Origin of the sequence: Cucumibacter marinus DSM 18995 (genome assembly GCF_000429865.1) — a bacterium.
GTDB classification, from domain to species: Bacteria; Pseudomonadota; Alphaproteobacteria; order Rhizobiales; family Devosiaceae; genus Cucumibacter; species Cucumibacter marinus.
This window is the reverse complement of sequence record NZ_AUCR01000016.1, coordinates 1-47,479: the sequence shown is the minus strand read 5'-3', so window position 1 is coordinate 47,479 and position 47,479 is coordinate 1. Positions and strand designations below refer to the sequence as shown.

At 62.7% G+C, this 47,479-nt stretch carries 44 protein-coding genes; 30 read left to right on the top strand and 14 right to left on the bottom strand.

All coding sequences use genetic code 11. From position 1 onward, the window contains the following. Positions 1-1,270: NAD(P)(+) transhydrogenase (Re/Si-specific) subunit beta (locus G489_RS0110205; protein ID WP_029041472.1), on the top strand; the 1,270-nt coding region annotated here is incomplete at its 5' end. Positions 1,271-1,380: 110 nt separating this feature from the next. Here the strand turns inward: G489_RS0110205 and G489_RS0110200 are convergent. Both G489_RS0110200 and G489_RS0110195 read right to left on the bottom strand, forming a co-directional pair. After that, positions 1,381-3,030 carry a glycoside hydrolase family 13 protein gene (locus G489_RS0110200; RefSeq protein ID WP_029041471.1) on the bottom strand — a complete coding sequence of 550 codons (1,650 nt, stop codon included), beginning with the start codon at positions 3,028-3,030 and terminating at the stop codon, positions 1,381-1,383. Positions 3,031-3,065: 35 nt separating this feature from the next. Then, positions 3,066-4,220, bottom strand: coding sequence for an ROK family transcriptional regulator (locus tag G489_RS0110195; protein WP_035872363.1), 1,155 nt, complete (start codon positions 4,218-4,220; stop codon positions 3,066-3,068). Positions 4,221-4,382: 162 nt separating this feature from the next. On the opposite strand from G489_RS0110195, the gene G489_RS0110190 reads away from it, so the two are divergent. The 4 genes from G489_RS0110190 to G489_RS0110175 are packed head-to-tail and all read left to right on the top strand — an operon-like array spanning position 4,383 to position 9,019. After that, complete coding sequence (locus G489_RS0110190) at positions 4,383-5,642, top strand: extracellular solute-binding protein (protein WP_029041469.1); 1,260 nt, start codon at positions 4,383-4,385, stop codon at positions 5,640-5,642. A 1-nt stretch (position 5,643) separates the two neighbouring features. Further along, positions 5,644-6,597 carry a carbohydrate ABC transporter permease gene (locus G489_RS0110185; protein ID WP_029041468.1) on the top strand — a complete coding sequence of 318 codons (954 nt, stop codon included), beginning with the start codon at positions 5,644-5,646 and terminating at the stop codon, positions 6,595-6,597. Then, positions 6,594-7,433: a carbohydrate ABC transporter permease gene (locus G489_RS0110180; RefSeq protein WP_051332516.1), complete on the top strand. Its 840-nt coding sequence runs from the start codon at positions 6,594-6,596 to the stop codon at positions 7,431-7,433. Before G489_RS0110185 ends, G489_RS0110180 begins: the two co-directional genes overlap by 4 nt. A gap of 2 nt (positions 7,434-7,435) precedes the next feature. Next, complete coding sequence (locus G489_RS0110175) at positions 7,436-9,019, top strand: glycoside hydrolase family 66 protein (protein WP_035872354.1); 1,584 nt, start codon at positions 7,436-7,438, stop codon at positions 9,017-9,019. 71 nt (positions 9,020-9,090) lie between these two features. On the opposite strand, the gene G489_RS0110170 is transcribed toward G489_RS0110175, so the two are convergent. After that, positions 9,091-9,789, bottom strand: coding sequence for an NIPSNAP family protein (locus G489_RS0110170; protein ID WP_029041465.1), 699 nt, complete (start codon positions 9,787-9,789; stop codon positions 9,091-9,093). A 95-nt stretch (positions 9,790-9,884) separates the two neighbouring features. On the opposite strand from G489_RS0110170, the gene G489_RS0110165 reads away from it, so the two are divergent. The 6 genes from G489_RS0110165 to G489_RS0110135 all read left to right on the top strand — a co-directional run bounded on the left by G489_RS0110165 (position 9,885) and on the right by G489_RS0110135 (position 17,145). Further along, positions 9,885-10,769, top strand: a complete 885-nt coding sequence (locus G489_RS0110165) for a LysR family transcriptional regulator (protein WP_029041464.1) — start codon at positions 9,885-9,887, stop codon at positions 10,767-10,769. A 339-nt stretch (positions 10,770-11,108) separates the two neighbouring features. Then, on the top strand, positions 11,109-12,971 hold the full coding sequence (locus G489_RS0110155; protein WP_407059828.1) for an ABC transporter permease: 1,863 nt from the start codon (positions 11,109-11,111) through the stop codon (positions 12,969-12,971). Position 12,972: 1 nt separating this feature from the next. Continuing rightward, positions 12,973-14,118 (top strand): ABC transporter ATP-binding protein, encoded by a 1,146-nt coding sequence (locus G489_RS19980; protein ID WP_051332515.1) that lies wholly within the window; start codon positions 12,973-12,975, stop codon positions 14,116-14,118. A 63-nt stretch (positions 14,119-14,181) separates the two neighbouring features. Further along, entirely contained in the window at positions 14,182-15,303 is a 1,122-nt protein-coding gene (locus G489_RS0110145) for an ABC transporter substrate-binding protein (RefSeq protein WP_029041462.1), read from the top strand. A 69-nt stretch (positions 15,304-15,372) separates the two neighbouring features. Beyond that, positions 15,373-16,242 carry an inositol monophosphatase family protein gene (locus G489_RS0110140; protein WP_035872351.1) on the top strand — a complete coding sequence of 290 codons (870 nt, stop codon included), beginning with the start codon at positions 15,373-15,375 and terminating at the stop codon, positions 16,240-16,242. 39 nt (positions 16,243-16,281) lie between these two features. Continuing rightward, the gene (locus G489_RS0110135) at positions 16,282-17,145 is read left to right on the top strand and encodes an inositol monophosphatase family protein (RefSeq protein WP_029041460.1); all 864 of its coding nucleotides are present in this window, start codon (positions 16,282-16,284) and stop codon (positions 17,143-17,145) included. Between the two features lie 14 nt (positions 17,146-17,159). Here the strand turns inward: G489_RS0110135 and G489_RS0110130 are convergent, their stop codons facing one another. Next, positions 17,160-18,170: a LacI family DNA-binding transcriptional regulator gene (locus G489_RS0110130; protein ID WP_029041459.1), complete on the bottom strand. Its 1,011-nt coding sequence runs from the start codon at positions 18,168-18,170 to the stop codon at positions 17,160-17,162. A 280-nt stretch (positions 18,171-18,450) separates the two neighbouring features. On the opposite strand from G489_RS0110130, the gene G489_RS0110125 reads away from it, so the two are divergent. Together G489_RS0110125 and G489_RS0110120 are read left to right on the top strand one after the other, a co-directional pair. Beyond that, positions 18,451-19,056: a dual specificity protein phosphatase family protein gene (locus G489_RS0110125; protein WP_029041458.1), complete on the top strand. Its 606-nt coding sequence runs from the start codon at positions 18,451-18,453 to the stop codon at positions 19,054-19,056. A 68-nt stretch (positions 19,057-19,124) separates the two neighbouring features. Next, positions 19,125-20,786, top strand: a complete 1,662-nt coding sequence (locus G489_RS0110120; RefSeq protein WP_051332517.1) for a Na/Pi cotransporter family protein — start codon at positions 19,125-19,127, stop codon at positions 20,784-20,786. Between the two features lie 33 nt (positions 20,787-20,819). Here G489_RS0110120 and iolB read toward each other — a convergent pair whose 3' ends face one another. The 8 genes from iolB to G489_RS0110080 form a co-directional block, all read right to left on the bottom strand. Then, a complete protein-coding gene (gene iolB, locus G489_RS0110115) occupies positions 20,820-21,629 on the bottom strand; it encodes a 5-deoxy-glucuronate isomerase (protein ID WP_029041456.1) in 810 nt (269 codons plus the stop codon). Next, positions 21,626-22,537 carry a myo-inosose-2 dehydratase gene (iolE, locus tag G489_RS0110110; protein WP_029041455.1) on the bottom strand — a complete coding sequence of 304 codons (912 nt, stop codon included), beginning with the start codon at positions 22,535-22,537 and terminating at the stop codon, positions 21,626-21,628. Before iolE ends, iolB begins: the two co-directional genes overlap by 4 nt. Continuing rightward, positions 22,538-24,370, bottom strand: coding sequence for a 3D-(3,5/4)-trihydroxycyclohexane-1,2-dione acylhydrolase (decyclizing) (gene iolD / locus G489_RS0110105; protein ID WP_029041454.1), 1,833 nt, complete (start codon positions 24,368-24,370; stop codon positions 22,538-22,540). Continuing rightward, positions 24,367-26,274 carry a bifunctional 5-dehydro-2-deoxygluconokinase/5-dehydro-2-deoxyphosphogluconate aldolase gene (locus G489_RS0110100; RefSeq protein WP_029041453.1) on the bottom strand — a complete coding sequence of 636 codons (1,908 nt, stop codon included), beginning with the start codon at positions 26,272-26,274 and terminating at the stop codon, positions 24,367-24,369. Before G489_RS0110100 ends, iolD begins: the two co-directional genes overlap by 4 nt. Beyond that, positions 26,271-27,056, bottom strand: coding sequence for an ATP-binding cassette domain-containing protein (locus tag G489_RS0110095; RefSeq protein WP_029041452.1), 786 nt, complete (start codon positions 27,054-27,056; stop codon positions 26,271-26,273). The genes G489_RS0110100 and G489_RS0110095 overlap by 4 nt, the downstream gene beginning before the upstream one ends. Continuing rightward, a complete protein-coding gene (locus tag G489_RS0110090; RefSeq protein WP_029041451.1) occupies positions 27,053-28,153 on the bottom strand; it encodes an ABC transporter permease in 1,101 nt (366 codons plus the stop codon). Before G489_RS0110090 ends, G489_RS0110095 begins: the two co-directional genes overlap by 4 nt. Before the next feature lie 78 nt (positions 28,154-28,231). Beyond that, positions 28,232-29,173 (bottom strand): sugar ABC transporter substrate-binding protein, encoded by a 942-nt coding sequence (locus tag G489_RS0110085; RefSeq protein WP_029041450.1) that lies wholly within the window; start codon positions 29,171-29,173, stop codon positions 28,232-28,234. Positions 29,174-29,298: 125 nt separating this feature from the next. Beyond that, positions 29,299-30,120, bottom strand: a complete 822-nt coding sequence (locus G489_RS0110080; RefSeq protein ID WP_245578875.1) for a MurR/RpiR family transcriptional regulator — start codon at positions 30,118-30,120, stop codon at positions 29,299-29,301. 101 nt (positions 30,121-30,221) lie between these two features. Here G489_RS0110080 and G489_RS0110075 point away from each other — a divergent pair, with 101 nt between their 5' ends. The 3 genes from G489_RS0110075 (at position 30,222) to G489_RS0110065 (ending at position 33,208) form a co-directional block, all read left to right on the top strand. Then, positions 30,222-31,337, top strand: coding sequence for a Gfo/Idh/MocA family protein (locus tag G489_RS0110075; RefSeq protein ID WP_029041448.1), 1,116 nt, complete (start codon positions 30,222-30,224; stop codon positions 31,335-31,337). Between the two features lie 9 nt (positions 31,338-31,346). After that, complete coding sequence (gene iolG, locus G489_RS0110070) at positions 31,347-32,336, top strand: inositol 2-dehydrogenase (RefSeq protein ID WP_029041447.1); 990 nt, start codon at positions 31,347-31,349, stop codon at positions 32,334-32,336. 74 nt (positions 32,337-32,410) lie between these two features. Continuing rightward, the gene (locus G489_RS0110065) at positions 32,411-33,208 is read left to right on the top strand and encodes an IclR family transcriptional regulator (protein WP_029041446.1); all 798 of its coding nucleotides are present in this window, start codon (positions 32,411-32,413) and stop codon (positions 33,206-33,208) included. Between the two features lie 7 nt (positions 33,209-33,215). On the opposite strand, the gene G489_RS0110060 is transcribed toward G489_RS0110065, so the two are convergent. Beyond that, the gene (locus tag G489_RS0110060; RefSeq protein ID WP_029041445.1) at positions 33,216-34,277 is read right to left on the bottom strand and encodes a Gfo/Idh/MocA family protein; all 1,062 of its coding nucleotides are present in this window, start codon (positions 34,275-34,277) and stop codon (positions 33,216-33,218) included. After that, on the bottom strand, positions 34,277-34,729 hold the full coding sequence (locus G489_RS0110055; RefSeq protein WP_029041444.1) for a MaoC family dehydratase: 453 nt from the start codon (positions 34,727-34,729) through the stop codon (positions 34,277-34,279). The genes G489_RS0110060 and G489_RS0110055 overlap by 1 nt, the downstream gene beginning before the upstream one ends. Before the next feature lie 193 nt (positions 34,730-34,922). Between G489_RS0110055 and G489_RS0110050 the strand changes: the two genes are divergently transcribed. The 14 genes from G489_RS0110050 to G489_RS0109985 form a co-directional block, all read left to right on the top strand. Beyond that, positions 34,923-35,474 (top strand): MaoC family dehydratase, encoded by a 552-nt coding sequence (locus G489_RS0110050; protein WP_035872346.1) that lies wholly within the window; start codon positions 34,923-34,925, stop codon positions 35,472-35,474. Continuing rightward, on the top strand, positions 35,467-36,606 hold the full coding sequence (locus G489_RS0110045; protein WP_029041442.1) for a type 2 periplasmic-binding domain-containing protein: 1,140 nt from the start codon (positions 35,467-35,469) through the stop codon (positions 36,604-36,606). The genes G489_RS0110050 and G489_RS0110045 overlap by 8 nt, the downstream gene beginning before the upstream one ends. After that, positions 36,603-37,817, top strand: coding sequence for a CaiB/BaiF CoA transferase family protein (locus G489_RS19975; RefSeq protein WP_051332514.1), 1,215 nt, complete (start codon positions 36,603-36,605; stop codon positions 37,815-37,817). The genes G489_RS0110045 and G489_RS19975 overlap by 4 nt, the downstream gene beginning before the upstream one ends. A gap of 50 nt (positions 37,818-37,867) precedes the next feature. Continuing rightward, a complete protein-coding gene (locus G489_RS0110035; protein WP_035872343.1) occupies positions 37,868-39,202 on the top strand; it encodes an extracellular solute-binding protein in 1,335 nt (444 codons plus the stop codon). Between the two features lie 99 nt (positions 39,203-39,301). Further along, the gene (locus tag G489_RS0110030; RefSeq protein WP_051332513.1) at positions 39,302-40,222 is read left to right on the top strand and encodes a carbohydrate ABC transporter permease; all 921 of its coding nucleotides are present in this window, start codon (positions 39,302-39,304) and stop codon (positions 40,220-40,222) included. Next, complete coding sequence (locus G489_RS0110025; protein ID WP_035872342.1) at positions 40,222-41,079, top strand: carbohydrate ABC transporter permease; 858 nt, start codon at positions 40,222-40,224, stop codon at positions 41,077-41,079. Before G489_RS0110030 ends, G489_RS0110025 begins: the two co-directional genes overlap by 1 nt. A 3-nt stretch (positions 41,080-41,082) precedes the next feature. Continuing rightward, on the top strand, positions 41,083-42,177 hold the full coding sequence (locus G489_RS0110020; protein WP_029041438.1) for an ABC transporter ATP-binding protein: 1,095 nt from the start codon (positions 41,083-41,085) through the stop codon (positions 42,175-42,177). Next, positions 42,177-43,298 (top strand): mandelate racemase/muconate lactonizing enzyme family protein, encoded by a 1,122-nt coding sequence (locus G489_RS0110015; RefSeq protein ID WP_029041437.1) that lies wholly within the window; start codon positions 42,177-42,179, stop codon positions 43,296-43,298. Before G489_RS0110020 ends, G489_RS0110015 begins: the two co-directional genes overlap by 1 nt. 1 nt (position 43,299) lies before the next feature. Next, positions 43,300-43,629, top strand: coding sequence for an L-rhamnose mutarotase (locus G489_RS0110010; RefSeq protein ID WP_029041436.1), 330 nt, complete (start codon positions 43,300-43,302; stop codon positions 43,627-43,629). Continuing rightward, positions 43,622-44,272 (top strand): RraA family protein, encoded by a 651-nt coding sequence (locus G489_RS0110005; protein WP_029041435.1) that lies wholly within the window; start codon positions 43,622-43,624, stop codon positions 44,270-44,272. The genes G489_RS0110010 and G489_RS0110005 overlap by 8 nt, the downstream gene beginning before the upstream one ends. 68 nt (positions 44,273-44,340) lie before the next feature. Next, entirely contained in the window at positions 44,341-45,387 is a 1,047-nt protein-coding gene (locus G489_RS0110000) for an enolase C-terminal domain-like protein (protein ID WP_245578873.1), read from the top strand. 2 nt (positions 45,388-45,389) lie between these two features. After that, positions 45,390-45,728 (top strand): UxaA family hydrolase, encoded by a 339-nt coding sequence (locus G489_RS0109995; RefSeq protein WP_029041433.1) that lies wholly within the window; start codon positions 45,390-45,392, stop codon positions 45,726-45,728. Continuing rightward, positions 45,721-46,926: a UxaA family hydrolase gene (locus G489_RS0109990; protein ID WP_029041432.1), complete on the top strand. Its 1,206-nt coding sequence runs from the start codon at positions 45,721-45,723 to the stop codon at positions 46,924-46,926. The genes G489_RS0109995 and G489_RS0109990 overlap by 8 nt, the downstream gene beginning before the upstream one ends. 14 nt (positions 46,927-46,940) lie before the next feature. Further along, on the top strand, positions 46,941-47,479 hold a 539-nt coding region (locus tag G489_RS0109985), incomplete at its 3' end, for an SDR family NAD(P)-dependent oxidoreductase (RefSeq protein WP_029041431.1).

Sequence of the window (47,479 nt, the reverse complement as noted above, 5' to 3'; positions counted from 1 at the left end):
CCTGACGACGCTGGCGGTCTCGGGTCCCAACGACATTGTCTCCTGGATGCTGATCGTGGGTGGCGTGGCCATTGGCGGCGGCATCGGTGCGGTGATGGCGCGGCGGGTGCCGATGACGGCGATGCCGCAGCTTGTCGCGGCTTTCCACTCGCTTGTGGGCATGGCGGCGGTGTTTGTGGCCGCGGCGGCGCTTTATGCGCCCGACGCCTTCGATATCGGCACCGAGGGTCATATCCACCTGCAGGCGCTCATCGAGATGAGCATCGGGGTGGCGATCGGGGCCTTCACCTTCACCGGTTCGGTGATCGCATTTTTGAAGCTCGACGGGCGCATGTCCGGCAAGCCGATCATCCTGCCGGCGCGGCACCTGATCCATGCCGCGCTGGGGATCCTGCTGGTGGTTCTGGTCTGGCAGTTCGCGGTGACCGGCAATCCCTGGCTGTTCTGGGTGATCACCATCCTGGCGCTGGTGCTGGGTGTTCTGATGATCATCCCGATCGGGGGCGCGGACATGCCGGTCGTGGTCTCGATGCTCAACTCCTACTCGGGCTGGGCGGCAGCGGGCATCGGCTTCACGCTGGGCAATACCGCGCTGATCATCACCGGGGCGCTTGTGGGCTCTTCGGGGGCGATCTTGTCCTACATCATGTGCCGGGCGATGAACCGGAGCTTCATCTCGGTGATCCTTGGGGGCTTTGGCGGCGACAGCGCCGCGGCGGCCTCGGGCGGGGAAGACGACCGTCCGGTCAAGCAGGGGGCGGCGGACGATGCGGCCTTCCTGATGAAGAACGCTTCAAAGGTCATCATCGTGCCCGGCTATGGCATGGCGGTGGCGCAGGCTCAGCATGCGCTTCGTGAAATGGCCGATGCGCTCAAGGCAGAAGGCGTGACCGTCAAATATGCCATCCACCCGGTGGCGGGCCGCATGCCCGGGCATATGAACGTGCTGCTGGCGGAAGCCAATGTGCCCTATGACGAGGTGTTCGAACTCGAGGATATCAACTCCGAGTTCGCGCAAACCGATGTGGCCTTCGTGATCGGGGCCAACGATGTCACCAACCCCTCGGCCAAGACCGACAAGTCCTCGCCGATCTATGGCATGCCGGTTCTCGATGTGGAGAACGCCGGCACCGTCCTGTTCATCAAGCGCGGCATGTCCGCGGGCTATGCCGGGGTGCAGAACGAACTGTTCTTCCGCGACAACACCATGATGCTGTTCGGCGATGCCAAGAAAATGACCGAAGACATCGTCAAATCGCTTGAAGAATAGTCCTTCAGGAACCGGTTAGGCGACAAGCCACCAAGCGAAACAAGCCAAAAAGAAACGGGGAGAGCCAGCGCTCTCCCCGTTTTGCTTTCCGTTGCCGCGCCCCGGTTGGGTCAGTCTTCGAGGACGGCCTGAACCTCGTAGGGCGCGAGGTCAATCGTGCTGCCAAAGCTGACAACCGGGGCGTAATTGGATGACAAGCTCCTGCCTGCGATCCGGCATTCGGCGGGCAGTGTCCGCGTGACCTGCTCACCGGTAAAATTGGCGATCACCACCAGCCGCGAGCCGTCGTGCCGCCGCTCATAGGCGAAGATCTGCGGGTCCTCAGCGAGCAGGGGCGAATAGCATCCCTCGACAATGATCGGGTGCTCACGCCGCAACCCGATCAACTGGCGATAGTGCCACCACACTGAACCCGTGTCGGCCCGCGCTGCCTGTGCATTGATTTCTGCCGCATTGGCGTTCACCCCGATCCAGGGCGTCGCCGTCGTAAAGCCGGCGGTCTCGCTCGCATCCCAGTGCATGGGCGTTCGTGACGTGTCGCGACCGTTTTCATTGGCGCCGGCCAGGAACGCATCCGGGCTTAACCCCGCCGCGACATGCTCGCGATACATATTGTGGGTCTCGATATCGCGGAACTTGCCAATTGCATCGAACCGCGTATTGGTCATCCCGAGTTCTTCGCCCTGATAGATGAAAGGCGTGCCTTTCATGAGATGCAGCACAGTGGCCAGCATCTTGGCGGATTCAACGCGATATTCGCCGTCGTCTCCGTATTTCGAGACGGCGCGCGGCAGGTCGTGATTGCCCCAGAACAGGGCATTCCATCCATCTTCGGCCAGGGCTTCCTGCCAGCGGTTGAAGGCCTGCTTGAGGGCAATCAGATCGAAAGGCCGGGGCTGCCATTTGCCGTATTCGGGATGCCATTGGGCCGTCACGTGCTCGAACTGGAAGACCATCGACAATTCGTTCCGGTCGGCGCCTGAATAGAGCAACCCCGTGTCCGGGGTCGCGCTCCAGGTCTCGCCGACCGTCACCACGTCTCGGCCCGCCAGGGTCTGTCGATGCATCTCCTGCAAATATGGGTGCAGATTGGGCCCGTTGGCCGTGATGCCCGTGTCCGGATCCTTGCCGATCAGATCGATGACATCCATGCGGAACCCGGCGATGCCGCGGTCGAGCCACCAGTTCATCATGGCGTAGATCTCGGACCGGAGCGCAGGATTGGCCCAGTTGAGGTCGGGCTGCTGCGGCGAGAACTGGTGGAAATAATATTGGCCGGTTTCGGGATCGAGCGTCCAGGCCGGTCCCCCGAAAGTCGAGCGCACGCCATTGGGCAGCCCGCCATCCGGCGCCGGATCGCGCCAGATATAGAAGTCCCTGAATGGCGCATCCCGTCCCGAGCGGGCAGACCGGAACCACTGGTGTTCGTCTGAGGTGTGGTTGACCACAAGGTCCAGCAGAACCCCGATATCGCGCTTTCGGGCATCGGCGATCAGGCCATCGAGATCGGAAAGGGTTCCGAATTCCGGCGCCACGGCACGATAGTCGGAGATATCGTAGCCATTGTCGTGCATCGGCGAGGCGAAAACTGGCGACAGCCAGATCAGCCCCACCCCGAGCGCGTCGAGATAGTCGAGGCGCGTGCGAATGCCGGGCAGATCGCCGATCCCGTCGCCATTGCTGTCCTGAAAGCTGCGGGGGTAAACCTGATAGACGACGCGATCGCGCCACCATGGCGTGCTGATGCTTTGCTGGCCCATGGCCGGCCTCTCTTTTTCACGAATCTGCATGATGCCTAGGCCGCCATCCGCGCGCCCAGAACGAAGCTCTGGATGGCCAGTACCGCGGCTCCCCGGCACCACTCCGTGTCGCTGCCCGACCGGATGACGAGGTCGAGCTTGCGGGTGCGCGGATCCCGGTCCTTTGCGATCCCGCGCTCGACGGCCTCGCGCGCCACGCTGGCAAGCCGCACGCCTTCACCACCCAGAACGATGCACTCGGGCATGGTCAGATTGGCAATGGCAGCCAGCAGGCGCCCCAGTCCTTCACCCGCATCGTCGAGCACGCGGCGAGCCGCCGGTTCGCCGGCTTCGCCGAGATCCATGGCCTCCTCGTAGGTGACCGGGCGACCAAGCGCGCCGGAGAGGGCGGTGACAATGGCACCTTCGGTCAAAATGCTCTTGGCGCAGCCCCGGTGCCCTTCCGAACACACAGGCCCGAACGGATCGAGCGGCCAGTGGCCGACAAGGCCGATGCCATGGTCTTCATCGGCGACCACCGCATCATTGGCGACAAGTCCATAGCCGATGCCCGCGCCAAGCGTGACCACGGCGAAGCGCGACAGGCCACGCCCGGCCCCGAACCAGTGCTCGTATTCGGTGAAGGCGACGACGTCGTTCTCCAGGATCGTCGGCAGGCCGGTGCGCTGTTCGACAAGCTCCGCCAGGGGCACGTCGTCCCAACCCAGAAAGGCTGCGCTTCGAACCATGCGATGCGCGGCAAGCCGGCCGCCAAGCCCGATGCCGATCGCCGTGGGGTGCTTCCATTCCGCGCCCAGCTCGTCCACGAGATCCCTGATGCTGTCGGCAACCGCTTCCGGTTCCTGAGAGGTGAGGGGGCGCTCGGCGCTCTTGTGCACCTGTGCCCGCAAATCGGTGATCACCCCCATCACCCGATCGTCGCGCAATTTGAGCCCGGCAAAGGCCTGGGCGTTGGGCACCACATCGATCAGCTGGGAAGGCCTGCCGACCCGGCCTCCCGAGGTCTCTCCGACTTCGCGCAACAGCCCGGCCCGGATCAGCGGTGTGCTCAACCGCGTCAGCGATCCTGGCGAAAGCGCCAGCCGCCGGGCGACTTCGCTGCGCGACAGGGGCCCGTTGCGCAGGACTTCGAGAGCGACCGCGCGGGACGCTCCGGCGTCTTCCGTCCAGGTCGATCTCTTCAAGGGCATGGCGTCAATTTCTTCATCCATCGGTTTCTTATAAATTCCATTGTAGAAATAATCTAGCCCCTAATCCGGGTCATAATGGCGGTTGACACCATAATTTCTTTTGCCATAAAAAATATATAAATGGCCGGCAAGTGCCATCAACCCACTCAAGCGGAGGAGAGAATGACCCAATCGCATAAAGGCGCGCGTCGCGCCGCAACCCTGGTCGCGCTGGCCGCGACGCTGATGGCGGGAACCGCCAATGCCCAGGATGTCACGCTGACTTTCTGGGGGTCCTACGGCAATGGCGGCAATTCTGCGCAGCAGGACGCCCTCAACGAGATCCTGATTCCCGCCTTCGAGGCCGAGCATCCGGGCATCTCAGTCGACTATGTCGATGTGCCTTATGATGCCCTTTTGCAGAAACTCACCACCAGCGCAGCCGGCGGTGAATTGCCCGACCTCATCCGTGCCGATCTGGGTTGGGTGCCGCAATTCGCAGACCTCGGGGTACTGGTGTCCTTGTCGGAACTGATGGATGATTTCCAGATGTATGCCGACAAGACCTATCCCGGTTCCCTCTCCACCAACCTGCATGAAGGCGAGTATTACGGCCTTCCGCTGGATACGAATACGCGCGTCCTCGTCACCAGCCAGGCGGCGCTCGATGCGGCCGGCATGAGCGAACCCCCGGCCACCTTCGAGGAACTGAAGGCCATGGCGGACGCGCTCGGCGACACCGATATGGCCGTCTTCGCCGATTCGGGTCTGGGGAGCTGGAACGTTTTCCCCTGGATCTGGTCCGGTGGCGGCGCGGTGACCGACCCCGATCTCACCGTGGCGACCGGCTATCTCGACAGCGACGAAAGTGTCGCGGCGATCCAGATGCTCGTGGACCTCTATCAGGCGGGGCAGATCCCAAATCTCATCATCGGCAACCAGGGTGCCACCAGCACCTCGGACGGTTTGCCGACAGGCCGCTATGCCAACATTCTCGATGGACCGTGGATGAAGGCGATCTGGGCCGGTCAGTATCCGGACTTTGAACCGATCTACGCGCCGGTGCCGGCAGGCGAGGGTGGTTCGGTCAGCGTTGTCGGCGGCCAGAACATCGTTCTCACGTCGTCCTCGGAACACAAGGATGCAGCCCTTGAGTTCATCCGCTTCACCCAGACCGAAATGTTCCAGCTCGAAATGGCCAAGAGCGGCAACATGACCGTGATCCCGGCCTATGCCGACGCGCAGAACGATAACGATCCCTATTTCGCGATGTTCTCCGATCAGCTGAAGACCGCACGCTCCCGGCTGGCCATCCCGCAGGCTTCGCAGGTTGATGCCATCATCTCGGGTGCGTTGACGCCGGCCTTCCAGGGCGACGTCTCGGTCAAGGATGCCTTGTCCGACGCTGCTGCCCAGATCGACCAGCTTCTGGCGCGGAACTGACATGAACCGGGCGACCGCATCTCGAACCGTGCCCTACGGTATGAGCAAGGCGGCCGCCCGGCCAAATCGGGCGCGGCTGATGTCGGGCCTGACGCCATACCTCTTCATTGCGCCGGGTTTTCTGCTGTTCACGCTGGCGATCCTGTATCCGCTGGTGCAGGCGTTCCAGGTCAGCTTCTACGACTGGAAGATCATTGCCGGGGCGGTCAGCGATTTTGTCGGTCTTGAGAATTACCAGCGGGCCTTGGCCGACCCCCGCTTCTGGCACAGCCTCGTCAACTCCGGCGTCTACATGCTCTTCACCGTCCCGCCGCAAATCGCGCTCGGCCTGATGGTGGCCATGCTCCTGGTCAAGAAGGGGCCGGCCCAGCCCCTGTTCCGGGTCCTGTTCTATCTGCCTGTCGTCACCAGCTGGGTCGTTGTCTCGCTGCTGTTCAAATATCTCTTCGCCGATGAAGGGCTGATCAACTACACGCTCGGCGATTTCCTGCATCTTTCCGACGGCGAAACCTCCTGGCTCTCGAGCCGCTGGACCGCCATGGTGGCGATCTGTGCGCTTGGCATCTGGAAGGGGATCGGCTGGTCGATGATGATCTTCCTCGCTGCATTGCAGGGCGTGCCGCGCGACCTCGAGGAGGCTGCCATTCTCGATGGCGCCAATCGCTGGCAGCGTTTCCTCAGCGTCACCCTTCCGGCGATCTGGGCGGCCGTGATCTTTGTCGCGGTCATGCTGGTGATCGGCGGCTTCAACGTCTTCACCTCGGTGCTGGTGATGACCGGCGGTGGGCCGGGCGGCGCCACCGAAGTGGTGCTCACCTACATGTACAAGCAGGCCTTCGAATACCTTGATTTCGGATATGGCAGCGCCATCGCGGTGCTGCTGACCGTGCTTGTCTTCGTGCTTTCCGTTCTGCAACTGAAGTTCTTCGGAAACCGGGACGGAGGCGAAAAATGAGCGAACGCACCGCTTTCGTGTCACCCGGAACCGCCCTGCGCCTCGTCGCGCTGATCGTCGGCGCCAGCATCATGGTGACGCCGTTCCTCTATATGGTTTCGACGAGCTTCAAGCCGCAGGCCTTCGTGCTGACGGTGCCGCCCCAGTTCATTCCGGACCCGGCGACCTTGTCGAACTACGAGCACATACTCGGGCTCGATTTCGGCCGCTATTTTTTCAACTCACTCATCGTCGCGGTCACCGCCACGGCGCTGTCTGTTCTGCTCAGCTCGATGATGGCGTTCGGGTTCGCGCGCTTCCGGTTTCCCGGGCGCGAATTGATGTTCCGTATCCTCCTGCTGGGTCTGATGGTGCCGGCCATGATGCTGATCATTCCGCAGTTCATCCTCGCGAAATATCTGAGCCTTCTCGACAGCCTTGTTGGCCTGATCGTCTTCTATGTGGCCGGCTCACTTGCGCTCAACACCTTCTTGTTGCGCGGCTTCTTCGAGGCGATCCCCGAAGAGCTCGACCAGGCCATGCAGGTCGATGGCGCCAATGCCTGGCGGCGCTATTGGGATTTGTTCCTGCCGCTGGCAAGGCCGGCATTGGCCACCGCGACGATCTTCACCTTTCTCGCTTGCTGGGATGAGTTCGCCTGGGCACTGACCATCATTTCCACCCCGGAAAACATGACCCTGCCGATCGCGATCCAACTGCTGCACGGGCCGCGGGGCACCCAATGGGGGCTGGTCTTCGCCGCCTCGATGATTGCCGTCGTGCCTGTCGTCACCGTTTTCCTGCTGTTCCAGCGCTACTTCGTTCAGGGCCTCACCGCCGGGGCCGTCAAGGGATGACCATGCCGAAACCCGAACTTTTGCCTGCGCGTGCGGTCAACGCGGCGCACACTCCCATCATTGTTGAAGTCCGGGGTGAAGGTGCGCCCGGAACGGTGCGCGTGACGCTGCTGGGCGAGACCGTTCACACGCAAGACCATGAAGGTGGAGGGACCATCCGGATTCCCGGCCTCGAACCGGGTGGCTATGCGGTTGAGCTCGATACCGGTGGCACGACGCTGCGCACCGCGCTGGCGGTCGGTGAAGATGCGGACCGGATGCGCTATGGTTTCGTCGCTTCTTATGCGCCGAACAAGGACTGTGCCGGCGTTGCCGATCTGGTCCGGCGCCTGCACCTCACGGATATCCAGTTCTATGACTGGGCTTATCGCCATGCCGATTTGTTGGGTGGTGGCGAGGATTATCGCGACGCCCTTGACCAGCCGATATCCCTGGCCACGGTACGCGCCCTGATCTCTGCGGTGGGCGAGGCCGGCGCGCGGGCTCTGGGCTATGCGGCGGTCTACGCGGCAGGACCCGATGAATGGCCGCAATGGCAGACGCTGGGGCTGAAGAACGCGGCAGGCGAGTTCTACGGGCTTGGTGACTTCCTGTTCATCCTCGATCCGGCGGCGCCGGCCTGGTTGGAGCATTTCGGCGCCGACCTGGCGGCCGCCCATGAACTCGGCTTCGACGGCTTCCATCTCGACCAGTATGGCTACCCGAAACGCGCCGTTCGCGAGGACGGTGCCGTGATCGATGTGACTGAATCCTTTTGCACCATGATCGCCGCCGTGCGCGAAAAGCTGCCCGCCGCCCGTCTGGTCTTCAACAATGTGAATGATTTCCCGACGCGGGCGACCGCGGCCACGCCACAGGACGCGATCTATATCGAAGTCTGGGAACCGCAATTGGCACTGGGCGACCTCGCCCGCACGGTTGAGCGTGCCCGGTCGTTCGATCCGCAAAAGCCCGTGGTCATCGCCGCCTATCAGCATGTCTATGACACCGCGCCGGCTGAAGCGGCGGACACGGCCACGGCGCTGACCATGGCGACCTTGTTCTCGCATGGCGCCACCCAGCTTCTGGCCGGGGAGGCGGACCGGCTGCTGGTCGATCCCTACTATGTCCGAAACCATGTCATGGCCCCCTCGACCGAGGCCCTCCTCAAACGCTGGTACGACTTCCTCGTCGCCCATGACGCCTTGCTGATGCCGCGTGCAATCACGGATGTCACCAACAGCCATGCGGGCGAATACAATGGCGATCTCGAGGTGAAATTTCCTGATGCGGCAGTGTCCGGTGACCCGATGGCTGGCCATGTGTGGCGGCGCATCACGCGCACACCGGAAGGTCTGGTGGTGCATCTCATCAACCTCGCCGATCAGGCGGATACGCTCTGGGATGCGGCCCGCCAGACGGTGACACAATTGGCCGGAGGGGTGCTGGACTATCGGTGCGCCGGGCCAAACCCGCCCCGCATCAGCGTGGCCGATCCGGATGCCGAGGGGAGGCTGATCGAAATCGATGTCGAAATCAGCGGCGCCCGGGCGTCGGCCAAACTCCCACCCTTGCAGACCTGGATGGTGATCCTGATCCGGGATTAGGCCATTGCACGGCACATCGGTGAATACAGGTCGGGAGTCGGGCGGGCCGTCGACCCGCCCGACAGCTGTGATTATTCGACCAGTGCGGCCTGATACGCCATGACGTCCGCAAGCTCGAAGAAGGCGCCCATTTCAGCCATCTGGGACAAAGCCTGGAGCGCCGCCATGAAGGAGGGCTGGTCATCCCAACCGATCAACACGGCCTGCCATCCGTCAGCAGTGATGAATTCGCGGTGGAAGATATAGCCGGGTTGTTCGGCAACGCGGGCGAAGAAGGCATCGCGCGCGGGCGTATAGGCTTCTTCCTGACCGGGCTGCGCGCGCCTGACTGCGGCTTCGATCACCTGGCCAGGTGTGTTGATGTGGTCTTCAAGCACAAAAGGCTGACCATCTGCCGGCGACATCTGCACAAAGGCCTGCATGTTCACCGTCTCGAAAAAGGCTTGCGCCTCGGCAGTCGGCATCAACGCTTCGGATGCGGCAGCGAAGTCGGCCATGTGCGACCAGCGGGTAATCCCGACATAAACCGGGTTCGGCCCCGGCTCGGGGAGGGTGAAGAACGACTGAAAGGTCCAGTCGGCTTCATTCCCGTCGCGCTGACCCAGCAGACCGAGAAACGCGGCGCGCCGTTGCGCCCATTGGGATTCCATCCCCGGTTTCACTTCCTGGATTGCGAGCTCGTAGATCGGATCGGTCATCTTGTTTTCCTGTGCCAGTGCGAAGCCCGCCGTCAGCGCCAGAACGGCGGAAAGAGTGAGGGTTTTCAGCATGGTGTCCTCTTTCGTTTTGGGGGCAGGGACATTGTGCCGGATCGCACCGGTGTTAATTATTTACGAAGGTTCATTCAGACTGATAGGTTATTACGATGAATGAACTCGACTTGTTGCGCCCCACGCTCGCCTTCGCCACTGTCGTTGATACCGGCAGTTTCCGCGCCGCGGCCGACCGCCTGGGTCGTTCACCGCCCTATGTCAGTCAGATGGTTTCGGACCTGGAAGACAGGCTCGGGCGGCAATTGCTGTTCCGCTCGACACGCCGCCTGTCCCTGACCGCGGACGGCGAAGCCTTCCTGCCGCATGCGCGGGCCATGGCCAATGCCTTCAATCAGGGCCTCGACACCGTGCGCGACACCCGCCGCAACCTCGCGGGACGGCTGCGCGTCTCGGCGCCTTCAGTGCTGGCCAGTCCGGTATTCGCCAGGATCGTGTCAGGCTTTGCGGCCCAGTATCCCGGGATCGAGCTGGAAATTGACCTTGAAGACCGGGTGGTCGATCCGGTGGCGGCCAGGGTCGACCTGGCCCTGCGGATCGGCGATCCAGGCGACGATCACAGGCTGGCGCGCAAGTTGTTCACGACCCGGGGGGTTGTTTGCTGCGGTGCTGATTTGGCCCGGGATCTCACCGCGCCGGATGATCTCATGGCGTCAACCTGGCTGCGGTCCCCTGCCACACCGCCCCGGCTGGGCCTCATCGGCCCGGGCGGACGCCAATTCACCGCCGACCCGAAAGCGCAGATCGTGGTCAACAATGCCGCGTTGATCCGCACCATGCTTGCCGAGGGCACCGGTTACGCCGTTCTGCCCGAATTCGCGATCCACGAGGCTCTTGATGCGGGGGCGCTCACTGTGGCGGTACCCGAATGGTGCATTCCCGATGTGGCGGTTCATGCGCTCTATACCGAGCGCCGGACGGCCCTGACGAATGCCCGCGCATTTGTCGATCATGTTCAGGCCGCGCTGAGCGCGCTTTGAATTCCGCGTATGGCCGTCATTGACCGCAAGGCTGGATGGCCTGCTGGTACCTGCACAGCTATCCATCAATACCAACAATGATCGATGCGATCATCGCGCGAGAATGCGAGATAGGGTAAATAAAGCTGAAAAAACAGCATTATATGTAGGCCAATCAATTTTGCACAGCTGTGCAAAAAATGATTGACTTTGCCGGAATGCCCCATGAAGATGAGGAAAAGGCGGCGCAAAGCCGTGACGGTTCATGCATTGGCATGGCGAGGGGAGGAGTTGGCCTTTGTCTGCAAGGCGCAATGAAGTGACGGGTCTCGGCAGAGACTTGTGTTCGGTGGTCTGCATATGAGCGCTGCGGATCAGCAAACCTCAGCGACCCGGCATGCCGATAAGGGCGCCGGAACCAAGCGGGAGCCCGACCGCATGGCGCGGTGGCGCTATGCCCTGGCCACCAAATGGCGCGAGCCGACGGCCATTATCGGCCTGCTCATGGTCGCGCTGTTCGCCTATCTGATCATCGTCCCGATCGTCACCCTGCTGGGGGACGCTGTGCAGGTCCAGTTCGGCGACGCCCGCCGTGCCGGTGGCGAGAGGGGATCCCTGACCGCCTATTACATCCTGCGCACTCTCACTTCGCCCGTCGCGCAGGACCTGTTCTGGGCGCCGCTCACCCACACCCTGTCGGTCGCTTTCGGCGTGATCACCATCTCGCTGCTGATCGGCGGCACTCTCGCATGGCTGTTGAGCCGCACCGACATGTTCGGCCGGCGCTGGTTCGCCACGGCCCTGATCGTGCCCTACATGCTGCCATCCTGGACCTTCGCGCTGGCATGGACCACACTGTTCAAGAACCGCACGGTCGGCGGCCAGCAGGGCTGGCTCGAGGCCATGGGGATCACCCCGCCGGACTGGATGGCTTATGGCCAGGTGCCGATCACTATCATCCTGGCGCTGCATTACACCCCCTTCGTGATCCTGCTTTTCGGCAATGCGCTGCGCCGGTTCGACTCCCAGCTCGAGGATTCCGCCCGCATTCTCGGTGCACGCCCGCATGTCGTGGCCAGGCAGATCATCCTGCCGCTCATGCTGCCCTCGCTGATGTCGGCGACGGTGCTGATCTTCGCCAAATGTCTTGGCGAGTTCGGCGTCGCCTATGTGCTCGGTCTGCCGGTCAAATACGACGTGCTGGCCACCTCGCTCTATCGCAGCATTTCCTCCCGTCAGACCGGCGTTGCTGCGGTGCTGGCAGGAGCGATCATGCTGATCGGCATTCTGTCGCTCTTGATCGATGCGCGGCTGGTGCGCGAGGCCCGCAAATTCGTCACCGTCGGCGGCAAGGGCGCCATGAACCGGCGTTCCGAACTCGGTATCCTGCGCTGGCCGGCAACCGGCTTTGCGGCGTTCATGTTCCTGTTCAGCGTCGGCCTGCCTTTGACCACGCTGGTGCTGTCGACCCTGATGCAGGTGCCCGGCAATTTCGCGCTGTCCAACTTCACGCTCGATTACTGGATCGGCACCGGGCTCGACACCGTTGCACTGCGCACCGGCATTCTGCTGGCGCCCGAACTCTGGCAAGCGACCTGGAATACGCTCTGGATCGTGGGCACGGCGTCTATGTGCTCTGGCCTGCTGGGTCTGCTGGTCGGCTATGTGGTGGTACGGTCGCCGGTCCTTTCGGTGGGCACTTTCCTGCGCCAGGTCACCTTCTTCCCCTATCTCGTGCCGGGCATCGCCTTTGCGGCCGCCTATCTGTCACTCTTCGCTGTGCCGCGCGGCCCCGTTCCGGCACTTTACGGCACGGCCTTCATCCTGCTGCTGGCCCTGATGGCCGACCAGATGCCCTATGCGTCGCGGGCCGGGATCTCGGCCATGATGCAATTGGGCAAGGACCCCGAGGAGGCCGCCCAGATTGCGGGGGCAGGCTGGTTCCGCCGGATGATCTCCGTGGTCATCCCGATCCAGAAGGGGGCGTTGGTCGCCGGCGTCTTGCTGCCCTTCATCTCCGGCATTCGCGGGCTGAGCCTGTTCGTCATCCTCGCCGTGCCCAGCACCGATGTGCTGACCACCTATTCGCTGCGCCTGATCGACTACAACTACACCCAGGCCGCAAACGCCGTCGTGCTGATCATCGCCGCGATCGCCTATTTCGGCACGCTCGCCGCACAGAAAATCACCAAGACCAATCTCGCCGAAGGACTGGGGAGCTGACATGCCCAACATCTCGCTGACCGGCGTAAACAAGAGCTATGGCGGCAACGCCATCAGGGCGGTTTCCGATCTCGACCTTGAAATCGAGGACGGCGCCTTCATGTGCCTGCTGGGACCGTCAGGCTGTGGCAAGACCACGACCCTGCGCATGATCGCCGGACTTGAACACCTCACCAGTGGCTGCATTTCCATTGGCGACAAGCCGGTCGACTCGATTGTCGACGGGATCTTCGTTCCCCCCGAGCGTCGCGATATGGGGCTGGTGTTCCAGAGCTATGCCCTTTGGCCCCATCTCACCATCGAGCGCAATACCGATTTCGGCCTGCGGCTCCGTCGCGTTCCCAAGAAGGAGCGGCTGGAGCGGGTGGAACGGGTCATGGAGACCCTGGGGATCCTCCAGTATCGTGACCGCTATCCGTCCCAGCTGTCCGGTGGCCAGCAGCAACGCGTCGCCCTGGCCCGCATGCTGGCGGTGAACCCCAAGGTGCTGCTGCTTGACGAGCCGCTTTCCAATCTCGATGCGCGGCTGCGGCTCGAAATGCGCGCCGAGCTCAAACGCATCCATTCCGAATTCGGTACCACGATCATCTTCGTGACCCACGACCAGTGGGAGGCGATGACACTCGCCACCAAGATCGCGGTCATGCACCAGGGCACGCTTCAACAGGTTGGCACCCCGGACGAGATCTATAATCGCCCGGCCAACCGGTTTGTCGCCGAATTTGTGGGCAGCCCGCCCATCAATGTCGTCTCGCTTGAAAACAAAGAGACGGACAGTCTGGCAACCATGGTGCGGGACTATGTAACCCGCCTCCATCCGCAGCGCCCTGCCATCGGTTCGCTGGGGCTGCGCCCCGAAACCGTTCAGCTCGCGGGTCCTCAAGAGACGGTGCCAGACGATCATTTTGCCGGCCAGGCGCGGCTGGCGGCGGTCCTGCCGACTGGCGGCAGCTGGATCGCGGAACTCGATTGCGGGGGGCGGACCATCTTCGCCTCGTTCAATCAGCCCGTGGCGCTGCCTGTCGGTTCGACAGTGCAGTTCCATGTCGCTCCCACGGCCATGCTCGCTTTCGACGAAGCGGACCACCGGGCGGAGCTGGGCACTGACCGGTCGCGAACAGCCGCCAACAACGAAATGGCCGGATAACGAACCTGCCGTGCCCGGTCCGGGCGCGGTCAACACACGTCAAACCCGAGGGAGGAGAACCTTATGACGTTAAACCTGTCCCGCACATTGGGTGCAGTCGGTCTCGGCGCAATGCTGATCGCCTTGCCGACCGGCGCCATGGCTCAGGATTTCGATCTCGATGCCTTGATCGAGGCCGCCAAGGCCGAAGCGCCGATCACCGTTTATGCCAGCACCGGCAAGATCCAGACAGTGGCTGAAGCCTTCACCGCGAAATACGGGATCGAGGCAACCGGTACCAAGGTCTCGAGCTCGGCGCAGGCCGAACTGATGATCCGCGAGTATCAATCCGGCAATATCGTGGGCGACCTGATCGTTTCGAGCGATGCCGCCGCCACACTGGCGCAGATCATCCCCGAAGGCATGGTCACCAGCTGGCTGCCGCCCGATCTGGCCGATACCATTCCCGCCGACTCCCAGGATCCCCTTGTTGTCTACCGCGATCCCGCGGTGTGGAGCTTCAACAACAGCGTCTATGACGAATGCCCCGTGGACAATATGTGGGCGCTCACCGGAGAAGACTGGCACCGCAAGGTCGCCATGCCCGACCCGCTGAACAAGCCCGCCATTGCCGACTGGTTCAATCAGCTCGAAACCCATTGGGACGACAAGATGGCGGCCGCCTATGAGGCCTTTGCCGGTGAGCCGCTCGACACCTCCGAGCAGTCCGCAACCGCGTCCTGGGTTCAGGCCCTGGCCGAAAACCAGCCGCTGCTGACGGATTCGGATTCCGCCGTGGCCGATGCGGTCGGTGCGCCGGATCAGGAAGACCCTTTCATGGGCATTCTGTCTTCCGCCAAATACCGTGACGTCGTCGACGGTGGTCTCACCATGGAAATCTGCGAAGGGATCGAACCCTTTGTGGGGCTTGCCAACCCGGCCTATGCGTTGATTTCGGCCAAGACCGACAGCCCCAACGCGGCCAAGCTCTTCGCTCACTTCATGATGACCGAAGAGGGCATCGAGCCCATGACCGTGGACGGCAAGATCTCCGGTAACAATGCGGTGCCGCCGCATCCCGACGAAGCCTCGGGTGTAGGCGCGGTTGCCGATCGCCTGACCCCGAATGATGCCTCGACGGGCATGGACGATTTCGATTCCCGTCAGGACTGGCAGGATTTCTGGCGGGTTCACTACAGCCGCTAAGAGTTCCCTCCGGGGTCGGCCCTTCGGGGTCGGCCCTACCCCTCCAATTCTCAGATTTGGGTCGCATCAATGCCCCTTGAAAACGCTCAATCCCGGAATATGCACGCCGAGTTGCGCCAGATTGCCGTCGACGCGGTGCGGCAGGTCGGACCGGGCCTGGCCGACGCTTTTCGCCAGACCATGTCGATCGAAATGAAGGCGGACCGTCATGACCTCGTCACCGAGCATGACCGGGCCTCCGAACGGGTTCTGCGCGATTTTCTGTCCCGGGCTGCACCAGGCAGTTCCGTGGTTGGCGAGGAATTCGGTCGCAGCGGGGACGGGGAAGTGACCTGGTATATCGATCCGATCGATGGCACCGCCAATTTCGCCCGTGGCCTGGCGTTCTGGTGCACTTCCATCGGAGCGGCTGTCAACGGTCAACCGGTGGCCGGCGCGATCTATGATCCGGTCGCCAACCACCTGTTCAGCGTCGACAGCACGGCCAGCTATCTCAACGACAAACCCATTATCGCCGAGGCCGCACCGCGGACCGAAGAGGCGGTGCTGATTTTCGGTTATCCCAGCGCCGCCGACTTGCGGCGTGATGGCAAGGGCCCGGCGCTCGAACGCTTTGGCGCGCTGGTCGAAGCCTTCGCAACCGTCAGGCGCCCTGGCAGCGCAGCGCTCAGCATCGCACATGTCGCCGCCGGCTGGGCCGATGCCGCTGCCGGGTTCAGCGTGCACGCCTGGGATGTCGCTGCGGCGCTGCCGCTGCTTGAGCGCGCCGGCGGGCGGTTCCAGAGCTTTGCGTTTGATGCCGAAGGCAAGGCCGGCGTGCTCGACTGCCCTGGCTATGTCGCGACGGGCAGGGGCGTTGACTATCCGCTCCTGAACCAGGTTGCGGGCGACATCGCCCGCCACCGGCGCGCGCAAGCCGAACCTGCGCCAGCCAATTGATGTCTTTCATCCAATCCAACTGCCCTTGAAGAGAACCTTATGTCCGTTTCCACCCTGTCTGCCGCCGCTACGCCGTCTGAAAAGGAACTGCAGCACCTGGCACGGTTCTGCGCCGAGACGATGCGCGAGGCGGGGGCCCTGGCGCAACGGGCCTTCGAAGAACCCCGCGGCATCGCCTACAATCTGAAGGGGCCGCAGGACATCCTCACCGAAACCGATCAGGCCGTGGAGGATTTCATTCGCAGCCGCATTCATGAGGCGTTCCCAGAGCACGATTTCCTCGGTGAAGAGACCGGTGGCTCGGTGAAGGGGCTGGCATGGGTTGTCGACCCGATTGACGGCACGGCCAATTTCGCGCGCCAGATTCCGCACTACTGCATCTCGGTGGCCTTCGTCGCCAATGGCGAGACGGTTCTCGGTGCGATCTACAATCCGGCCACCAAGGAGTTGTTCGAGGCGCAGCGCGGTGCCGGTGCAACCAGGAACGGTATCCCGATCCGGGTGTCGAGCCAGCGCAGCGTTTCTGCTGCAAGTGTTGAACTTGGCTGGTCGACGCGGCTGCCGCTCGAGACCTATCTCACCGCGCTGAGCGCCTTGATCAGGGCCGGTGTCAGCGTGCGGCGCGGTGCATCCGGCGCCATGGGCCTCGCCTATGTGGCGGACGGGCGGTCGGACGCCTATGCGGAGCTGCACATGCATGCCTGGGATTGCCTGGCCGGCCTGCTGCTGGTCAAGGAAGCGGGGGGCGTCATCGCCCCCTTTCCCACCGGCGAGGGGATGATTGAAGGCGGCGCGGTTCTCGCGGCCAGCCCGATCGTGGCGCAACTGGTGAGCAAGGCCACCGGAATTGCGCTCGAAAAGGAGGCAGGCGCCTCAGCCATCCGGGCGGGAGGGCGGTCGTAATGAAGCGCCGGGCCCTAGCGTGGCCTTACAGATCGGCGCCACACCGGTTGCGCTTCAAAGCTCGCCGGCGGCGCCGGCGGCTCCTCGGGCCCCTGGGTGACCAGCGCGATGATATGGGCGGTGATGTCGTCGATCGGCTGGCGGAAGGTTGTCAGCTCATAGGCCGACCAGCCGGCCTGTTCGATGTCGTCGAAGCCGACCACGCACAATTCTTCCGGGATACGCAGCCCGAATTCGTGGCGCGCGACATCCATGAAGCCGCAAGCCAGAAGATCGGTGACGCAGAAGGCGCCGTCGGGGCGCTCCGCCCGGCTCAGGAGCTGGCGTGCCGCTTCCGCACCCGAGGCATAGGACGTCGCCCCGATATGCACCGCATCGACCGGCAGGCCTTCCTCTCTCGCCGCCTCTGCAAAGGCGGTTTCGCGGGCAACAAGGCTGGCCGTGCCGACCCGCGAGGAAACGATGGCCATGCGTTTGCACCCCGCGCGCTTGAGCATGTGGAGCGCGTTTCGCGCTGCGCCGGTATTCGAAACCGAAACGGATTGCGGCCCTTCGATATCATCGTCGCGATTGACGACGATCACCCGCTGCCCGTTATGCAGGCAGGTGTCGATCAGGCTCACCGCCGGCTGGCCGGACAACACGATCGAGGCGTCGGCCCGGTAATGCAGGGTCTGCCGCAAGGCAGGCTCCACGCCGGTGTCCCCCGTCGTGTTGATCAGCATGGCGACCTTGTCCGCCGCTTGCAATCTGCGGGTGAGGGTTTCGATGAACCTGGACTGGTAGGGCGTGTTGATGTCGGCGGCGATCAGGCAGACGATATTGCTGCGCTCCCGGATCAGGCCGCGCGCCAGATGATTGACGTGGTAGCCCAGCGCCTCGGCGGCAGCGAGAACCTTGGTGCGGGTGGATTTGGAAACCGACGCACCATCGGTGAAGGTGCGGGACACGGCCGAGCGCGAAACGCCGGCAAGATCGGCCACCTGCTGCGCGCTGACATAGGATTTCCTGGTGTTTTCGCTCAAGGCCGCCGGTCCTTGCGTCGAATGATGAAAGCAGGGGCCCGTTCAGGAAGTTGCACGGCTGTGCTCATCATTTCACGTTAATACCCAGAGTGTTCGCATGCATATACCGCTTTGCCTGCAATCGTGCAATCAGCTGTGCAAAACAGGTGCCGTCCGGACCTACTCTCAGGCGAGAGTATCCGGAATTCAGGCGTTGATACCAGAGAATCAAATGCACAGCTGTGCAAAAATTGATATCGACATGCTATGATCGACCAAACCCGATAATGGAGTTCAGTTCATGACAAAGGTTGCCCCGGTCCATGACCGTCCGGCTATCAGCGAAATCGCCAAACCGATCGGCAAGGACGGTGCGACCCTTTATATCGGCGGCGCGGAGGGCGCGCGCGATCTGGCATTGCTGCGCGAGCTGGGCATCACCACGGTGGTGAATTGCGCGGTCAATCTCGACATCAATTATGTCGGTGAAGCGCTTCTGCCCGCCGAGGGCGAGAAATGCGCCGCCGGACACGCGCCGGTGCGCAGCTACAAGATCGGCATGATCGACGGGGACGGAAACCCCGAAACCATGATGCTGGCTGGCTATTACATCCTCGATGGGGCCATTCACCAGACCATGCCGGACAAGCCGTCTTATCCCATGCGGGAACGCGGCAATATCCTCGTGCATTGTAGAGGCGGGCGGAGCCGGTCGGTGGCCCTGGTCGCGCTCTACCTCCACGTGGCGCATCGTGATCGCTTCCCCACCCTCGAAGCGGCCATCGATCATGTCCGCGTCCGGCGCGAACTGCATGAAGACGAGTGGTTCGAAACGCCCAAGCCGGTGTTGATCAATGCTGCGCGTCGCGCCGCCGAAGCGATCCAGCGGCTCAACAGCGCGTCCTGAAGCCGACGGAGGTCACCATCGAAGCGACCCTGACCTTAGTGAATCTGATCGGTGCCGCGGCTCTGTTGATGTGGGGCCTGCGGATGATCAAGACCGGGATGCTGCGTGCCTTCGGCGCCTCCCTGCGCCAGTGGATTGCGCGCAGCACGTCCAACCGGTTGTTGGCGCTTGCCGCCGGCTTCGGTGCGACCCTGCTTGTCCAGAGCAGTACGGCCACCGCAGTCATAACCGCCTCTTTCGCGGGGCGGGAACTGCTTTCGGCCAGCATGGCCCAGGCCGTCATGCTGGGCGCCAATCTCGGCACCAGCCTCGTCGCGATCATTCTGTCCGCAGGACTGGGTTGGCTGTCGCCTGCACTGATTGCCATCGGGGTGGGGATTCACATGCGCGGCCGCCGCGCCACCTCCAAGGGTGTCGCCCGGGCGATCCTCGGGCTCGGGTTGATGCTACTGGCGCTCGAACTGATGGGGCAGGCGACAGAGCCGCTCCAAGCCTCACCGTTGCTCGGGCAAGTCCTCGGCAGCCTCGATTCTGCACCCATTCTGGGCTTGATTCTGGGTGCAGGGCTGGCCTTTCTCAGCGCTTCGAGCCTTGTAGTCGTCCTGCTTGTTGTTCTTCTGGCCGCTGCTGGCGTTGTCACCCCGGCGCTGGCAATGGTCCTCGTCGCCGGCGCCAATCTCGGTGGCGCCATACCGCCTTTTCTGGCCGTTTCGGGCGAAGGCGCCGTCGCGCGCCGCGTGGCCATGTGCAATTTGCTGGTCCGCGCTTTCGGGGCGGTGGTCCTGACCTTCGCCGCGCCCTACCTGGCTGGGCCGCTCATGGCGCTCGGGCTCGATGTCACCGGCCTCGTTCTGGCCACCCATTTCGGCTTCAGCCTCGTGTTGGCGCTGGTGTTTCTCCCGCTCCTGTCGCCGCTCGTGCGGCTCGGTGCCGCCATCGTTCCGGCAGATCCGGCAAGCGATGCCGTCGGCCCTCGCTATCTCGAAGATGCGGCATTGTCTTCGCCGGCGATCGCCCTGTCCGCAGCCGCCCGTGAGACCCTGCGTCTTGGGGATCTGGTCCGGACCATGCTGGAGGAAAGCCTCGCCGCCCTGCGTCATCCCGACCCGGCAGCCGGTGAAAGCCTTGGCCGCGTCGAAGACGAGATCGACACGCTGCACAGCGCCATCAAATCCTATCTCTCCCGGCTGGGCCGCGAGGAACTCGATGCTGACGATACCCGCTGGTCGACCGAGATCATGTCCTACGCCATCAATCTCGAGCATGTCGGCGACATCATCGACAATGGCCTCTCGGATCTGGTGACCAAGAAGGCGCGCCGGCAACTTCTCTTCTCCGAAGAAGGGATGGCCGAGATCGAAGCGCTTTACGAAAAGACCTTCGAGGTTCTGCAGCTGGCGCAAAGCGTCTTCCTTTCCCGCGACGCCGAGCTTGCCCGGCAACTGGCGGACGCCAAGGTTGACATCCGCCGCATGGAAGCCGAATCCGCCGCCGGCCATCTCGACCGGCTCCGGCACCTGAGGACCGAGGCCGTCGAGACCTCAGGGCTGCATCTCGATATTCTACGCGACCTCAAACGGGTCAACGCGCACTTGATCTCGGTGGCCTATCCAATCCTTGATGACCTCGGGGCGCTGCGGGAATCCCGGCTTCGCTCATCGTCAAAAACCGCCAAGAACCCGAAGAAATCCACGCGTTCTCAAGGAACCCAGGGACCTCAGCGGGCCTGATGGATCTCAAAAAGCCTGGCAGGCGCGACGCCGTCAATCGGCGTCGCGGCGGAAGATCCAGTCGTGGTCCGGGTGGTTCTGGAACCGCCATTTGCGCAGCGGTCCGGCCATCACATTGAGATAATACATCTCATAGCCATAGGGCGCGCCGCAGGGGTGATGGCCCTTGGGCACCAGGACCACGTCATGGTCGCTCACCGCCATGGTTTCATCGAGCGCGCCGTCTTCGGTGAAGACCCGCTGAAATCCGAAACCCTGTGCCGGGTTGAGCCGGTGATAATAAGTCTCCTCGAGATAGGTCATCTCGGGATAATTGTCCTCGTCATGACGATGCGGTGGGTAGGAGGACCAGTTGCCCTGCGGGGTATAGACCTCGGTCACCAGCAAGCTGTCGGCGATGTCGCGTTCTTCCATGGCGATTGCGTGCACATGCCTTGTGTTGGCCCCCTTGCCGCGCGGGGTGAGTGCCACGCCTTCAGGGCCGATCACTTGGGCTTTGTGACCGCCCGTGCCGGGTGCCGTGCATACGGCGAGCGTGCAAGGGGTCGTGGCGATTGCCGTCCAGTCCGCGCCCGAAGGGACATAGACCGCATGCGGCGGTTTGCGCTCGAACACATCCATGCGATCGCCCAGTTCGCCAAACGCTTCACCCGAAGCCGAGATCTCTGCCTTGCCTTCCACAAGCACCAGGATCGCTTCGCGATCGCCGGTCTCGGCCGCAACGCGGTCGCCGGGCGCCAGTCTGTGAAGATCGAAGCCGACATAACCCCATTCGGCGTTTTCGGGCGTGACGTGGTGGACCTGTCCGCTTGTGCCTTCCGGTTTTCGCAGCAATTTGCTCATGTCCTGGCTCCTTTGGTGTCGAGGCCGGTCTTCGTGGCCAGCGCCTTGAGAGCCTTGAGGCCCATCGATTGATAGGTGACCGGATCGCGCTGCACGGGATCTTGTTCCGCCTCGATCACCAGCCAGCCTTCATAGCCGGCATCGGCTGCGGCTTGCAGAACCGGTTCGAAATCCACGCAGCCTTCCGGATCGCCGGGCACGGTAAACACGCCGCGCCGAACACCCTCGAGAAAGGACAGATCGTCCTCGCGGACGGTGCGCATGATGTCAGGACGGATGTTTTTGGCATGCAGATGCGAGACCCGGCTCATGTGCCGGGCACCGACCGCCCCGGGGTCGCCACCGCCGAAATAGCAATGCCCCGTATCGAACAGGAGGGTGGTCGCGGGGCCGGTTTCGGCCATGAAGCGGTCGATCTCCTCGGGCGTTTCGATCACCGTGCCCATGTGGTGGTGATAGGCGAGGGTGATGCCCTGTTCTGCGGCGAAGTCGGCCAAGGCCTCCACGCCGTCGGTAAACCGCCGCCACTGCGCCTCGTCCATCACCGGCTTGCGGTTGATGGGTACGCTGTCGTCGCCGTGAATGGCGTTAGACGTTTCACAGGTGATGATGACCGAGCTGCCGACAGAGTTCAGCAGATCGAGAAAGGGCTGCATGGCGGCCTTTTCTTCCTCGACGGTGTTGATCAGAAGATTGAGTGAATGCCAGCCGGAAATGTAGGCGAGGCCGCGGCCACCGAGCTCGCGCTCGATGCCTTCCTTGGTCGTGGGCAGCTTGTGGCCTTTCTCGATCCCGTCAAACCCGATCCGGGCGGTATCATCGAGACATTCTTCGAGGCTGATATGGGCGCCGATCGAGTGATCGTCGTCATTCGACCATGCGATGGGATTGGTGCCGTATCGGATCATTCAGCTTCTCTTGCGGATTTCTTGTTCATAGGCGGCCCGAGCGTTGCGGACTTCGGGCCGGTCGGAGGTTTCAGGAACGGCGACATCCCAGAAATGGCCGCCGGCCTCGGTTGTGGGATAGGGGTCGGTGTCGATAACGATCACGCGCGGTCGATCCGAGGGTGCAGGCGCTGCCAGCGCCGCTTCGAGCCCGCCAATGCCGTCGACCTTTTGGGCCTCAGCGCCCAGCGCCGCGGCATGGGCGGCAAAGTCGACCCGCAGGTCATGTTCGTGACGGCTGTGGTCGAGGAGATTGTTGAACTCCGCGCCGCCGGTCGACATTTGCAGCCGATTGATGCAGCCATAACCCCGGTTGTCCGTGATCACCACGGTGAAGGGCACGCCCAGCATGGCGGCCGAGGCGAGCTCTGAATTGAGCATCAGATAGCTGCCATCACCGACCATGCACACGACGTCACGGTCAGGCTCAGCCATCTTGATCCCGAGGGCGCCGGCGATCTCATACCCCATGCAGGAATAACCGTATTCCATGTGGTAGGAGCCCGGTCGATCGGCCTTCCAGAGCTTGTGCAATTCGCCGGGCATGGTGCCCGCGGCACACATCACCACGGTGTCGGGCCCGGCCGCGCGCTGGACAGCGCCGATCACCTGCTGATCGGTCGGCAGGGTATTGGTGTCCTGCGGCGGCTCTGTCAGCGGATCGACGGCGGCAAACCAGGCCGTCTTGAGGTTCGGGTCCGGTGCCTGCGCGGTGATGCCGCCCCGATCGGCCAACGCTTCAGTGAGCGTCTCGAGCTCGAGTTTCGCATCGCCGCTGAGCGGCATGGCCCCGTGTTTGACCGCATCCTGGGCAGCGACATTGAGGCTGATCAAGGTGCGATCCGGGTTCTGGAACAGGCCCCAGCTCCCGGTCGTAAAATCCTGGAAGCGGGTGCCCACGCCAAGGATCAGATCGGCCTTTTCGCAAAGGGCGTTGGCACTGCTGGCGCCGGTGACCCCGACCGGCCCGAAATTGAGCGGATGGTCCCAGGTCAGCGCCGATTTGCCGGCCTGGGTTTCGACGACCGGCAGATCGTTGGCCTCGACAAATTGCCGGAGGGCCTGGGTCGCGCCGGAATAATGCACGCCGCCACCGGCGATCACGACAGGCGATTTCGCAGCCAGCAGGGACTCGCAAACGGCGTCCCGCTCACGCGCATCCGCAGGCTGTCTGCGCTGGTGCCAGATGCGCGGCGAAAAGAAGCTCTCCGGCCAGTCAAAGGCTTCTGCCTGCACGTCCTGGCACAGACCAAGTGTCACCGGCCCGCAATCGGCAGGATCGGTCATCGTCGCAAACGCCCGGGGCAGGGCGGTCAACAATTGCTCGGGACGCGTAATGCGGTCGAAATACCGGCTGACCGGCCTGAAGCAGTCATTCGCCGAGACGGTACCGTCGCCGAAATCCTCGATTTGCTGCAACACCGGGTCCGGGCCGCGATTGGCGAACACATCTCCGGGCAGGAACAGCACCGGCAGGCGGTTGACATGCGCCAGCGCTGCAGCCGTTACCATATTGGTCGCGCCCGGGCCGATAGAGGAGGTGACCGCCATGGCGCGTCGCCGGCGCAGTTGCTTGGCATAGGCAATGGCGGCATGGGCCATGCCCTGTTCATTGTGTCCGCGATAGGTCGGCAGCGTGTCGCGCACCGCGTGCAGCGCTTCGCCCATTCCGGCGACATTGCCATGGCCGAATATGGCCCAGACCCCGGCGATGAAGGGCTCGCCATCTTCATTGAGCTGGGCGCCGAGATAGCGAACAAGCGCCTGGGCTGCTGTCAAGCGGATGGTGGTCATTTTGAGCTCCCCGCGCGTTGCCGGGCCTTGTCCCAGACAAGGCACAACCGGTTATAGCGATCCGCCATCGCATCAATGGCGTCGTCCTCGGTCAACTCCCCTTTGAACCAGGCTCGTGCGGTATCGGCGAAGATGGTTCGGCCCACGGCAAATCCCTTGACCAGATCATGACCGGCGGCGATCTCGAAGCTTTGGGCCAGCGCATCTTCGCTCGCCTCGAGCCCCAGGACCACGATGCCGCGGGTGTGCCGGTCATGCCGCTCAATGGTGTCGACCACATTTTGCCACGCGGCGGTGGTGGTCAGCGGCTCGAGTTTCCACCAATCCGGATAGATCCCGATCGCATAAATGCGTTCGATGACCTGCGCCGCAGTGCCGTCATCGGTCGGCCCGACCTTGGACGGAATGATCTCAAGCAGCATTTCCAGCCGGTTGCGCCGGCAGGCGGCAAACAGCCGGGTGAGGGTGTCCTCCTGCGCTTGTTTCATCGCCGCATCGTCATCGGGATGGTAGAAGCACAAGACCTTGACCACATGATTGGCGGGCCAGTTCGCCAGCCCGCCGAAATCGGCGCCGATCTCGGGCTCCAGGGCCAATGGGCGGGATGCCGGCCATTCGACCGGACGTCCGATCCACAGATCGGAATCGGCCGCCGCATAGAGCGCGTCCCGGCCAATGCGCCCGTCGCTCAGTATGCCATAGCCGTGCCTGCCGCCGGCAACCTTGTTGGCGGCTGCGAGACAAAGCGTCTTAAACCGGCTGGCGCGTTCGGGTGTCGCCCCTTCCATGGCCTCGATCTGTGCACGATGATCGAAAGCGAACACGCGCATTTCGGGCCATTCACCGCGCCGGTTGGTTGACCAGTGCATCTGCTCGAGCGCCTGGTCGTGCCTCAGCGCCGGGGTCTTGACCCCGCGCTCGAGGAAAAACTGCAATTCGGTCCAGCTCGGATAGGAGGGGGTGCAGCCATGCCGGCTGACGGCCATGGCGCCGCAGGCATTGGCATAGGTGAGGGTGGTCGGCCAGTCCTCGTCGTCGAGCCAGCCTTTCAGCAGTCCGGCCATGAAACCGTCGCCCGCACCCAGAACGTTGAACACCTCGATGGCAAAGGCTTTGCCGGCCTCACCGTCATCGAGATTGTCCGGAATGGCGCCGGTGAAGGCGGAAGCCCCCATCGGGCCGCGCTTGCACACCAGTGTGGCGTCGGAGACCGCCCTGACCGCGCGCAGCGCCTCGATGGTGTCGGTGCTGCCGCCGGCGATATGGAACTCTTCCTCGGTGCCGACAATCAGGTCGAACAGGCCAAGATGTGCCTGCAGTTTGGCCGTCACATCAGCACTGGCGATGAACCTTTCTTCGCCGGCGCCATGCCCGGCGAGCCCCCAGAGATTGGGCCGATAGTCGATATCGAGCGCGGTCCGCGCGCCATTGGCCCGGGCAAGCCCGATCGCCTTCAGCACCGCGGCTTCGGTGCGCGGATGCGACAGATGTGTGCCGGTGGCAACCACCGACCGCGCTTCACCAACGAAGGCCGGGTCGATATCGTCCTCGCACAGCGCCATGTCCGCGCAATTGTCGCGATAAAAGATGAGCGGAAACTGTTCTTGATCCCGGATGCCGAGGATCACCAGGGCCGTAAGGCGTTCGGGGTCGACAACGATCCCCCTTGTGTCGACGCCTTCGCGATCCAGTTCTTCGCGCAGGAACCGGCCCATATGCTCATCGCCCACCCGGGTGATCAGCGCCGATTTCAGGCCAAGCCGCGCCGCGCCTGCCGCCATGTTGGTGGGCGAGCCACCGACATATTTGTCGAAGGAACGCATATCCTCGAGCCGGCCGCCAACCTGGCCGCCATAAAGATCAACCGAGGATCGGCCGATGGTGATGACATCGACTGCCGTCATACAGTTCCCCCGAGCGAGCCTTCCAGTTCCGCCAGTTCCTGTCCGCCGGCCATCATGTCCTGCAACTCCTCGGCCGAGATTTCGCCGCGCGCCGCCGTGCCCAGCGTCTTGCCGCGATTGAGTACGGTGAAACGGTCGCCCACCGCATGCGCATGGCGCACATTATGGGTGATGAAAACCACCCCGATGCCTTCCTTGCGCACCCGGTCGATGGTCGCCAAAACGTTGGAGGTCTGGCGCACACCGAGTGCGGAGGTCGGTTCGTCGAGGATCAGCACCTTGGCGCCGAAATGAACTGCCCGGGCGATGGCGACGGTCTGCCGCTCACCGCCCGACAGGGTCCCGACCGCCTGTTCAGGCTCGCGCAGGTGAATACCCATGCGCTGCATTTCCTCCATGGTGATGCGATTGGCCTTCTTGAAGTCGATGAAGCGCAGCGGCCCGAAGCGGAATTCGGGTTCGCGCCCCATCCAGAAGTTCCGGGTCACGCTCATAAGCGGGATCATCGCAAGGTCCTGATAGACCGTGGCGATCCCCGCTTCCATGGCGTCGCGCGGACTGTCGAATTTCAGCGGCTTGCCCTCGAACAGGATCTCGCCGGCATTCGGCTTGTGCACGCCCGACATCGTCTTGATGAAGGTGGATTTGCCTGCGCCATTGTCGCCCAGAAGGCAGTGGCATTCGCCCGCGCGGATGTCGAAGCTCACCCCATTCAATGCGATCACGGGGCCGAAATGCTTCTCGATATCGCGCATCTCGATGATCGGCTGTGTCTCGGTCATCCTCGTTCTCCCGTGATCAGCCGGCGGATATAGGTGTTGAGGATCACCGCCATGATCAGAATGGTCCCCAGGAATACCCGGAACAGGGAACTCTCCGCGCCCGAAAAGAACAGGCCCTGCTGCACGACGCCGAAGATCAGCGCGCCCAGCGCGGCACCGACCACCGAGCCATAGCCCCCGGTCAGCAAGGCACCGCCGATGACCACGCAGATGATCGCCTCGAACTCCTTGAGCAGGCCGCGATCTGCTGCCGCCGAACCGAATTCCATGACCTGGCAGATGGCGAACACCGAGGCGCAAAACGCGGTGAACATGAACATCAGGATCTTCACCCGGTTGACCGGAACCCCGACATAGCGCGCGGCCTGCGCGTCGCCGCCGGCGGCAAAGATCCAGTTGCCGAACTTTGTGCGGGTGAGAAGGATATGGCCGAAAATGATCAGCGCGATGGCCCACACGACCAGCATCGGTATGCCTTCCACCACCGGCTGCCCGGCACGTGTGCCGCGTGAAAAGGTGTCGATCACCCCGATATCGCCGAGCCACTGGAAAAAGCCCTTGAAAATGACACCGCCGAACAGGGCGGCCAGCCAGTCGCCTTCCGCGGCGTCCCGCACGCCGCCGATAATGGTCTGGCGCGTGGTCAGGATCGAAAGCCAGATGGTCAACCCGCGCAGGATGTAGAGGAACGCCAGCGACACGATGAAGGATGGCAACCCGGTGCGGATGACCAGTATGCCGTTGAGCGCGCCGATCGCCATGGACAGGGCGAAGGCGATCAGGATCGCTGCCCAGGTGGGCACGCCCCATTGCACCGACAGGATGGCAACCACGATGCCGGTAAACCCGATCATCGATCCGACCGAGAGATCGAATTCGCCCGCGATCATCAATAGGCAGGCGCCGACGGCGATGATGGCGAACTGCGCAGACACCACGGTCCAGTTCTGAACGCCCTCGGGACCGAACATCCCGCTGTCGCCCGCGATCATGAAGAAAAACACGAAGACCAGGATGGCGCCGCAAATCGCGCCCAATTCCGGTCTGACAAGGGCGCGCCGAAGGGGCGAGACCTGTCGAAGCCGTTCGTCTGTCACTGTTGGAATCCCCGAATTCCTGAAATGTCTTTCGGGGAGGCCGGGGTCATCCAAACCCTGGCCTCCCCGACGATTGGCCTAGCGGTATTCGCCGGCGTATTGCTCGACCAGGGCGATATTGTCCTTGGTCACGAAGCCCGGACCCGAATTGATCGAGTTGCCCGGCACCACGCCGTAGCGCGCCAGATTGGTCAGGATGACCACGGGGAGATAGCCCTGCAGATAGGGCTGCTGGTCGATGGCGAAGGCGATGGTTCCCGCCTTGATCGCTTCGGCGATCTCACCGGACAGATCGAAGGTGCCGAAATACATCTCACCGGCGAGGCCGGATTCGTCGAGCGCCCTCAGGGTCGGGTGTGCCGAAGTCGGTCCCAGGGTCAGGATCGCATCGGTGTCTTCATTGGCCGAAAGATAGGCCGAGACCTTGTTCTGGATTTCGCCAGGGTCGGTGCCGGCATCGATCATCTGGTCGCCCAGTTCAACGCCCAGCGCGTCGGCAAAGCCCTGGCAGCGCTCAACCGAAGCGGGGTTGGTGATGTAGTGATTGACGCAGAGGAACGAGGTCGCCCCCTGGGCCTTGGCCCGCTCACCGGCGCCGAATCCGGCGTCATATTCCGGCTGCCCCACATGCAGGAGCGCGCCGAGCTGCTTGGACTGCTCGATAGTGCCGGAGTTGATGGTGATCACCGGAATGCCCTTGTCGACGGCATCCGAGATCGGGCCTTCGAGCACATTGAAGTCGGCGATGGTGACGATGATCCCGTCCGGATTGGATGCCGCGGCCTGCTCGACAATGCGGGCCATATCCGCCAGGTCGCCGGTGGGCGGATTGCGATATTCCACATTCACGTCCATCTGCTCGCCGGCGAGCGCGATGGCATTCTTGATGGTATTCCACCAGCTGTCGCTGTCCGGTGCGTGGCTGATCAGGACGAATTCTTCGCCCTCGGCCATGGCCGGCGCAACAGCGCCGGACAAAGCCATGGTGGCTGCCGCCAGGGCAACGAGTGTCTTTTTCATGGGTTCCCTCCCTAGTGAAATTTGCGCCGCAGACAGGCTGCAACGCACACCGGCCGCCTGTAGCGGTCTGTTCCGGTGCAAAATAGAACATATATTTCAAAATTCGGGTTGGCAACTCTTTTGGATTACGTTTTCCGGTCGCGTTCCGCCCCCACGGCAACGGCCAGTGCGATCGCCAGCGACAGGGTTGCCGACAGGGCCCGAAAGGCGCCGAAATCCACCTCCGAAACCGACAGGCACATGGCATCGAGCTGGTGCAGCGGGCTCATCACCGTGTCGGTGATCGCCACCACCGGGCGCCCCGCTTCCGCGCAATGACGGGCCAGGGCGACGGTGTCTTCTGTGTAGGGCGCGAAGGTGATGGCAATCAGCACATCACCGGGCCGCACAGCATGCCGGTGATCCAGCCGCCCGACGCTGTCATGCAGCATGGCGGGGATCTCCATCTTGTCGAAAGCGTAGGCCAGATAGGTCGCGACGGCATAGGCGCGGCGCAACCCGATCACATGGATCGTGTCGGCCCCCGACAGCGCCTTCACGGCCTCATCCAATACCCGGGAATCGACCGTATTGGTGAGGTTTTCCAATGACATGCGGCCCGCATCGATGAACTCGGCCAGAAGCGCGGAGGGGCTTTCCGCGCCGCGTTCGCGCAGATTCGCCAGCCGCGATCCGTAATCGGGCCAATTCTGTGGATAGGTGCTGCGGAACAGCTTCTGCATCTCGGTGAACCCGGAAAACCCCAGGATCTTGCAGAACCGGATCATCGCCGAGGGCTGCACCCCGGCGGCGTCTGCCAGTTCCGCCACGGTCGCGAGCGCAATGCTGTCCGGGTTCGAGGCCAGGTAGCTGGCGCATTGATGCAGGCGCTTGGGCAGGTTGTTCGACGCCGCTTGCAGGCGTTGATGAAAGCTCTCGATCGTTTTGGGTGGCGTGGAATATTTCACCGGCGGATGCCCCATGGCCCTTGACAGAAAATCACGAAACAAACATAGCCATAATGGAATAAAAATTCCAACCCGTGTTGACAGGTGAGGAGACCCGACCCATGCGGCGTATTGGATATGGCCTGATCGGCACCGGCTTTATGGGCAAGGCGCATGCGCTGGCATTTGGTGCTGTGCGCTCCGTGTTCGGCGATTTGCCGGTGATCGATCCGGTCGTGCTGTGCGACACGCCGGCGGACAAGGCCGCGGCGATGGCCAACACTTTCGGTTTTGCGCACAGCACCGACGACTGGCGCGCCGTCATGGCCAACCCGGAGGTGGACATCGTTTCGATCACCACCCCCAACAAGCTGCACAAGGAGATGGTGCTCGCCGCCATCGAGGCCGGAAAGCATGTCTATTGCGAAAAGCCGATGGCGTTGAGTCTCGAGGATGCCCGCGAAATGGCCGAGGCGGCGTCAGCTCGCGGCGTCAAGACGATCGTGGGCTACAATTACATCAAGAACCCGGCGTTTCAGCACGCATGCCGGCTGATCGCTGAGGGAGTTATCGGACGGGTGATCCATTTCAGGGGTTGGGTCGACGAGGACTATCAGGCCGACCCGGATCTCCCCTGGACGTGGCGCGCCATGCGCGAGGAAGCGGGCCTTGGCGCGCTCGGCGATCTCGGCTGCCATCTCGTCTCGATGGCCTACGGCCTTGCCGGGCCGATCGAAAGCCTCGTGGCGGACATGCAGACGGTCCATGAGACCCGGCCCCTGCAGGAGGGCGGGCGGGCTGAGGTCGAAAACGAGGATGTAGCCTCGGCCCTGCTGCGCTTTGAAAGCGGCGCCCAGGGCTCGATCAGTACGTCGCGTGTGGCCTGGGGCCGCAAGAACCGGCTCGACTGGGAGGTGCACGGCACCCGTGGCATGCTGTGTTTCAACCAGGAGCGCATGAACGAGCTCCAGGTCTATGAGAACGCTGGCCCCGCCGCCACGCAGGGTTTCCGCACCATCCTCACGGGGCCGGCCCACCCGCCCTATGACCGCTTCTGCCCGGCGCCCGGGCATCAGCTCGGCGTGAACGACCTCAAGGTGATCGAAACCGCCGAACTGCTCACCGCCATTGTCGAGGACCGGCCGGCCTATCCGGATTTCGCCGCCTCGCTGGAGTTCGAAAAAGTCATTCACGCGATTGCGCGGTCAAGCCAAACCGGCACGCGCGTCACGATCTAGGGAGACACCATGACCACTCGTATCGCATTGCTCGGTGCCGGCCGCATCGGCCAGGTTCACGCCCGGGCCATCGCCAGCAACCCCTCCGCCCGCCTGGTGGCGGTTGCGGATGCCATGCCCGCTGCGGCAGAGAAACTGGCCGCCGACTATGGCGTCGAAACAGCCACCATCGGCGAGATCGCCGCCAATGATGACGTCGATGCGGTCGCCATCTGCACGCCCACAGACACCCACGCAGATCTGATCGAGCAGTTCGCCCGAGCGGGCAAGGCGGTGTTCTGCGAGAAGCCCATCGCTCTCGATATCGAGCGGGTCCGCCAATGTCTCGATGTCGTCGACCAGAGCGGTGTGCTGTTCATGGTCGGGTTCAACCGCCGGTTCGACCCCCATTTCAGGGCGCTCAAGGCGGCAATCGACGAAGGCCGCATCGGCACGGTCGAGCAGGTGGCGATCACCAGCCGCGACCCCGGCCTGCCGCCCCGCGAGTATATTCCGTCTTCGGGTGGCCTGTTCCGGGACATGACCATCCACGACTTCGACATGGCCCGGTTCCTGGTGGGCGAACCGTTCATCCGTGTCATGGCCACGGCATCGGCGCTGGTCGACCCCACCATTCGCGAGCTCGGCGATTATGACACCGCGACCATCATTCTGGTCACGGCGTCCGGCCGCCAGGTCTCGATCTCGAATTCGCGCCGCGCCAGCTATGGTTATGATCAGCGCATCGAGGTGACCGGTGATCTCGGCATGATTGCCGCCGAGAACCAGAGGCCCGCCAGCATCGAATTGGCCAATGCGGACGGGTTCACCCGCCCGCCGCTCTACGACTTCTTCATGAGCCGCTATGTCGATGCCTATCGCGATGAAATTGGCAGCTTCATCGCCGCGGCGACCGGCGCCCGTCCGGTCGAGGTCAGTGGTGCGGATGGCCTTGCCGCTCTAGAGCTTGCCCAAGCCGCGGAACGGTCCGTGCGCGAAAATCGGATGATCGACCTGTAGTCATCAGCGTCGGCCCGCTGGACACGCGTTTCCCTGCAGTATATTTCACATATGAAACATGTGAAGGATTCGGCATGGCTGATACCACGCAGAGCCCCAGGAAATATACAGCGCCCGCGCTCGAAAAGGGCCTCGATATCCTCGAGCTGCTTTCGACCCAGGAATCGGGGCTGAGCCAGGCCGAAATCGCCCGCGCACTCAATCGCAGCGTCAGCGAGATCTTCCGCATGCTGGTCGTGCTCGAAGCGCGCGGCTATGTGAACCAGAACCTCGACAATGACCGTTATGTCCTGACGACCCTGCTGTTCGAGCTTGCTCACCGCATGCCGCTTGTCCGGCGCCTGACCGCGCTTGCGGGTCCGCTCATGCGCACCCTGGCGCACGAGATCAATCAGTCGGTTCACCTGGCGATCCTGTCCGACGATGCGATACTGGTGATCGGACAGGTGGATAGCCCGGGCAACAATGTGATGAGCGTGCGGCTGGGCGCCAAGATCGAGTTGTGGCGCGCCTCTTCGGGCCGGGTGATCCTGGCCTATCTGCCCGAGGATGAACTCACCGAATTCGTCGAGCGCGCGCCTTTGCCCGAGGGTATGGATCTTGACCGGCTCCGGGCCGAACTGGCCCAGATCCGCAAGGCTGGCAGCGAGGTGATGGACAGTTTCGTGGTCCGGGGCATTGTCAACATCTCGGCGCCCGTCATCGATCATTCCGGCCGCGCGATCGCGGCCATGACCATTCCCCATCTCGAACGGCTCAATGAACCCATCAGCTTCAGCGATTGCCGCAATCGTCTGCTCGAGGCGACGCGGACGCTGACGCGCAGCCTTGGCGGTGGCGCATTGGTCACCGCCCCTGATCAGGTATCATGAGAAAAGGCTAGTCGAGAACAAGCGCCTGGGACGGCATCTGGTTGGCTTCGAAACACGCTTCGACAAGTGCCATGGTGCCATAGGCGTCTTCAACGCTTGAGTAGAGCGTCTCGTCCTCGCCGGCATCGAACCGCTGCACATTGCGCATTGGTCCCATGAAGGCGTCGATGAACCAGCTGCCTTCAAGCGGCACCTGCTGCCATTCGCCGCTATCCGGGCAGTACCAGAGTTCGTCCGCCTCGCCATTGGGATAGTCATAGCACACGCCGAGCTTGACCATGGCGGTCCCGCCAGTGCCTTCGAAACGGAAGAAGGCATCCTGGAACTTCCGCCCGCACTGATGATTGTGATTGATGCTCATCAGCCCGCGCAGCCGGTCGCCATAGTCGAGGATCACTGAGGTGCGGGTCTGGGCAAAGTCGGCCGCCCGCGGGTCCCGCATGGTGCGCGCGAAAACGCCTTCGGGATTGCCCGCGATCGCCCGGATGGTGTCGAGATAGTGGATCGAGTGCACCGCCAGTTCCACCCGTTTCATGGGGATGAGGAACGGAAAGATCTGCCATGGCGTGTAGATGTTGAGATGAACCTCGATCTCCAGCAGTTCGCCCAGCATGCCGCGCGTGACCATGTCCTTGACGGCCATCATCATTGGCGAAAAGCGAAGCTGGAAATTGATCGCCGCCTTGAGCTTTTTGTCCCGGCACACGGCCCGGATGCGACGCGCGTTTTCCTGGTCCGATCCCATCGGCTTCTGGATCAGGACGGCGGCGCCATCGGGCAATTCGGAGATGATGTCGGCGATCACATGCGGCGGCGTCGCAACGTCGTAGACCACATCCGTGCCATGGGCGGCGACCGCATCCTTGAGCGTGTCGAATACTGTGCCAACCGGCCAGTTGGCCGCCAGGTCCTTGGCGCGTGCCTTATCGATATCGGTCACCCCTGCAACGCTGAGGCCGGCCTTCTGATAGGCCGGCAGATGCGCGTCCCGGACGATACCGCCCGTGCCCACGATCACGATCGGCTTGGGATTGGCCGGCGCAAGCCAGCTCTGGTGCAGATCTTCCATTATTCAGCCCCCTGTTTGCGTTCGACCAGCAGGATGTGTTCGCAATACATCACCGTCGATCCGTCCTGTTTCTTGGTTTCGCAGACCTCCACCACCTGGCCATAGGCCGGGCGTTTGGGATCGTCCTGTTTGCGCCCGATCGTCACCGTGGTTCGGATCGTGTCGCCCGCATAGACGGGCTTTGGAAAGCGCAGCCGTTCATAGCCATAGGTGAAGGCGTGCCGGTTGATCTCGGTGGCCGTCAATCCGATGCCGATGGCGAATGTCATTGTCCCATGCGCGATCCGGGAACCGAAGGGCTGGGTCTTGCAGAACTCTTCATCCATGTGATGGGGGAAGAAATCCCCGCTGTGACCGGCATGGAATACGATGTCCGTTTCGGTGATCGTGCGGCCCAGCGTTTCTCGCGCGTCGCCCACGACATAGTCCTCGAAATACCTGTCGTTCTGCATGAACCCTCCCTTGTGCCCCTGGCGCCGACATTCTGTGGTCCAATCCATATATAAAATAATCTTTGACATGTAAAATCAAACGTGGTTGGCTCCACTCAAGATCAGAACGCGCGCGGTCCGGATTGCCGGCATCGCTGCGCGGAACTGGCAATCGGCGGGTCCGCAAGCAAAGCGCCCGGCCTGGGAGGATCGAATGGCAGAGATTGGCGTTCACGCGCGGCCTATGGCCGGCTTGCCGGAAGAGCATGCCGCTATTCCTGTATGGAACGCCGAGGACTGGTATTACGAAGATTTCACGGTTGGGGACAAGATCCGCTCGATCCGGCGCACCATCGCCGAGGGCGAATGCATGCTCTTCAACGCGCTGGTTCTCGACATGCATCCCTATGTTGCCGACCGGCACTTCGCCGAGAAGCAGGGCGTGTTCGGCAAGCGTCTGGTTGCCGGGGCCCAGGTCTTCAGCTTCGGGCTCGGTCTTGCCGCCACCAACTGCGTGAATTCATTTTCATATGGCTATGACCGGCTGCGCTTCATCGCGCCGGTCTTCATTGGCGACACGATCTACACGATCCGGGAAAACCTCGCCAAGGAACCCAAGAACGACGAACTCGGCAAGGTCCGCGTCAGTTACTCCGTCTACAAGGAAGAGGGCGAACTGGTGCTCTATTGCGAGCATCTGATGACCGCTCTCTACCGGGATCCCGAAGCCCATCGCGCACGCGCCGGAGGCAAGTCTGATGACTGAGCCGGTCGTCCTGCGCGGCATGACCTGGGACCACAGTCGCGGCTACGACCCGATGGTGGCCACTGCGGAAGCATTCTGCGCTAGCCGTCCGGGTGTCTCGATCGTGTGGGAAAAGCGGTCGCTCCAGGCCTTTGCCGACCGGCCGATCGGCGAAATGGCCGATACCTACGACCTGATGGTCATCGACCATCCTCACGTCGGCGAAGTGGCTGGCAGCGGTGACCTTCTGGCGTTCGACACCCTGGGTCGGGACGACGAACTGAGGGCACTTTCCCGGCAGTCGGTCGGCCCTTCCCATTGTTCATACGAGTTTCTGGGCCATCAATGGGCGCTGGCCATCGACGCTGCGACCCCCGTTGCCGCCTACCGGCCGGACCTGATCGACCTGCCGCCCACCGCTTGGCAGGACGTGATCGATCTCGCCGGCAAGGGCCGGGTGGCCATGGCGCTCATACCGATCAACGCGCTGATGACCTTCTTTGGCCTTGCCGCCAACCAGGATTTCGTGATCGCCGAGGACCCCGATCACCTGATCGATGGTGAGGCGGGCATCACGGTTCTCGAACAGATGCTGGCGCTCGTTTCCCGGATTGACGCCCGCTGCCTGACGCTCGATCCGATCGGCATTTATGAGTGGATGTCCACCGAGGCAGACGCGCCGGCCTATTCGCCCTTTGGCTATGGCTACACCAACTACAGCCGCAAGGGTTATCGCCCGCATCCGATTGTCTTTACCGACGCGCCGGGCATCCGCCCGGGCGACCCGACCGGCACCGTCATCGGCGGTGCAGGCATTGCGGTTTCCTCGCGGTCTGCCCATCGCGATATCGCCGCGGACTACGCGTTCTACGTAGCCTCTGCCGAATGCCAGTCCGGCCTCTATTTCGAGGCGGGGGGGCAGCCGGGCAATGTGGCGGCGTGGGACAGCGCGGTCTGCAACGCAGACTGCATGAATTTCTTCTTCAACACCCGCAAGACCCTCGAGTCCTCCTGGCTGCGTCCCCGCTACGACGGCTACATGGCGCTGCAGGACCGCGGCGGCGATATCATTCACGCCTGCCTGAAGGGCGAAGTGTCCGCCGCCGCGGCTCTCGAGGCGCTCGATGCAGCTTATCGGGAGACCCGCAAATGAGGACACTCCCGCCCGATCAACGTCCGCTTGCCGGCTTGCTGGTGATTGATTTCAGCCAGTTCCTTTCGGGACCGCTCTGTGGCCTCAAGCTCGCCGATCTCGGCGCCCGGGTGATCAAGATCGAACGCCCCGGCACCGGTGACCTCTGCCGTTCGCTTTACATTTCCGACGTCGATATCGATGGCGACAACTCCCTGTTTCACGCCATCAACCGCAACAAGCAGAGCCTTGTGGCGGACCTGCGCGATGCAGACGATCTCGCTCGGATCAAGCGGTTGATCGAGCGCGCTGACGTGGTGATCCAGAACTTCCGTCCCGGTGTGATCGAACGCCGCGGCCTTGGCTATGACGCGGTCAGCGCCATCAATCCGCGCATCGTTTATGGTTCGATTTCCGGCTATGGCGAAGAAGGGCCGTGGAAGGATCTTCCCGGCCAGGACCTGTTGGCGCAGGCGCGCTCCGGCCTGTTGTGGCTGACCGGCAGCCGCAACGATCCGCCCATGCCCATGGGACTGGCGGTGGCCGACATGCTCGCCGGCAACGTTCTGGCCCAGGGCATTCTCGCCGCCCTTGTCGGGCGCGGTGTGACGGGCAGGGGGCGGCACGTGCAAACCAGCCTTCTCGAAGTCCTGATCGACTTCCAGTTCGAAGTGCTCACCACCTATCTCAACGATGGCAACCGGCCGCCGAAGCGTGCCGAACACAATGGCGCGCACGCCTATCTCGGTGCCCCTTACGGGGTCTATGAGACCGCCGACAGCTATCTCGCGCTTGCCATGACGCCGTCGCTTGAAACGCTCGCCGGTTTGCTGGGCGTCCAGGGCCTCGAACAGTTCTACACCGATAACGGCGCGCTGATGCGTGAGCGGGACCTCATCAAGGCGAAGTTCGCCAGGCGCCTGCGCACTGAAACCACCGCCCATTGGCTCTCGCTGCTGCAGCCGGCGGATATCTGGTGCGCCGAGGTTCTGGATTGGCCGGCGCTTCTCAACTCGCAGGCCTTTGCGGCGCTCGATTTCGGCCAGCAGATCATGCGGCCCGGCAAGGCGCCGATCGAATCCCTGCGCGGACCGCTGCGCATAGACGGACAAACGCTCAAATCGCCGCTCGCCGCCCCCGAACTCGGCGCGCACACACAATCGATCATCGACGAATTCGGCCTCGAGCAGGACTTGGGGTCACAGGGAATGGTTTCTGGCCAAAAGGCCTAGACCAGAATGCCGGGCCCCCTCTGCCGGCATCATTTAGGAGGAGAACGAAAATGACCAAAACAACCCTGAAAGGACTGGCGCTCGGTTTGACCTTGCCGGTTCTTCTGGCAGGCACTGCGCTGAGCCAGGACTATGATTACGGGTCCTTTCCCGACACCACGCTGCGGGTGAAACTGATCGGCGGCGCCCAGTACGAGCCGCTTTATGCCGAAATCCCGAAATGGGAAGAGATGACCGGCGCCAAGGTGGAAGTGCTTTCCCGCAAGAACCACTTCGAACTCGACCGCGAGATCAAGCAGGACATCGCCGCGGGCACGCTCGATTGGTGCGTTGGCTCCAATCACACCTCGTTCGCCCCGCAATACGGCAATATCTATATCGACCTCAACGGCGTGGTCGACGAAGCCGTGCTGGCGAAGTTTGACGCCCTGGCCCTCGAAAACTCGACGGTGAACGGCCGGCTCGTGCAGCTGCCGCGCCACTCGGACGTCTCGAACCTTTACTACAAGAAGTCGCTCTACGAGGATCAGGCCAACAAGGACGCGTTCAAGGCCGAATACGGCTACGACCTTGCCCCGCCCGAGACTTTCGATCAGTTCAAGGACCAGGCGATGTTCTTCGCCGACGCCCCGACCTTCTACGGCACCCAGTATGTCGGCAAGGACGAAGCCATCACCGGCCGCTTCTATGAGATGCTGGTCGCCAATGGTGGTGCCCTGTTCGATGAAGACTGGAATCCCACCTTCAACTCGGAAGCCGGTGTCCGCACCGTCAACTGGTTCAAGGACCTCTACGACGCCAATGCCGTTCCGGCGGGCGTGCTGAACTATCTGTGGGATGACACCGGCCTCGGCTTCGCGTCGGGCACCGTCGCGCTCAACCTCGATTGGGCCGGCTGGGCCGCGTTCTTCAACGATCCGGCCAACTCCAAGGTCGCCGGTGACGTCGGCATCGTCCGGGCACCGAAGGGTGTGGGCGGCAAGCGCGCCGGCTGGGCTGGCAGCCACACCTTCTCGATCACCGAAACCTGCGACAATACCGACGCAGCGGTGTCCTTCATCACCTTCCTGACCGACCACGATCGCCAGATGATCGAGGCACGCAAGGGCCTGCTGCCCACGCGCACCCAGGTCTGGAAGGACGTGAAGGCCGAGTTCGAGGCTGAAGGCAACGACTTCCAGGCGGAAGTTGTCGACACCTACTCCCTGTCGATGTCGGAAGACGCCTTCACGCCGCCGCTCATCGAGCCCTGGATCGAGGTTTCCAACGAAATCTGGCCGCGCCTGCAGGCCGCGATCCTGGGTGAAAAGACCCCGCAAGAGGCCCTTGATGAGGCTGCCGCCGAGGCACGCCTGATCATGGAAGATGCCGGCTACATCAACTAGCCTCATCACCCCGAAAAGCATGCCGGCCAGCGAGCGGAACACCACCGCCCGCTGGCCGCGCAAGGCGGAACGTTCTTTCCGAATACAACGAGCAGGACCATGGCCAGAACGCCAAGATCATCTTACAAGACAAGGCTTGCGTTAACGCCTTACCTGTTGCTGGCACCGGCGTTTCTGGTGCTGATTTTCGTCATTGCTCTGCCCCTGGTGTTCTCGCTCTATACGAGCTTCACAGGCTATCGTCTGGTCCGCCCGGACAGCCTCTGGAACTGGGTCGGGCTGCGAAATTACGAACGCATCTTCACCGATTGGGATTTCTGGGTCGCCTTCGGCCGCACCATCCTGTTTCTGGCGATTGCGCTCAATCTCGAATTCATCTTCGGTCTCGGCATCGCCCTGCTGATCAACCGCATCACCTGGGGCCAGCGCACGCTGCGGACCATCATGATGTTCCCCATGATGTTCTCGCCGATCCTTGTCGGCTACCAGTTCAAGTTCATCTTCAATGACAATATCGGCGTATTGAACAACGCCCTGCAGTCATTGGGCATTTCCGATGCCGCCACGCCCTGGCTTGTGGACCGGAACCTGGCGATGTTCTCCATCATCTTCGCTGAAGTGTGGATGAGCACCTCGGTCTTCGCCATCCTGCTGCTGGCCGGCCTGTTCGCCATGCCGCGCGACCCGATCGAGGCGGCAAAGGTGGATGGGTGCAGCCCGCTGCAGGTCTTCCGCCACATCACCCTGCCTTTCCTCATGCCCTTTGCCTTCATCGCCATGACCATCCGCTCGCTCGACGTGGCGCGCGCCTATGACATTGTCGACGTGATGACGGGCGGTGGCCCGGCCGGGCGCACCGAGCTGTTGTGGACCCTGATCGCGCGCGTCGGCTACGACAATTCACGAATGGGGCAGGCCAACGCCATGGCCTATGTCTCGATCATCCTCTCGGTCGCCTTCACCTATTACTTCTTCACCAAGCTGGTCGCCGCGCGCCGCTATATGGGAGGGGCTGCGTGATGAACGCTTCGCTGAGAAAGCGGCTCGTCGCAATCGCGACCTGGATCGCCACATTCCTTCTGATGATGATCATCTGCCTGCCCGGCCTGTGGGTGGTGCTGACCGGCTTCAGACCCAATCGCGAAGTGCTTTCCAAGCCCGCGATCTGGATCCCTGAGCAGTTCAATCTCAACAACTTCGCCAAGATATTCGGCTTCGGCGCAGAGCAGGTCGCCATTCCCGTGCCGGCCTATTTCACCAACTCGCTGGTGATCGCACTCACCAGCACCGCCATCGCCCTGATCATCGGCATGTCGGGCGGCTACGCCTTTGCGCGCTTCCGCTTTCCGTTCAAGAACAGCATCTTCCTCGGGCTCATGTTGTCGCGCACCGTGCCGGGCATCGCGCTGTCTCTGCCGGTGTTCATGATCTGGAGCCGTCTGGGCCTGATCGACACCAAGATGGGCATGATCATCGTCTACACGGCGCTCAACATACCTTTCACCATCTGGCTGATCGACGGGTTCTTTCGTCAGGTGCCCAAGGAGATGTCGGAGGCCGCCCAGGTCGACGGGTGCACGCGATGGCAGGCCTTCTGGCGGGTCGAATTCCCGCTGGCCAAGTCCGGCATCGCTTCTGCCGGCATCTTCGCCTTTCTCACCTCGTGGAACGAATACGCGCTGGCGAGCCAGCTCACCCGTTCCACTGACTCCAAAACCCTGCCGGTGGGTCTGATGGATTTCACCGCCCAGTTCACAATCGACTGGGCCGGCATGTCGGCGATGGCTGTGATCATCATCATCCCCGCGCTGATCCTCACCTTCCTCGTGCAAAAACATCTGATCGCCGGTCTCACCTTCGGCGGCGTAAAGGGATAGACCATGTCGGAAATCAGGTTGAACAACGTCGTCAAGCGGTATGGTCGCGTCGAGGTGGTGCATGGCATCAATCTCGAGATCGCCCACAACGAGTTTGTGGTGCTGGTCGGACCGTCCGGCTGCGGCAAGTCGACGACTTTGCGGATGATCGCCGGGCTCGAGGACATCTCCGACGGCGAGATTCACATCGGGGACGCGCTGGTCAACGATCTGCCACCCCGCAAGCGCAACATCTCCATGGTGTTCCAGAACTACGCGCTCTATCCGCATATGAGCGTGCGGGAAAACCTGGGCTTCGGCCTCAAGATCGCCAAACAACCCGACGCGGTGGTTGCCGAGCGCGTTGACGAAGCGGCCAGCATCCTTGGCCTGTCGGAACTGATGGATCGCACGCCTGCCGAACTGTCCGGCGGGCAGCGTCAGCGCGTGGCCATGGGCCGCGCCATCGTCCGTCATCCCGAGGCCTTCCTGTTCGACGAACCGCTCTCGAACCTTGACGCCAAGCTGCGCGTGCAGATGCGCACCGAGATCAAGAAACTGCATTCGAAAGTCAAGACCACCGTCGTCTACGTCACCCACGACCAGGTCGAAGCCATGACCCTGGCCGACCGGATCGTCGTCATGAAAGACGGCCACATCGAACAGGTCGGCACGCCGATGGAGGTCTTCAATCATCCGCTGAATACCTTCGTGGCGAGCTTCATCGGTTCCCCGCCCATGAACCTCATCCCGGCGCGGATCGAAGACGGCAAGGTCGTCTTCGGCGACAAGACAGGGGTGCCCTTGCCCAACCGGCTGTCCGAGTTCGTGAGCGATGGCCAGGAGGTGATCTTCGGCATTCGCCCCGACGACATGACCCCGGAAGGTCACGGTATCAGCGACAGCGGCCAATCCGCCACGCTTGAGCTCACCGTCGATCTGGCCGAACTGCTTGGCACCGAAACGCTTCTTTACACCCATCTTGGCGGGCAGGAAGCACTCGGCAAGATGTTTGACCCGCGCCACGTGCAGGAAAACGAGACCCTGAAGTTCCGCCTGTCCCTCGACAAGGCGCATCTGTTCGACGCCGGCACCGGCAAATCGGTGAGGCCCGACTGATGGCAAGGATCGAGCGGGTCGACATCCTGATGGTCGATCTAGCGCCGAAAGTCCGGCGCGAAGACGCGATTCAGGCCTTTGTCAGCCAGGAAACGCCCATCGTCCGGATAACCGATTGTGACGGCGCTGTCGGCACCGGCTACACCTATACGATCGGCACCGGTGGCCCTGCTGTTGTCAGTCTCATCGAGCGGACTTTGGCGCCACAGCTCATCGGCCGCGAGGCCGAAGAGATCGAGGGCATCTGGCGGGATCTGCTGTTCGTCACTCATGCCACCGCGGTGGGGGCGATCACCTCTTTGGCCATGGCCGCCATCGATACGGCACTGTGGGACTTGCGTTGCCGCCGCGCCGGATTGCCCCTCTGGCGGCTTGCCGGCGGTGCCGCCAGTTCGGTGCCGCTCTATTCGACCGAAGGGGGCTGGCTTCACCTGCCCACCGATGCGCTTGTCGCCGACGCCGTCGAAATGAAAAAGGCCGGCTTTGCCGGTGCCAAGCTCAAGATCGGCAAGCCGCATCTGAGCGAAGATCGCGAACGCATCGCAGCCGTTCGCGCCGCCGTCGGCGATGATTTCGAGATCCTGGTCGATGCCAACCAGGTCTTCCGGCTGGGCGAGGCGGTGCGGCGCGCCGAGATGCTGGCCGAGTTCGATGTCTACTGGTTCGAGGAGCCAATGCCTGCGGACCATATTTCTGCCCATGCCGAACTGGCCGCCCACTCCAGGGTGCCGATTGCGGTCGGGGAGAGCATGTATTCCCTCGGCCAGTTTGCCGACTATCTGTCTCAGCGCGCCTGTTCGGTCATCCAGGCCGATGTCGCCCGGATCGGTGGCATCACGCCCTGGCTCAAGGCGGCCCATCTCGCCGAGGCAAACAATGTCGCGATCTGCCCGCATTTCCTCATGGAGCTGCATGTGAGCCTTGTGTGCGCCGTCCCGAATGCGCCCATGCTCGAATACATTCCGCAGCTCGACAGCATTACCGGCGAGGGGCTGGCCATCGAAAATGGCCGGGCTACGCCCGCTGACACGCCCGGTCTCGGCATCGACTGGGACTGGGATGCCATCAAGGCCTCAAGCGTTGAGGGCCTCAATCACACCATAACTCGGGGAGGACAATGACATGCAACGCATGGGCATGGTCATCGGGCTGAAGCCCGACAAGGTTGCCGCCTATAAGAGGCTGCATGCGGATGTCTGGCCGGACATTCTGGCAAAGATCTCCGAATGCAACATCACCGACTATTCGATCTTCCTCAAGGAACCCGAAAACCTGCTTTTCGGCGTCTGGAAATATGTTGGCGACGATTTCGAGGCCGACATGGCGAAGATGGCAGCCGATCCCCGAACCCAGGAATGGTGGGACGTATGCATGCCATGCCAGGAACCCCTCGATAACAGGGCCGAAGGCGAGTGGTGGGCGATGATGGAAGAGGTCTTCCATCATGACTGATCCACGCGTCGAAAAGCTGCGGGCCTGTTACACCGGCGTCGTTCACGACGTGCTGCGCGCCTTGGGCCGGCGCAATTTCACATTGCCGCCCCGCATCACGCCCCTTCAGCCAGAGATGACCCTTTGCGGCCCGGCCTGGACCGTCGAAGGGCGGGTGGACGAAACCGCGGACGCGGACCAGACGCTACTCGCCTGGACCGGTCTGCTGTCGAAAGCCAAACCCGGCCACATCTGGACCGCCCAGCCACACACCCATGCCATCGCGCAAATGGGCGAGTTGTCCGCCGAGACCCTGCACAAGAAGGGCGTGCTCGGCTGTGTTCTGGACGGTGCCCTGAGAGACTCGCACTTCATCCTCGACCTGGGGTTCCCCAGTTGGCGCACCCATCACACGCCGCGCGACGTCGTCGGCTTCTGGCTGCCGACCGGCAGTGAGATCGAGATCATGATCGGAGAGGTCCTTATCCGCCCCGGCGACTGGCTGCATGGCGATCGCGACGGCATGGTCTGCATCCCCGCCGAACTGGTGGATGAGGTTCTCGAGAAATCCGTCATCGCCATGCAGACCGAAAGCCTGGTGCGCAAGGCGATCCTTGAAGGGGTCGATCCGCAGGAAGCCTACAAGAAATACGGGAAGTTCTGAGAATGCAGATCGCGGGGCTCGATATTCGCGTTTGCCGGCATTCGGAGACAGCGGTTTCCGGTGCGGCGATGCGCGATGGCCAGTCCCTCGATGCTCTTGAATTTCTCGTGTACACGCTGCGCACCGAGAGTGGCCGTTCCGCCTCGATGTTCGGCTTCGCAGGGCGGTCGGCGCTTGGTGCCGGTCACCTGGCGGCCGCGTCCCTGCGGCCGTTTTTCACCGGACGCAACGCGCTCGACCGTGAGGCTGCCTGGCTTGACTGGCGAACCGCCGACCGCTGGTGGCATCACCTGCCCATCTATAGCTACGGCCCGGTGGATTGTTGCTTGTGGATCCTTGCCGCCGAGGCCGCGGACCAGCCCTTGTGGCGTTATATCGGCGGTGCACGGGCAGAAGTGCCCGTCTATACGTCGTCAATGGTGCTGGCTGATGCCAGCGCTTACGCGGCCGAAGCGGCCGAAGTGAAGAACGCGGGCTTGAAAGCCTACAAGGTGCATCCGCCCGGTCGCTCGCTCGACGAGGACATCGACATTCACCGCGCCGTGCGAGACGCTGTCGGGCCGGAATTCACGCTGATGTCGGACCCGGTGGCGCCTTACACGCTGGAAGAAGCGGTGCGGCTTGGCCGCGCGCTCGAGCATCTCGACTACCGCTGGCTCGAAGAGCCGTTGCCGGACGAGGCCTTCGGCGCGCTGCGCGAATTGACCCGCATCCTCGATATTCCGGTGGTCGGGACCGAGGTGTTGCCCAAGCACCCCTATTCGGTCGCCGAATGCATCGCATCCCGCGTGGTGGATGCGGTGCGCGCCGATCCGTCCTGGAGCGGTGGCGTCACCGGCACGCTGAAAACCGCAAGGCTTGCCGAAGCCTTTCACATGCAATGCGAACTGCACACGACGATTTTTCACCCGCTCGAACTGGTCAACCTGCATCTGGCCGGTGCAATCGGCAACTGCACCTATCTGGAGTTGCTCTGGCCGACGGACACATTCGGCTTCGGGTTGAAAGAGCCGCTGCCGATCAGCGACGGCGTGGCCCGGATGCCCGAGAGGCCAGGCCTCGGCATCGAGCTGGACTGGGATCTGATCGACAATGCGACGATTGCGGAGCTCTGATCATGACTGACACGGATTCAAGGCTTCTGTTGCTCTCGCCTCAGGACAATGTCTTTGTCCTGCGCGCCGCCATCAAGGCCGGCGAGACGATCCGCATTGGCAGGCTCGATATCACCGTCCCCGACCGTCTCGGCATTGGTCACAAGGTTGCCCGGGGCGCAATCCGCGACGGCGAACCGATCATAAAATACGGCGCACCCATTGGCTCAGCGACCCGCGATATCGCGGTCGGCGAGCACGTGCACATTCACAACATCAAGAGCAACTACACGCCCACCCATTCGCTGACCGAGGCCCGGGAAACCTATGAGCGCAACCGCGCGGGAGGCTGGCATGACTGAGCTTGGGACGGCATTGCGCGGCTATGAACGCCAGGACGGGCGCAAGGGCATCCGCAATGTCGTGGCGGTCGCCTATCTGGTGGAATGTGCGCACCACGTGGCCCGCGAGATCGTCATGCTGAACCGGGACGCGGCGCATGTCATCGGCTTCCCCGGCTGTTTCCCCAACCCTTATTCGCAGGGGATCATGGAGCGGTTGTGCACCCACCCCAATGTCGGTGCGGTGCTGCTGGTTTCCCTCGGTTGCGAAAGCTTCAATCGCTACAAGCTCGAACAGGCCGTCGAAGAGAGCGGCAGGCCGGTCCACACCATCGTCATCCAGAATGATGGCGGCACCCGCCGTTCCATTGAGCAGGGCCAGCGCTGGGTCGCAGAACGGGTCGCGGAGCTGCAATCGGCGCCAACCGTCCCAATGGATGTGAGCGAACTGGTCGTCGGCACGGTCTGCGGTGGCTCTGACGGCACGAGCGGCATCACCGGCAATCCGGCGGCCGGCCGCGCCTTTGACCGGCTGGTTGCGGAAGGAGCCACCTGCATCTTCGAGGAAACCGGTGAGCTGATCGGCTGTGAAGACATCATGGCCAGCCGGGCCAGAACCCCCGAGCTCGCGGTGGAACTGCGTCATGCGGTCGAAAAGGCCGCAACCTATTACGCGACGCTGGGCTTCGGGTCATTCGCTGCCGGCAATGCCGATGGCGGGCTGTCGACCATCGAGGAGAAGTCGCTGGGCGCCTATGCCAAGTCGGGCCAGTCCGAGATATCGGGTCTGATCAAACCCGGCGACATCCCGCCCCGCGGCGGGCTCTATCTGATGGATGTGGTGCCCGATGGCGAGGTCCGCTTCGGCTTTCCGAATATTTCCGACAATGCCGAGATCGTCGAGATGATGGCGTCCGGCGCCCACATGACCCTGTTTGTCACCGGGCGAGGGTCGGTCGTGGGGTCGGCGCTGTCCCCCGTGATCAAGATCGCGGCCAACCCGCACATGTATGAGCGCCTGACCGACGACATGGATATCAATGCCGGCCGCGTCCTGACCGGGGAGGCCGACCTGGCAGAAGTCGGCGACGAGATTTACGGCCTGATTCTGGCGCTGGCAGCCGGCGAAAAGAGCAAATCGGAAGCCCTCGGGCACACCGAATTCATACTGACTTACAAGAGCTTCGAGCCGATCGGACCGGCTTGCCTGCCCGTGTGAGCAAAGGAGATTGTATGGGACGACTGGATGGGAAGCGCTGTCTTGTGACGGCGGCGGGGCAGGGGATTGGTCGGGCCTCGGCCTTGGCGATGCACCGCGAAGGGGCGACGGTCTTTGCGACGGATGTGAATGAAGAGGCGCTGGCGGCGCTGGCGTCGGAGGGGCTTGAGACGTTCCGGTTCAATGTGCGCGAGCCCGGTGAGATCGCCGCGGCGGTCGAGCGGACCGGGCCGGTGGATGTGCTGTTCAACTGCGCCGGCTTTGTCGGCAGCGGCTCGATCCTTGATTGCGACGAGGAGCAATGGGCCTTCACATTCGATCTCAATGTGACGGCGATGTACCGGATCATCCGGGCCTATCTGCCGGGGATGATCGGGAATGGCGGGGCCTCGATCATCAACATGTCCTCGGTGGCGTCTTCTGTGATCGCGGCGCCGAACCGGTTCTCCTATGGGGCCAGCAAGGCGGCGGTGATCGGGCTGACCAAGTCGGTGGCGGCGGACTTCATCAAGCAGGGGATCCGCTGCAATGCGGTGTGCCCGGGGACGGTGGA

Excerpts from the sequence above, each read along its gene's own strand:
- iolE (WP_029041455.1), bottom strand. The coding sequence starts at position 22,537 with ATGATCCGATACGGCACCAATCCCATCGCATGGTCGAATGACGACGAT.
- G489_RS0110170 (WP_029041465.1), bottom strand. The coding sequence starts at position 9,789 with ATGCTGAAAACCCTCACTCTTTCCGCCGTTCTGGCGCTGACGGCGGGC.
- G489_RS0110200 (WP_029041471.1), bottom strand. The coding sequence starts at position 3,030 with ATGGGCCAGCAAAGCATCAGCACGCCATGGTGGCGCGATCGCGTCGTC.
- G489_RS0110165 (WP_029041464.1), top strand. The coding sequence starts at position 9,885 with ATGAATGAACTCGACTTGTTGCGCCCCACGCTCGCCTTCGCCACTGTC.
- G489_RS0110015 (WP_029041437.1), top strand. The coding sequence starts at position 42,177 with ATGGCAAGGATCGAGCGGGTCGACATCCTGATGGTCGATCTAGCGCCG.
- G489_RS0110025 (WP_035872342.1), top strand. The coding sequence starts at position 40,222 with ATGAACGCTTCGCTGAGAAAGCGGCTCGTCGCAATCGCGACCTGGATC.
- G489_RS0110180 (WP_051332516.1), top strand. The coding sequence starts at position 6,594 with ATGAGCGAACGCACCGCTTTCGTGTCACCCGGAACCGCCCTGCGCCTC.
- G489_RS0110100 (WP_029041453.1), bottom strand. The coding sequence starts at position 26,274 with ATGACGGCAGTCGATGTCATCACCATCGGCCGATCCTCGGTTGATCTT.
- G489_RS19975 (WP_051332514.1), top strand. The coding sequence starts at position 36,603 with ATGAGGACACTCCCGCCCGATCAACGTCCGCTTGCCGGCTTGCTGGTG.
- iolG (WP_029041447.1), top strand. The coding sequence starts at position 31,347 with ATGACCACTCGTATCGCATTGCTCGGTGCCGGCCGCATCGGCCAGGTT.
- G489_RS0110190 (WP_029041469.1), top strand. The coding sequence starts at position 4,383 with ATGACCCAATCGCATAAAGGCGCGCGTCGCGCCGCAACCCTGGTCGCG.
- G489_RS0110125 (WP_029041458.1), top strand. The coding sequence starts at position 18,451 with ATGACAAAGGTTGCCCCGGTCCATGACCGTCCGGCTATCAGCGAAATC.
- G489_RS0110055 (WP_029041444.1), bottom strand. The coding sequence starts at position 34,729 with ATGCAGAACGACAGGTATTTCGAGGACTATGTCGTGGGCGACGCGCGA.
- G489_RS0110035 (WP_035872343.1), top strand. The coding sequence starts at position 37,868 with ATGACCAAAACAACCCTGAAAGGACTGGCGCTCGGTTTGACCTTGCCG.
- G489_RS0110045 (WP_029041442.1), top strand. The coding sequence starts at position 35,467 with ATGACTGAGCCGGTCGTCCTGCGCGGCATGACCTGGGACCACAGTCGC.
- G489_RS0110060 (WP_029041445.1), bottom strand. The coding sequence starts at position 34,277 with ATGGAAGATCTGCACCAGAGCTGGCTTGCGCCGGCCAATCCCAAGCCG.
- G489_RS19980 (WP_051332515.1), top strand. The coding sequence starts at position 12,973 with ATGCCCAACATCTCGCTGACCGGCGTAAACAAGAGCTATGGCGGCAAC.
- G489_RS0110000 (WP_245578873.1), top strand. The coding sequence starts at position 44,341 with ATGCGCGATGGCCAGTCCCTCGATGCTCTTGAATTTCTCGTGTACACG.
- G489_RS0110005 (WP_029041435.1), top strand. The coding sequence starts at position 43,622 with ATGACTGATCCACGCGTCGAAAAGCTGCGGGCCTGTTACACCGGCGTC.
- G489_RS0109990 (WP_029041432.1), top strand. The coding sequence starts at position 45,721 with ATGACTGAGCTTGGGACGGCATTGCGCGGCTATGAACGCCAGGACGGG.
- G489_RS0110050 (WP_035872346.1), top strand. The coding sequence starts at position 34,923 with ATGGCAGAGATTGGCGTTCACGCGCGGCCTATGGCCGGCTTGCCGGAA.
- G489_RS0110075 (WP_029041448.1), top strand. The coding sequence starts at position 30,222 with ATGCGGCGTATTGGATATGGCCTGATCGGCACCGGCTTTATGGGCAAG.
- G489_RS0109995 (WP_029041433.1), top strand. The coding sequence starts at position 45,390 with ATGACTGACACGGATTCAAGGCTTCTGTTGCTCTCGCCTCAGGACAAT.
- G489_RS0110185 (WP_029041468.1), top strand. The coding sequence starts at position 5,644 with ATGAACCGGGCGACCGCATCTCGAACCGTGCCCTACGGTATGAGCAAG.
- G489_RS0110195 (WP_035872363.1), bottom strand. The coding sequence starts at position 4,220 with ATGCCCTTGAAGAGATCGACCTGGACGGAAGACGCCGGAGCGTCCCGC.
- G489_RS0110020 (WP_029041438.1), top strand. The coding sequence starts at position 41,083 with ATGTCGGAAATCAGGTTGAACAACGTCGTCAAGCGGTATGGTCGCGTC.
- G489_RS0110175 (WP_035872354.1), top strand. The coding sequence starts at position 7,436 with ATGCCGAAACCCGAACTTTTGCCTGCGCGTGCGGTCAACGCGGCGCAC.
- G489_RS0110095 (WP_029041452.1), bottom strand. The coding sequence starts at position 27,056 with ATGACCGAGACACAGCCGATCATCGAGATGCGCGATATCGAGAAGCAT.
- G489_RS0110085 (WP_029041450.1), bottom strand. The coding sequence starts at position 29,173 with ATGAAAAAGACACTCGTTGCCCTGGCGGCAGCCACCATGGCTTTGTCC.
- G489_RS0110065 (WP_029041446.1), top strand. The coding sequence starts at position 32,411 with ATGGCTGATACCACGCAGAGCCCCAGGAAATATACAGCGCCCGCGCTC.
- G489_RS0110120 (WP_051332517.1), top strand. The coding sequence starts at position 19,125 with ATGTGGGGCCTGCGGATGATCAAGACCGGGATGCTGCGTGCCTTCGGC.
- G489_RS0110030 (WP_051332513.1), top strand. The coding sequence starts at position 39,302 with ATGGCCAGAACGCCAAGATCATCTTACAAGACAAGGCTTGCGTTAACG.
- G489_RS0110010 (WP_029041436.1), top strand. The coding sequence starts at position 43,300 with ATGCAACGCATGGGCATGGTCATCGGGCTGAAGCCCGACAAGGTTGCC.
- G489_RS0110135 (WP_029041460.1), top strand. The coding sequence starts at position 16,282 with ATGTCCGTTTCCACCCTGTCTGCCGCCGCTACGCCGTCTGAAAAGGAA.
- G489_RS0110145 (WP_029041462.1), top strand. The coding sequence starts at position 14,182 with ATGACGTTAAACCTGTCCCGCACATTGGGTGCAGTCGGTCTCGGCGCA.
- G489_RS0110140 (WP_035872351.1), top strand. The coding sequence starts at position 15,373 with ATGCCCCTTGAAAACGCTCAATCCCGGAATATGCACGCCGAGTTGCGC.
- G489_RS0110155 (WP_407059828.1), top strand. The coding sequence starts at position 11,109 with ATGAGCGCTGCGGATCAGCAAACCTCAGCGACCCGGCATGCCGATAAG.
- iolD (WP_029041454.1), bottom strand. The coding sequence starts at position 24,370 with ATGACCACCATCCGCTTGACAGCAGCCCAGGCGCTTGTTCGCTATCTC.
- iolB (WP_029041456.1), bottom strand. The coding sequence starts at position 21,629 with ATGAGCAAATTGCTGCGAAAACCGGAAGGCACAAGCGGACAGGTCCAC.